Genomic DNA, 56629 nt, shown 5'->3' on the forward strand with positions numbered 1-56629 from the left:
AATAGGCTGTGGAGCAAACTTTCTCCACAGCCTGGAAAAGAGAGCTGATTTCAGCTCTCTTTTTCTTTTTAGTGGGCACTAGATCCTGACATATTTAGTACTGCTACTCCGCCTATGATAAGTATTAATCCGACAGCAGTTTGCCACGTAAAAGCATCTTTCCAAACAAGTATACCAATCAGTGCCGTTAAAGCCGTTCCTACTCCTGACCAAATCGCGTATGCCGTACTAAGTTGTATATGCTGCAATGCTTTAGAAAGGAAGAAAAATGCTGAGGCAAATCCAAGCACTACTCCTATGCTTGGTAACACTTTTGTAAAACCATTTGATACCTTTAGCATAGTTGTCCCAAATACTTCACTTACAATTGCAATCGCTAAAAAGATAAAGGCTTTCATTCGATTCCTCCTAAAAAATCCTTCTTAGCATTCTCACTAAGAAGGATTTTTTTACAATTATTTTGCTGCTGCTGTATTCTCTTTAGCAGAACGTACTTGCTCATCTGCATGATAAGAAGAACGTACAAGCGGACCAGCTTCACAGTGGCTAAACCCTTTGCTAAGTGCAATTTCTTTTAGCTCTGCAAATTCAGCTGGTGTGTAATATTTAATAACTGGTAAATGCTTTTTAGATGGTTGTAAATATTGTCCAAGTGTTAAAATATCCACATTGTTCGCACGTAAGTCGTCCATTGCTTCAATTAAGTCTTCTCTTGTTTCACCTAGTCCCACCATAATGCTAGATTTAGTTGGAATATCAGGTTGCATTTCTTTTGCACGACGTAAAAACTCTAATGAACGGGGATATTTTGCTCTAGCGCGAACTCGGTCAGATAATCGACGTACAGTTTCAATGTTATGGTTTAAAATATCCGGTTTTGCATCCATTAACATTTTTAAGTTTTCTTCTACCCCACCCATATCAGATGGTAACACTTCAATAGACGTGAATGGATTTTTGCGACGAACGGCACGCACTGTTTCAGCAAAAACAGCTGCTCCGCCATCTTTTAAATCATCACGTGCAACCGCTGTTATAACAACGTGTTTTAAGCCCATTTGTACAACAGAATCTGCTACGCGTTCTGGCTCTTGTAAATCAAGCTCTGTTGGTAAGCCTGTTTTAACCGCACAAAAACGACAAGCACGTGTACAAACCGCACCTAAGATCATAAATGTTGCTGTTTTTCTTACAGCCCAACATTCGTGAATATTTGGACATTTTGCCTCTTCACAAACGGTATGAAGCTGCTTAGAACGCATCATTTTCTTTAAGCCTGTATAGTTTTCATTTGTATTTAACTTAATTTTCAACCATTCGGGCTTGCGCTTATATTCTGTTTGTTTTGTCATGTTATCAACTCCGCACAATATGAAATAGTTTACCGTGTTCGCTTCTTTCAATGTAACATATCTATTCTAACGTATGAAAGCGATTTGCTCAAATGAAGATTCCAATAATTTTTACCAATGATTTACTATAATGAAATATCTCGTATATCCCACACTAAAGAGAGTGATGTTGTGAAAGGAGTTCATTTTCATGCTTCGAAAGATTTCCATATTGCTTTCTATTTGTTTTCTTCTTCAGCAAGGGGTTGCCTATAGTGAAGTTGATCAAAAACAAATATACGAAAAGCGCATGACAATATATAAAGAAACAGAAAAAATTTCTCGTATTCCATGGTATTATTTAGCCGCAATTGATCAATATGAACGAAATATACGGAGCGTAAGAAGAGATATTCCGAAAAAACCTAACGCTATCATTTCAATTTACTTCAAACCAGAGGTGTGGTCTGGTCCTGCTAATAGTTCTACTAATGATACTTTCCCCCATACCATTTCCCTGTTTGGAGGAATTGGTTTAGATGGCGATAAAGATGGATTTGCAAATGCAAATAACGACAGGGATCTTTTGCACACAATGGCGACCATTGTAAAGAAACAAGGAACATCAGAAGATCGTATTAAAATTATGCTTTGGGAATATTATAGGCGTGCAAAAACAGTTGAGCTTATTACGGAATATGCTCGCATGTATAAGCACTACGGCCGTATTAACTTAGAAGGGAACGCTTTTCCTCTTCCTGTTCATAGCGATCATAGCTATCGTAGCACCTTTGGAGCTGGACGGAGCTTTGGCGGAAGACGCATTCATGAAGGAACTGATATTTTTGCAAGACATGGCGTACCAGTACGATCTACTTGCTACGGTATTATTGAAACAAAGGGCTGGAACCGCCTTGGCGGCTGGCGCATCGGCATTCGCGATTTATATAACAATTATCATTATTACGCACATTTAGGCGGTTTTTCAAAAGAAATACAACTTGGACAAATTGTCGAACCAGGAAAAGTCCTTGGGTTTGTTGGAAATACAGGCTATGGTCCTCCTGGCACAGCCGGAAAATTCCCACCGCACTTACACTTTGGGATGTATAAAGACAATGGCTATACAGAATGGGCTTTCGATCCGTACATGCATTTAAGTTTGTGGGAGCGGAAAGAACGTGCGAATTTAAAAAATAACCGTAGCTAATTGCTACGGTTATTTTCTTTTAAATCCATAATATCTTTTCAAACATACTCATTCGTTATAGTATATATCCCGTTAATCCTTTGGTTTCTTTGACAAAAATCTCCACACATTTAGCATCAGCTTAAAAAACCAATAAAACACAAAAAAGTTAAAGAAAAACCCTAATGGATTAAAACCAAGTATCCAACTACCAAAATAAGTAAAATTTTCTGCAGGTATACCAAAGTAAAGAAATTCCCCATCACTTGGTCCTGTTGTAGGAATAAAGGCACATATGGTAGCAAAAATCAGACTTATAAAATACAACTTCTTTTTGGTTGAATCCATTTTTCTGTAGCTTAACACATGCCAAGTTATTACAGATACGATTCCTAAAAAGAAAAGTATTTCTACCATTTTACACCCCACACTTATTTTAATATCTTCAACTTTTCAAGTTACCTTCTATTATAAATATGGAATGATATGTAATTTTATTTATCTTCCCATTTTACAAAAATAAGTAGAAGAAAAAAGCGAATGACTTAATCATCCGCTTTCTTTCCTTTACTATCTGGCACAACGACTCCGCCGCTCCCATAATAAGATGGTACCTCTCCTTGTACAATTCGCGTCGCAATTGGAATATTTTGTTTCACTGTAATTTCTTTTGTACGAAATGGAATAATTACCTGCAGCGTAACGTCCACTTCCATAACGACTTCAATCGCTGTATTATTAATACCATGCGGTTTCACATTTTGCTTAATATCCGTACTTACATGACCAATTGTTGTAAAATCAATCGGAATATCTGGCCCTAAATTTCCAAGTAGTGCATTATCCGTTATGCGCCCAAGAGGAACAGACATCGACACTCCACTCTCTTCTGGAAGACCGAGCGCCTTCATATCCCCCTTCTCCACTTGATGCAAATATTTCTCTATGTATGCAGTAGTCGATGTTAAAATCTCATTTACTTGCTTTGTATTTAAATCGATTGTAGATACTTTTCCATTCTTATCATTTTGTACTTTCATTAATGAATCAACATCAAATCCTTCTTTAATTCGATCCTTTACCGCCTTCGTCATCACAACCGTTGCCATTTTATGTGTCTGCATTTCCCCATACTTGATCAACGTTGGTTGAATACTTTTATTCACAATCCAGAATCCTTGTAAAGTTAATAATAAAAAAATGATAAACGAAATAAGTAGTACATGGCGAAAGGGAAGCGGTCCTTTTCGAAACCGCGAAGCTCTTGGACGAAATGTACGCATAAGAAAACCCTCCTTCTTATATCATTTCTATGCAAGAAAGAGGGACGATATATGCTTATATCATTTTTAATAACGCATCTTTTCCAATTGTTCCTGCTGGAATGCCTAAAGCCTCGGCACCAGTCGTTACCGATTCAAGCGGTGCTTCAAGAAGCTGCTCAATCGTTCTCACGCCAACTGCACGACCAGCAATAATTCCTCGGTCCCCTAACTTCTCGTTTAAGAGACCAACATCTAAAGCGCCACACATAATATATCCTTTATCGCTCATAACAGCCAGCAAATTTGTTTTCGGAAGCTTTACGCTAACCGCTATAAACGTATAGTTATCAATGTTAATTGGTTCCACATTCACCATAGTTCACACACTCCTCTCTTTCTTATCTTTATGAAAAGAAAAAAATGAGTGTTACAGGTTAACTAGCCTATAGTTTAATGGAAGATGTATAAGTTATTAACATCTCTGTTAACACATCTCGTAACAGTTCTGGCATATAATATTGTTTTTCAGAAAGTGTGGATAGTTCTGGGTATAAGTACCCGAACGTAAACATATCGATCGTTCCAACAGTATATACGCGATTTAATTCTAAAGATTCCCCATTAATCAGCACATCTTTAAGTAAAATTTTATTTCCAGGAATCGTATCTGGAATAACTTCGATACCATCATAAATCATTTTCCCCATCACTTTCCCACGAAAGCCGAGCCCTTTTACTTCAAGCCCCTCCATATTTGGACGACGTGCTTTTAAAATAACTTCCCGTAATGTTTTGCCTTTTACTTTTAGTGCACATGGATTAATAGGATGTGGACAAATGCGGTGGATATCTCCTCGTGTGACAATTCCTTCTGTTAATCCTTCTAATAATACACCTGCATTCACCATGCCAATCTCAGCATTACACCACTCTTTTAATGCACTGGCAAGCATACTAGAAAATGTTGTTTCCTTGAACCAATCAATCGGTAAAGGTTCCTTTAACTCAATAATCGGTTCTGCCATAATCCGCTTACTTTCTTCCTCTAACACTTCAATCGTAGGTAACGCCTCTCCGGAAACTTTCAGCTCTTTTGTACAAAGCGCTCGCCCGTCTTTTTTCACAACTTGCTTTGTCTCTTTGTCTACTGTTAACTGAACGTGTCCAACGTAGCGCCCCCACTTTTCCCCGCAACAAAGAAGAGTCTCATTTACAAGAACACCATGCTCAAACAAATGATGCGTATGCCCTCCTAAAATAACATCAATATCATAATGCTCTGCCATATACTCATCTGCATTCTTTCCAAGATGAGAAAGAACGACAGTAACATCAGCTTTTTCTTTCACGTCTTCTAGAATTACTTCCAAATGCGTAATTGGATCTTCAATATGCCAACCTAACATTTCATAAAAATCAGGATAAGCTACCGTTAAGCCGATAAAAGCTATCGTAATTCCATCTGCAGTTGTATGCAGCTTGTACGGCTTTGCCCAAGTAGGACGCGTTCCGTCTTTTTCAAATAAATTAGCTAGCAATACTTCAAAATTAGCTTCATCATATAGATGATCTAAATGCTCTTTTGCTAATGTAATGCCTTCATTATTTCCAATCGTTACATAATCATATAACGCTTCGTTTAATAATTTCGTATTCCCCTGTCCATTCGTTGCTTCCGTTATGCGATGAAAACGATCTACATGATCGCCAATATCTAATGTAAAAACAGACTCTCCGGCTTTCTGTCTACGCTTTTTCTCTTCTTGTACAAACCGAGAAATCTGTGGCCAATTTTCAAAATGACTATGTATATCGTTTGTATGATAAAGGTGAATGATTGTTTCTTTATTGATATCCAGAGAAAAAACCTCCTCTCAGTTCCTTACTGCCTTTTACGCTATGCGCGTGCAATAATCCTGTAAATACATTTCGCCTTTTCTTGCTATTTTACATTGTACTCTCATTGAATGAAAAAGCAAAAAGATACCTTTCAATTAGAAAATCTTTACACTAAAATAAAGTGAAACTTCCATCAGTGGGGGTTTTCTTCATCCCCCACTGATGGTCAGCCCTCACGAATCGGGCTTTTACGGGCAGTTGTCCCCCACCTATCTTCCTCGTTTCTCTCTGAATCTTGAGGTGGGGTCTTACTGCCCACGAATAGCAGGATAAATGTACGGAGGTGACTCATTTGTCTAACAAATATAGCTTTCTCTCTCTATGGATTACATTAGCTGGAGTTGTTTTATTTTCACTCAGTTACGCTCTTGCGGCAAATTCAAAATTTTTACCAATCATTTTCTTTTTTACTAGCATCACTTGCATCATCCTCGGCCTCATATTCAGCATGATCGCCATAAACAAAAACGAACCAAGCAAATGGAAGTTTGTAAGTATTTTGGTTCCACTTCTAGCTGTTATCTTCATATTACTTATCCCTGTTCTCATCGGAGCATTTGGCTTTAGGGAACCATAAAAACGCCTTGCTGAGCAGGGCGCTTTCGCATTTCTAATTAACCATTTAAATTCTATATATTCTTCTTGTTCTTTTCGAGCGGATTTATCCCACATTAACACTGTCATCCCTATACTCACTTCCATAATTAAATCTACTATTAATCCACTTGAACACTCCTTATAAAAAATTTTCTGAAAAAACATTGCATTTTTGATACATAATATATATATTGTATATAGAGTATATATACAATATAAAGACTAAGAGGGATTTGCATGCAAATAATCATTTCAAATAGTTCCAAGGAGCCAATTTACGAACAAATTAAAAATCAAATAAAGTCGCTAATTTTAACTGGTGATTTAAAAGAGGGATCGCCACTCCCATCAATGCGCCAGCTCGCAAAGGATTTGCAAATTAGTATTATTACGACAAAGCGCGCGTATAAGGAGCTAGAAAAAGCAGGCTTTATTTATTCAATTGTAGGTAAGGGCTCGTTTGTTGCTGAACAAAATTTAGATATAGTACGTGAGAAAAAATTAAAAGTTATTGAAGAACAGTTATTGTCTGTCATTACTAATAGTAAGGAAATTGGGCTACCGCTAGCGGAACTGCGAGAATTATTAACTATTTTATATGAGGAGTAAAACGTATGGAGAATATAGTAGAGCTACACAATGTTAGTAAAACATTTCAAGGTTTTTCGATAAAGCAATTAAATTTACAAATCAAAAAAGGATTTGTAACAGGATTCATCGGCGCAAATGGTGCCGGTAAATCGACAATTATTAAAATAATGATGAACTTATTAAAGCCAGATGCGGGCGAGGTTAAAATTTTCGGCTTAGACTACGCAACGCACGAAAAAGAAATTAAAGAGCGCATCAGTTTTGTTTTTGATAGTAACGTATTTTATGAAGGCTTAAATCTAAAGGATATTAAGCGTATGATCGCCCCTGCTTATAAAAATTGGGACGAAACGATATTTAAGCGCTATATAGAACAGTTTGAATTGCCAATGAATAAAGCGATTAAAACTTTTTCAAAAGGGATGCAGATGAAGGCTTCATTAGCGCTTGCGCTATCACATCATGCCGAGTTGATTATTATGGATGAGCCAACAGCGGGCTTAGACCCAATATTTAGGCGTGAATTACTCGATTTACTACATGAATTAATGCTTGATGGCAATCGCACAATTTTCTTCTCTACACATATTACGACGGATTTAGATCGCATCGCTGATTTTATTGCTTTTTTAAAAAAGGGAAAATTAATCTTTAATCAATCGATTCATGAAGTAGAAGAAAACTATGCCTTAGTAAAAGGTAGTACGGATTTATTAGACCGCGATACAGAAAAAGCCTTTGTACATGTTCATCGTGCACCGACTGGCTTTGAGGCATTAACGAATAATGTAACTGAAGTTGAACAAATTTTTGGTAATGAAGTTATGATTGAACGTGCCTCATTAGAAGATATCATGTATTACTCGAAAGGAGTAGGGCATCATGCTTAATTTAATCAAGCGCGATTTAATTTTACAGAAGAAACAATTACTCTTTTATTTAGGCTTCATTATCTTTTTTATTGTGATGAACAAGCACCACCCTATTTTTATATTTACGCTTGCAAGTATTTTGATTCCATTTAATACGCATGCCTACGATGCAAAAGCAGAAACAAATATTTTATTAAATTCTTTACCATATACACGTAAGGAAATTGTCGCTTCACGTTATATTGGAGCAATTGTTTACATGTTGCTAGCAATTACTGCAACAAGCGCAATGCTTATCATCTTTCAAAAGTCATTTACTGTAGAGCATATTTTAATGGGCAATGCATTGTTTTTGCTATTTGCAGCCTTTACATTTCCACTATTTTATCAATTTAAACAAGAGCATCTGATTTTGTTTATTATGGCTTCATTTTTAGGATTAACTGCTTTTGGTCCACCTGCTGTACAATTTCTTGCAACAGAGTTTAGTACGGTTACCGATGCAATTTTCAGCTTATCTATCCCTACTTTGTATGCCATAGCTACGATTATTATCATATGTGCTTATATCATTTCATGGAGGGTATCATTAATCATTTATCAACGTAAAGCATTTTAATTCAGAATATTCCTTATTATGATTCATTTTTTAAAAGAGAAAAATCCGGTGAGGTTTCACCGGATTTTCTTATGTGCCAAAGGACATTTCAAAATATCTTTTCCGCTTTACTCATTCCGGTTGTCCTCAAAACATTTTAATTTACGGAACCTTAAAATAGAATATTGACTCTCCAGTTAGGGGAGTATGTATGATACATTTGTAATCCAAAATGTGCACACAAGGATGATGATTATGTTTCGAATCGGAGACTTTTCAAAGCTTAATAAAATTTCTATCAAAACGCTGCGTTATTACGATGAAATTGATCTTTTAAAACCACAAAAAATCGATAATCACACAGGATACCGTTATTATTCAGCTCAGCAAATCCCTAGACTTCATCGCATTTTAGCTTTAAAAGATGTTGGCTTTTCATTACAAGAAATTTCAATTTTATTAGATGATGAAGCCACCAAACACGAAATGTTTCTCAAGAAAACACATGAAATAAAAATAGAAATTCGAAAAAAAGAAGAGCAGCTGTTACGATTGCAGACTGTTTTCACTCGAACACAGGAGGAGAAAAGTATGAATTATCATATTGTAACTAAACAAATTGAACCGATACAAGTAGCCGCAATCAATGAAAAACTAAACTCAGCTTTAAAACAAAGCGAACTATGGGGAGAACTTATTAATCATATTGATAAACATCACGTAAAACGCAATGCTCCTATCGCTATCTATAATACTTCTACGAAAGAAGATACAATTCACTTAAAAGTTTGTATGCCTATTACAAAAAACATACAAGAAACAGAAAATATCAAAATAGAACAATTACCTGTTATAGAGCAGGCAGCTTGCATCATTCATAAAGGTACGAATGACACACTAACCAATGCGTATACTGCTGTCCAACAATGGATTGAGCAAAATCAGTATGAAGTAACTGGCCCCGTTCGAGAAGTTCATATTGAAGGATATCATTCTACTTTGAATCCAGAAGAGCATGTGACTGAGATTCAAATTCCGGTTATGAAGAGGAACACTATCTAAATATTACTTATCGCATCTTGTCGAAAGGCTACTATATTTTACTTTCATATTAAGGGAGTACTCTGTAAAACAGAGTACTCCCTTAATATATTAGCCAACAGAATCTTCCGTTTCAAATGTGCTTATTTTCACGAAACATATCAAATTAAATGCTGATATATCATTTATTAATCCAAGATTACAGCGCTTATTATTTTAGTAAACTATGTTCATACTTGAGCTTTTTCTTTTGCTTTTTCTTTTTTCTTTTTCTCTTCTAGTTCTTCTTGGACTTTTTTTTCTATCAATTCATCAAATAAATCTTTGTAATTTTCTTCATGAATTATTCTACAAAATCCTCCACCAATAATTGTCTTCGCATCTTTTTGCACTATGTGTTTAAATAAGCTTTTTATTAAATTTCTAGCTTCACCGTACTCATCTTCTCCCTCAGGCTCATGAATGATTTGATATATAGTCTGTGTTTTTTTATCATTAGGCACATCACCAATACCAATGGCATTTTCAAAATTAGAGATTGAACAAAATATTCTTACGTTACTATTCCCCTTAAGTTTATATATATTTTCACAATTAGTTTTTTGTGCTTTTAGTGTTGTAGAGGTATATCTTGAATGATTATCTACATCGTGCAAAACATCATAATTTGTATTGAACTGATTTAAAATTTTCATCAAAGTTCCAATTGTCGATTTACCTCTGGCACGAATTATATGTACATTTTCGTTCTCCAATTTAGCAAGATGTTGAAAAGCAATATACTCTGTATCACCTTCAACAATTAATATTTTATCAGCAAAGAAAAATTCATTTACATGGGAATCCACATAGTTAAATATCTTAATATCCTGAATATCATTCTTATCAAATTGTTCACTAATGGATTTATATAGTTGAATCGCTTCTGTTTCGCCAACACGAAAAACTTGAATCGAAGTATGCTTTTCTGATAAATCTATAAGTATAGGAGAATGCGTTGAAATCATGAGGGGCATTTTTGCACCAATTTTATAAAGGGAACGACTAAGTGCTCGAACTGCCTCTGAATGCAAGAAAGCTTCTGGTTCATCAATTAACAATAACTTATCATCATTCTCCCCCATTAATCTATTTTGTATCATATTTTGAATAAGATATATTAAACTCATTCGTTGTAGCCCAGTCCCTTGATTTTCTAAGGGCATTTTAGATTGACTATTGCTGTCAATATGTACATTAGAATTTGTTGACTTTAGAATATCATTTGAAGAAAAACCGTCACTTTCTCCACCTACAACATTTAATGTTAAATGTTCATTTGAAAAAAGGCTTCGTAAATCTCTAGATACATCACCACTTACTTTTTTCAAGAGTCTATCCGTACTTAATTTTAACTTTCTCAAGAACTCAGGATATGACTTTTTTAGTGCTGCATACTCACTTGCTAACTCCACCAAATCTTTTTCTTCCTCAGAGTCATCTTCATAGTTCTCAAGCTTTTGTAAGTCATTTTTTATAATTTCTGAATATATATTTTGAATTAAATCATTAATATCTTCGGGCAACATAGATGGCGTTATGTAAAAAGGCTGATTACTAAGAATTGTTTCTAGTGTACCCTTTAAGCTGTGCTTGCCTTTGATTTCAACATCATTTTCATCATAAAACCTTGGAGCTTTTTCTTTTTCATATTTCTTCACTATTTTGATTTTCTCTTCTCCAGAATCAAACACAGCAATTAATTCAATTGTACTTTTATTTCTAGAGAAACAATCGTTAGGAATTGTTGTAGTTTTAGTCTCTTTCATAAAAAAACGATTGATCGCTTCTAGTACAGTCGACTTACCAGTATTATTCCTACCAGTTAAAATAGCAATTGAATCCTTCGAAAATTCAATGCTAAAAGTATCTTTAAAAACCTTATAATTTGTAACACTAAACATTGTTAATCGCATTTAATAATATTCTCCTCCTTAAATAAACTAAATTAATGTTACCATCCATTCCTCTTTAAATACAAATATTTGGATTAACACCAAAAAATAACATATTAATTATCATTCAAAAATCTAATATACTATTACGATAAAATAAAAATAATGTTGTCTTTCTGTAAAACTTTAAGCTAAATAACTCTAAGGGATACAGTGTTACTGCCCTTTATAAGTATAGTGGTACTTTTATATCATCATTAACCTAATAAATTGTATCATGATTACAACATTAGAAATTGTTCAAATCGAGTCAGATAAATTCCATCTTAAATTGGCCACAAAGGAACAAAAAAGTGACTTGAAATTCTACATGAGAAAACCCCGCCACAATTTTTGATGTGACGGGGTTTTTGAAGTTTTAACCAATAGAACCTTCCATCTCGAATTTGATTAGACGGTTCATTTCAACTGCGTATTCCATTGGAAGTTCGCGAGTGAATGGCTCGATGAAGCCCATTACGATCATTTCTGTCGCTTCTTGCTCAGAAATACCGCGGCTCATTAGGTAGAATAATTGTTCTTCTGATACTTTTGATACTTTCGCTTCGTGCTCAAGTGAAACGTGATCGTTTTTGATCTCGTTGTAAGGAATTGTATCAGATGTAGATTGGTTATCCATAATTAACGTGTCACATTCGATGTTAGAGCGAGAGTTTGTCGCTTTTGGCCCGAAGTGTACAATACCACGGTACGTTACTTTACCACCATGTTTTGCAATCGATTTAGAAACGATTGTTGAAGATGTATTTGGTGCTAAGTGAATCATTTTCGCACCAGCATCTTGGTGTTGGCCTTTACCAGCAATCGCGATAGATAATGTTAAACCACGAGCGCCTTCGCCTTTTAAGATAACTGCTGGGTATTTCATCGTTAATTTAGATCCGATGTTACCGTCAATCCATTCCATCGTTGCGTTTGCTTCACAAACAGCACGTTTTGTAACTAGGTTGTATACGTTGTTCGCCCAGTTTTGGATTGTTGTGTAACGGCAATATGCATCTTTCTTAATAATGATTTCTACTACCGCACTATGCAGTGAGTTTGTTGTGTAAACAGGTGCTGTACAACCTTCTACGTAGTGTACGTGTGCGCCTTCGTCTACGATAATAAGCGTACGCTCGAATTGTCCCATATTTTCAGAGTTAATACGGAAATACGCTTGAAGTGGTGTATCAACTTTTACACCTTTTGGAACGTAGATGAATGATCCACCAGACCAAACTGCAGAGTTTAGTGCTGCAAATTTGTTATCAGTTGGTGGGATTACTTTTCCGAAATGCTCGCGGAAAATATCTTCGTTCTCTTTTAATGCGCTATCTGTATCTTTGAACACGATTCCTAGAGCTTCTAGGTCTTCTTTCATGTTGTGGTATACAACTTCAGATTCGTACTGTGCAGATACACCAGCTAAATATTTTTGCTCAGCTTCTGGAATACCTAATTTATCAAATGTTGCTTTAATTTCATCAGGTACTTCATCCCAAGACTTCTCAGATTTCTCAGATGGTTTTACGTAGTACGTAATTTCATCGAAATCTAAGTCGTTTAAGTCGCCGCCCCATTGTGGCATTGGCATTTCGTAGAACTTATCCAGTGATTTTAAACGGAAGTCTAACATCCACTGTGGTTCTTCTTTCATACGTGAAATCTCTTCAACGATTTCTTTTGTTAAACCGCGTCCAGCACGGAAAATCGAAACGTCTTTGTCCTTGAAACCATATTTATAATCGCCGATATCTGGCAGTTTCTTCGCCATGTTGGTATGTCCCTCCTTAGATAACCTCGTGTTTAGGAACCTGTAACATTACTTATCTTCGTTTAAGCCTTTTTCTAACGCTTTCCAAGCTAATGTTGCACATTTAATACGTGCTGGAAACTTGCACACGCCTTGTAATGCTTCAATATCTCCTAAATCTACGCTGTCATCATACTCTTTTCCTAGCATCATATCAGAGAAAATTTTAGAAAGCTGAAGTGCCTCTTCAATTTTCTTTCCTTTTACTGCTTGCGTCATCATCGAAGCTGAAGACATGGAGATTGAACAACCTTCTCCCTCAAACTTCGCTTCTTGTACAATACCATCTTCAACTTTCATCGTAAGTTGAATGCGATCGCCGCAAGTTGGATTGTTCAAGTTAACGGTAACACTATCTTCTAACACGCCATGGTTACGAGGATTTTTATAATGATCCATAATAACTTGACGATATAACGTATCTAAATTATTAAATGACATTTGTGAAATACTCCTTTGTTTTCGTTAGCGCTTCAACAAATGTATCGATTTCTTCTTTTGTATTATATAAATAGAAGCTTGCACGTGCTGTAGAAGAAGCTTTTAACCACTTCATAAGCGGCTGTGCACAGTGATGTCCTGCGCGAACCGCAATTCCTTCTACATCTAATACTGTCGCCACATCGTGAGGATGCACTTCATCAATATTAAATGTAACAAGACCAGCGCGATGCTTTGGACCATAAATTGTAACGCCATCTACTTCTGATAGTCTTTCTAAAGCGTACTGCGCTAATTCATGCTCATGCTTTTCAATATTATCAAGACCGATTTCTTCTAGGAAATCAATTGCCGCTCCAAGTCCGATCGCATTACCGATAATCGGTGTACCAGCTTCAAACTTCCACGGAAGCTCTTTCCACGTAGAATCTTGCAAGTCTACAAAATCAATCATTTCACCGCCAAACTCAATTGGCTCCATATTGTCTAGCAATTCCTTCTTACCATATAATACGCCGACACCTGTAGGCCCGCACATTTTATGAGCGGATAACGCGTAGAAATCACAATTTAAATCTTGTACATCCACCTTCATATGAGGTGTACTTTGTGCACCGTCTACGACCATGATTGCACCATTTTGATGTGCGATTTCTGCGACTTCTTTTACAGGGTTAATCGTTCCAAGTACGTTAGACACATACATGATAGAAACGATTTTTGTATTCGGTGTAATCGTTTGACGTGCATCTTCAATAGAGATTGTTCCGTCTGGCTGAAGCGGAAGATATTTTAAAGTTGCGCCTGTTTTCTTCGCAACTTGTTGCCACGGAATAATGTTACTATGGTGTTCCATGTAAGAGATGACGATTTCATCGCCTTCTTTTACATTTTCCAGGCCATAGCTCGCTGCTACTGTATTTAATGCAGTTGTTGTTCCGCGCGTGAAAATAATTTCTTCCATTGATTTCGCGTTAATAAATTTGCGAACTTTCTCACGTGCACCTTCATACGCATCGGTAGCTTTCGTACCGAGCGTATGAACACCGCGATGCACGTTAGAATTATATTCTTTATAGTAACGTTCTAACGTTTCAATGACTTGAATTGGTTTTTGAGAAGTTGCTGCACTATCGAAATATACAAGTTGTTTACCGTTCACCTTTTGATCAAGAATTGGAAACTGTTTGCGTATTTCATGAATATCCATTAGCGAACTTTCCTTTCGATTACCTCAACAAGCTGCGCTTTTACTCCTTCAATTGGAAGCTCATTTACAACAGGTGCTAAGAATCCATGGATGACTAAACGTTCTGCTTCTTTCTTCGGAATACCACGGCTCATTAAGTAGTATAGTTGTACTGGATCTACGCGGCCTACAGAAGCTGCGTGACCTGCCATTACATCGTCTTCATCAATTAGAAGAATTGGGTTTGCATCACCGCGTGCTTTTTCATTTAACATAAGAACGCGAGAAGATTGTTGTGCATTTGATTTAGATGCACCATGTTCAATCTTACCAATTCCGTTAAAGATAGATGTTGCATTATCTGTTTGTACACCGTGTTTTAAAATGAATCCTTCAGAGTGTTTACCGAAATGAACAACTTTAGTTGTAAAGTTTTGTGTTTGACTGCCACGACCAATTGTTACTGTTTTTGTATCAGCAAATGATCCGTCGCCCATTAAGTTCGTTACGTTCTCTGAAATTGTATTTCCGTCATTCATAAGGCCTAATGCCCACTCAATACGACCGTCACGTCCTACAACGCCGCGGCGATTTACGTAAGTCGTTACATCTTTTGCTAATAGATCAACTGCACCGAATTTCACTTGTGCACCTTGTTCTACGATTACTTCTGCTACAATATTCGCAATACCTGTAACAGTTTCATTTGCTACGTAGTTTTCTACGTATGTTGCAGAACTATTAGCATCAGCTACGAATAATACATGGTTATATACGTTTGCTTCTTCGCCGTCTACTAAGAATACAGCTTGAAGTGGTGTTTCAAGAACAACGTTTTTTGGAACATATACAAATGCACCGCCGTTGATCAATGCTGCATGAAGTGCTGTTAAGCGATGCTCATCCACCTTCACGCCATCTTTCATTAAGTACTTTTGTACTAAGTCAGCATGCTCAGTTGCAGCTGTTACGATATCTGTGAAAATAACACCTTTTTCTTTTGCTTCATCAGCTAAAGAAACGAATGCAGTTGTACCAGTACGTTGTACCAATACACTGTTATTTTCATCGATTAAATTTTTCACTGCTTCTGGAAGTTCTGCTAAAGAACTTACAGGCTCTTGCTTAGGAGTAGCGCCTTTTCCGATAAAGTCCCATTTATCAATTTTTGTTTTATCAGGCGTTGGCATTGGAAGTTCAGTTGCTTGTGCAAGAGCTTGTAAGCGGAACTCAGTCAACCAAGCAGCTTCGTTTACTTCGCTTGCGCGCTGACGGATTGTTTCTTGATCGAAAGGTAATGTACCGATTGTCATGTTTATGCTCCTCTCTTACGCTTCTTGCTCTGCTGTTTCGTCTTCAATACCTAATTCTTTTTTAATCCAGTCGTAACCTTCAGCTTCTAGACGTTGTGCAAGCTCAGGACCACCAGATTTCACAATGCGACCGTTCATCATAACGTGAACGAAGTCTGGAGTGATGTAGTTTAATAAACGTTGGTAATGCGTAATCATTAGGCAACCAAACTCTTCACCGCGCATTTCGTTAATACCTTTAGATACAACTTTTAATGCATCGATATCAAGACCAGAGTCGATCTCATCTAAGATTGCAATTTTTGGCTCAATCATCATTAATTGAAGAATTTCGTTACGTTTTTTCTCACCGCCAGAGAAACCTTCGTTTAAGTAACGTTGTGCCATTTCTGGATCCATTTCTAGGAATTCCATATTTTTATCTAATTTGCGGATAAATTTCATAAGAGAAATTTCATCGCCTTCTTCACGACGTGCATTAATTGCAGAACGTAAGAAGTCAGCGTTTGTTACTCCGCTAATTTCACTTGGATATTGCATTGCTAGGAATAGACCCGCTTGTGCGCGCTCATCTACTTCCATTTCTAGTACATCTTCACCGTCGATGATGATGCTTCCTTCTGTTACTTCATATTTTGGGTGACCCATAATTGCAGAAGATAAAGTTGATTTACCTGTTCCGTTAGGTCCCATAATTGCGTGGATTTCTCCACCTTTTACTTCAAGGTTTACACCTTTTAAGATTTCTTTACCATCGATTGATACATGTAAGTCTTTAACCGTTAATGTAGAACCAGCCATCTCAATACCTCCATTAATCCTCTATATACATTTTAAAAATTCCTAAAACATTCACATTCTCATTTTATTCTCATTCTAATTTTATATCAAATAAAATGATATCGCAAACGCTGAGAAAATGTAACAATTTTTTCACAAATGTATATAAGTATTTCCCTCACATCCTATTATGATACACCTTTCTTCTTATATATATAAAGGAAAAAGGGCTGGAAATTTCCTAGCCCTTTCATGCCTACTCACTTACCGGAAGTACTGCTCCCTTATACTCTTTATTAATAAAATCTTGAATTTCTTTTGAATGTAACACTTCTACTAATTCCTTAATTTCTTTTTTCTTTTCATCACCTTTACGAACGGCAATAATATTTGCATACGGAGAATCTGATCCTTCAATTGCAATTGCATCTTTTTTCGGATTTAATTTTGCATCAATCGCATAGTTTGAATTAATAAATAATGCATCACCTTCATTATTTTCGTATAACTTTGGCGAAAGCCCTGGCTCAACATCTGTTTTAAACTTCAAGTTTTTTGGGTTCTCCACAATATCTTTGACTGTCGCTTTAACGACATCTACACCATCTTTCAGTTTAATGACGCCACCTTTTTGCAATAATGCAAGCATACGACCGCGTTCCGCCACGTTATTACTCATAATTACTGTTCCGTCATTTGGAAGGTCTTTTAAACTTTTATATTTCTTAGAATAGATTCCCATAGGCTCTAAATGAATTTTTCCTGCATTTACAATTTTATACCCCTTTTCCTCAATCTCCTTGTCTAAATAAGGGATATGTTGAAAATAGTTTGCATCAATTTCTTTATCTGCTAACGCTTTATTTGGTAACACATAGTCTTGGAATGTTTTAATTTCTAATTCTATACCTTTTTTCTCAAGTAACGGTTTTGCCTTCTCTAAAATCTCAGCGTGTGGTACGTTAGAAGCACCGACAACAAGCTTATCTTCACTTTTTCCTCCACAAGCAGCTAAACCAAAAATTGATGTTGTAATAAGTGCTGAAAGTAATAATTTTTTCATGCTGTAAACACCCTTCCCTTTTAATAAATTTACCGTTTGTCAATTCGAGTTGTAACAAAATCACCGATCCATTGAAGCAAGAAGACAACGAGTAATACACAAATTGTTGCAACAATTGTCACATCGTTATTTCCGCGCTGGAATCCTTCTAAATAAGCAAGTGTGCCAAGCCCTCCAGCACCGACAACACCAGCCATTGCTGTATAACCAACAAGAGCGATTGTCGTTACAGTAATACCAGATACCAGTGCTGGTAAGGATTCCGGAATCAATACTTTCCAAATAATCGTGCTCGTTTTTGCCCCCATTGCTTTTGAAGCTTCAATTACCCCTTTATCAATCTCGCGAAGTGCAATTTCAACCATCCTTGCATAAAATGGTGCTGCTCCAATAATTAAAGCTGGTAGTGCTGCGCTTGCCCCAAGAATTGTTCCAAGAAGAATTTTCGTAAATGGAATTAATAAAATAATTAAAATGATAAATGGAATGGAACGAAAGATATTTACAAATGCTCCAATCACTGTGTGAATCGCTTTGTTTTCCCACAAGTTATCTTTAGATGTCATAAAGAGTAATAGTCCTAAAATAAGACCGAATACAAATGTGGCAAGTGCTGCGATTGCCGTCATATATAATGTTTCACCTGTCGCTTCTAGCATTTTACTCCAATCAACGTTTGATAATAATTTATCCATGTGCAATCACCTCCAGCTCTACTTGCTCCTGATTAATTCCTGCTATTGCTTGCTGGATTGCTGCTTCTTCACCATTTAAGTGAACAATTAAATTTCCATAAGACCCATTGTTCGTTTGTGCGATATTCCCTTGAAGTACACTCACTTCAATATCCTCTCGCCTCATTAATCTTTGAAGCACTGGACGCTCTACGGAATCACCAATAAACTGCAAACGAATAACTTTTCCATCTGGATATTTTTCCAATAAACTCTCAATCGCTTCATTTGTATCTTCAGAATCCGTTAACTGTTGTACAAATCGTTTTGTAATCTCCTGCTTTGGATTGCGGAATACATCTAGTACAGGACCACTTTCTACGATTTTCCCTTTTTCCATTACCGCAACGCGATTACAGATTTTTTGAATGACATGCATTTCATGTGTAATCAATACGATTGTTAAATCAAGGCGTTTATTAATATCTAATAGTAAATCTAAAATTTGATCTGTCGTTTCTGGATCCAGTGCCGATGTTGCTTCATCACACAAAAGTACTTTTGGATCATTCGCTAATGCTCTCGCAATCCCAACGCGCTGCTTTTGTCCACCGCTTAACTGTGATGGATATGCATCGCCTCTTCCTTCTAATCCAACAAGGCGGATTAACTCATCCACGCGCTTGCTTCGCTGTACTTTATCAACCCCTGCAATCTCAAGTGGGAAAGCGATATTTTCACGTACAGTTCGTGACCAAAGTAAGTTAAAGTGCTGAAAAATCATTCCGATTTCTTGTCTTGCCTTTCGAAGCTCATTCCCAGTAATTGCTGAAATAACACGATTAGCTATCGTAATCTGTCCGGAAGTTGGTTTCTCTAATTGATTAAACAATCTGATTAAAGAACTTTTACCAGCGCCGCTATATCCGATAACACCAAAGATCTCACCTTTTTCTATTTTTAAATTGGCGTCATCTACAGCAGTCACATCACCGTTTTTTGATTTATATATTTTCTTTACGTTCTCCAATAGGATCATGGTGTTCACCCCTTTTTTGTTTAAAAAGCGTAAGCGGCTTGCTCAGCTCTGCTCCTACAAATTCTTTTTATCTTTTCATGCAGGGCGCAAAAATCTTGCCGCCGGGCTAAATTATTTAACGATTCCTTTTATTATTTGAATGTCCTCCTCATTCAAACAATAAAAAAACCTTTCTGCTTTTTGTATGAGCAGAAAGGTTTATATGCGTATATCAACATTATCCCTTCCTCTCATCTTTCAAAGCAATCGCTTTGCAGGAATTGGCACCATTTCAACATAAATGTTGACGGTTGCCGGGCTTCACAGGGCACAGTCCCTCCACCTCTCTTGATAAGAGAAATCAGATTGAATTTTCGTCTGATTTAAAATCTATGAAATTGTCTATATTTTATGAATTGAATTGTATCAACATACATCCACTATGTCAACAAAAAAATTCTCAAAAAACAAAACTTCAGAATATTAAGCGCCTACTTGCATTGGTTTACATATATGAAATACGGATTCTAATAATAACATCGTACGATACGTTCCATTATATTGAACACGCCCGCTGTGCAATAGTGTTTGCAACCGAATATTTCCAGTAACTAATCGACGTAAATCTTCCTCTCGAAAGCAAACAATTTGCTCTGTTCCCTTCGCACTCTTCAAAAGTTGTATATACTCTCTTGAAATTTGAAGTGAGCAACACTCATCTCCAAAACGAAAATTAATCGTTTTTTCTCCTTGCCGAAGAAGCGGTTCTAGATGATATTGGTTATTGGCATACGTTACAAATGATTGAAGCAACGAATATAATCCCATTCTAGTCACATCCTTCATTTCACTTTCTACTAATACCATTCCATCCTACCAAACAGCAATCCTGTTACTTTCTCTCGACAAATAACGTATCACTTCTATCCCTCGACATATTTCCCAAGAAATATGTCGAGGCGGCAAAAACTTTGCCGCCTACTGTAATTCTGTATATAAATATTCAACCGAATGAAATGCATATATTTTTTTCATAAGTGTTCCCCGCTCAAACACGAGTAAACAAGGGACACTTTCTACCTCATACTCTCGCGCTAAATGCGGCGCATAGTTTAAATCTAGCATGCCTATTTCCAAATCAGATATAGTAGCTTCTACCACTGTTAACATCTTCTTCGCTAACTGGCATGTTCCGCACATCGGTGTATATACATATAACACTGTTTTTTCTTGGTCTGCTATTAGAGCTGTAGCTTCAGCACCTGTCCAGTCAATCACTTCTATCATTCCTTACCGTAAATATTCTGTATAAACGTCAATGTCAGCTCCCCATAATACGTTCGCTAAATGATTAGAAGGAGCAGTTGCCACTTCGCGATACGAACGATCAATGTAAATATGCTCAGCTTGCGGGAATTCTTTCCGAAATTGTTTTCGGAGCTTTTCACCTGCAGCATCAGCATCCACTAGTACATATACTTCTTTATCAAAAAACTGATCAATGAGTTCATCCATTTTCGACAAACCAATTGTACCATTTGTACAAACAATTTCCACTGGTTCGCGAATAATAGATTCAATCTTTCTTCTATCTGATTTTCCTTCGACAATAATGACTTTCTCTACATAGACCATATGTCATCACCCGATCACCATATACTATGAAACAGCCTTACCTTAGTATATAGTATATTCGATATTTTCATGTTGTTTCCTGTTTATTTTTGTGAAGAAATGCGGAAACGGCTCGCTCAGAATGTGAGGGGGATGGAGCTTCTGACGTGGAGGCGGAGCTAGACAAAGAAAAGCGATCCGCTCTTTCGTTCATGTAATACAAAATAAAAAGGACAGCACACAGGCTGTCCTTTTTGTCGACTAGAATTAGTCTTGGTTTGTCATTTCTGCGTATTGTTCTGCAGATAATAACTTTTCAACTTCACTTGCATCAGAAAGTTCAACTTTAACCATCCATGCACCTTCGTACGGAGAATCGTTAACAAGTTCTGGTTGGTCGCTTAAGTCTTCGTTTACTGCTACAACTTTACCGCTTACAGGTGCGTATAATTCAGAAACTGTTTTAACAGATTCTACGCTTCCGAATGGCTCGTCAGCTTCAATTGTTGCACCTACTTCAGGAAGTTCAACGAATACGATATCGCCTAACTCACTTTGTGCGAAATGAGTAATACCGATAACAACTTGGTTGCCTTCAGTTTTTACCCATTCGTGTTCTTCAGAGTAACGTAAATGATTTGGAATGCTCATGACTGTACCTCCAGTGAATGTATTAATTATGTAAAAATACCTTATTGGTACTTTTTCCACACACTTTCAAATTGCTCTTCGTTAAAACCAAGTGTTACATTCGTGCCATCTGTTACGATCGGACGTTTGATTAACATGCCATCAGATGCTAAAAGCTCAAACATTTCGTCTTCACTTGCATCCTTTAACTTATCTTTTAAGCCAAGCTCGCGGTAACGCATTCCACTTGTATTAAAGAATTTTTTTAATGGCAATTCACTTTTTGCATGTAAATTACGTAAATCTTCTTTTGACGGTGGATTTTCAACAATATGAATCATCTCATATGCTACATCGTTTGCCTCAAACCATTTCTTTGCTTTTTGACATGTACCACACTTTGGGTATGAATAAAATGTTACTGTCATAAATTCACCTACTTTTTTACTAACCTTTACCTTTATCATATAGAAAACATTTTATTATTTCAAACGATTCTTCTCCAAACTTTAACTTATTTCGTGACAACTTTCTTTAATCCTGCAAATTTTTCTTATTTTTCCGGTATTTAAGAAGATTTCATATACAAAAAAAATAAATATAAAAATCCGCCTCTTCATTTATTACGTATAATTTAGACCGAACATATATATTAAACAAACGTTTATTTGATTTAATAATGACCTAAACAACCCTTAAAATATGCATTCATTTACATCGAACATACATCTTAAACAAACGTTTATTTAATACAAAAATAAACAATGAGAAGCCTAAACTATAGGCTCCTCACTGTCTACTCAAATAATCCGCAATCGTTTGAAACACGTATACATACATATTATGAATACTTTGCTCTGAAATCGTATCATTGTATAAACCAGTGCCCCAAAACTGCCCTTCACTGCTACCCATATTTACAAAACCTTGTGTATACATCATTTCTTCATCTCTCGGTGTATTATTATAATCTAAATCTTTTTTAGTAAAAATTAAATATGATTTATCCTTTAAACCGATAAAAAACACTGGCTTTTTTAACCCTAAAAATAGATCTGTATATTTTTCTTTTGATGCCTCTTCAAAATGTTCTTTCATAACGAGAAATCCGTCGACTTTATCAGATTTCTCCTTCATTTCATCTAATTTCACCTGTACAAACTTTATATTTCTAAACGTATCCTTTGGTGCCTCGCCGACAACTCCAATTACTAGTGCTCTCCCGCTATACTCTAAAGCAGATGGCACAGCCTTATTCTTTTCACACCCAGCTCCCACGAGGCATAACAATATAAGAAAACAAAAACTTAGTGAACGCTTCATCCCTATCCCTCCATTTTCAAAGTCAAGTGACAAAAATGTAAGGTTAATTCAAGAAAATGTAAGTAAAATCGATAGCCCATTTTGATTTTCTATATTATAATCAATTGGATTTACTTACATTACTAAAACATAGGTGATACTCATGAAAAAATATAAACTTTCATCTTTTCTTCCATTAAGTTATATACTTCTACTCGTACTCGTAAGCCCCCTTTACGATGTACTGAATAAATCTGGCGTTCATGCCGTCGATGTAACGACTATGATTGATGATTGGATTCCATTTGTGAAGGCATTTATTATTCCTTATTTACTTTGGTTTCCATACTTATACGGTGCACTCATTTACTACTGCTTTAAAGATCGCAAACAGTACTATGTAACATTAAGCAGCGTTATCCTCGGAAAACTTGCTTGTTTTTCAATTTATTACTTTTGGCAAACAACGGTCCCTAGACCTACAGTTGTAGGCACAGACGTGTTCTCCGACTTAGTGCGCTATATTTATAGTATTGATCAGCCTGTAAACTGTTTCCCTAGCATCCACGTCCTAACAACATTTGTGATTATGTTAGCGGCTTATAAACGAAGAGAACAGCACAAATTAGAATATTTCATTCTTACTTTCTTTGGAACACTTATTATTTTATCGACACTGTTTACAAAGCAGCACGCTTTCTTAGATGCCGTTTCAGGTATGGCAGTCGCTAGCACACTATACTTCGGCGTACAATTATTACTAGTAAATAAAAAAGAAACTGTTACAATTCCAGTAAGACAAACTTATAAAATGTAACTAAAAAAGCAGACTGTGGCTTCTTCAGTCTGCTTTTATCTATATAAATGAGATTTTGGGTTGTGACTTAAGATTGTGGCACAGTCATATCACCAGAATGAATACGGCCTGCTTTTCGTAATACTATGTAAAGAATATATGAAACAGCTACTGGGATTACGATATAAGTGATAACCATCGCTGGTACGACACCGAATCCTTGGCTGGAAATTAAATTAATTGGTGCAATAAGAGAACTTAATCCAAGACCCGCCATTTCTTTACCTGCTTCTAGTTGGAAGATCAGTGCAGATACGGGACCCACAATGGCGCTGGCAACGACAGTTGGGACGAGAATCATTGGATTTTTAGTAATGTTCGGCAATTGTACTTTCGGAGTACAAAGTGCCTGCGCTAAAATACCACCTAAATTGTTTTCTTTTGCAGAGATAACAGAGAATCCGATAAATTGAGCGACGCATCCTGCAAGTGCCGCACCTCCTGCAACACCATCTAGGCTAAGTGCAATTGCTAAAGCTGCTGATGACGCTGGAGAGATAAGTAATAGTCCCCAAACAACCGCAAGTACGATAGAAGCAATGAATGGACTACCAGCTGAACTATCTTTAATAAATGCGCCAACTGCATTTAAGACAGGACTAATATTTTGAGATAACCAAATACCGACTATACCAGAACCTAATATTGCTGCAAATGGAACGAGCATCATATCTAAAGCAGTTTTTCCGCTTAATCGTTTACCAATATAAACTGCTAAAGTTGCTGTTAATAACGCACCAATCGGTTCACCAGTTTTTATGATTAGACCAGCTTCAGTAATCGAAATGGATCCTGCTCCAATCGCCCCGGCAACCATCGCTGAGAAAATGACAAGTCCGTTTGCTCCAAGCATAAAAGCAATTCCTGCTCCAATTGCTGGTGCCATAAGTGATTTCGCGACAACTCCGATTGTAATTAACATCGGAATATCAACAATTCTTCCTATATTTTCGATAAGTAAACCAATTCCAAGGGATACGAAAATACCTTGTGCAATTCCGGCAGAACCTTTAAAGACACGAGACATTATATATTCCTTCATATGTTTCACCTTCTCCTATTTTAGTAACCGATTGTTTTCATGTAGTCACGTAAAATATCATTCGATTTTGCAAATCGGCTTTCTTCATTTTCTGTTAAGTTTAGTTCTACAACTTCTTTCACACCATCTCTTGTAATAACGCCTGGTACACCTGTACAAATATCATACTCACCATATTCACCATCTAAAATTGCTGAAACAGCTATTACACGATGATCATCATTAAAGATAGAGCGTGCAATATAAGCAAGTGAGTTACCAATACCGTAATAAGTAGTTCCTTTACGTTTATAAATTTCCCAACCAGCTTTTGCGGTTTTTTCTACAATGTCATCTAAAACAATTTCACCGAAACGTTCCTTTTGCTCTTCTAAAATTTGCAAGATTGGTTTCCCGCCGACTGTAACATGAGACCAAGCTACCATTTGTGAATCACCATGCTCACCTAATGAATAACCGTCAACGCTACGAGGATCAACTTCTAGCATTTCAGATAAAATAGTTCTTAATCGAGAAGAATCTAATGATGTTCCAGTACCAATCACGCGATTTCGTGGCAATCCAGATAACTTCCAAACTTGATAAGTAATAATATCAACTGGGTTTGATGCAAGTAAGAAGATGCCATCAAATCCACTTTCCATTACACCTTCTACAACATTTTCCATAATCTTCGCGCTTGCTCCTAAAGTATCCAAACGACTTTGTCCTGGTTTTGGAGCTGGACCTGCTGTAATAATTACAATGTCCATATCTTTACAGTCTTCATAATCGCCTGCATATACTTTTGTTCTTGTATTTGTAAAGTTAATGCAGTGCGATAAATCCATCGCTTCTCCAACTGCACGCTCATGATTTATATCAATTAATGCCAACTCTTCGCAGATACCTTGATTCACAATTGAATACGCACAGCTTGATCCTACTAATCCAGTACCAATAATTGCTATTTTTCTTGTGTTTTTATTCATAAGAATCTCTCCTATGTAATCATGTAATGTTTTATTTGTTCTTTATACTCTTCATTATAGAGATTCTCACCATAGAAACCATGGATACTTCGTGAAATATTGAGCAAAGTTTATGTATATTTTGTGAAACACTCTACTCTGTTTTCGTCATATTTGTTACAACTGGAAAAATATTTCATACATATTTATTGACATATACAAATGCGCAAAAAAGCGAGTGAATCGTCATCCGAGATTCACTCGCTTTTTTATTCATTACTGTGCGCTTAATTGACTTTTCGTTTGCTGAACAACCGATGGATTTGCAGGAGCCGCTGGTTTATAATATCCTTTTTGCAATGCATATTTGTATACATTACGTTGTCTCATTTCATCCTGATTTCGAATGTGGATCAGCGTTTGATGTAACTGTTCATTATTCGACTCTGCTATGTAATTCGCATAGCTAGTCAAACTAGCATTTAATTCCGATAAATAATCGTTAACCATATCTTTTTCATTCATACCCGATACCCTCCTAGCCTAAAAAGGACATTAATTGTTGTTTTGTATTTCTTGCAGCTTGTGCATCTTGTTGTAGCATTTGTTTCAATTGAGGATCTGTACACTGCTGCGCATACTGATCTAGTTTATTCGCAACTGTCGCATGCCCCCCAATAAGATGACGTAAATTTTCAAGCTCAAGCTCAGTTAAGTTTGGCATAATAAAAACCTTCCTTTCTTTGGTCATTCATCATTTAGTATTTATTTGTTTTTGGAATGTATACAGTAAAAATGCTCTCTACATGAAAATGTTGAAATGAAATTTCAGGAGTTCTTTTTTATGTATCTATAATTTTAGCTATGAGTGTTGCAAAAGCATGGTATGATGCGAGTTATTTTATAAGAAGTTTTAAATAATTAAATTATAGTAATAGAAAAAGAAAGCAATCTTTTTTATTACTAACAAAAAGACTGCTTTCTTTTTACAATTAATTAGCTATAATTGATGGTTTGCTCTATAAGAAAACTAACTCAATCATTCTAGTATTAATTAGACATATAACCTACATTTTATATATCCTCATATAACAAAAAAGCTTATCCTTTTTAAGGAATAAGCTTTTTACGATTTATATAAATTTTAAGTAAAATTAAAATTTAAGACCATACCCAAACATCTTCTGTATTTAACTTTTCAATAGAAGCATCAACAGAACTATTTGACCATTCATGTCCTATAAACATCCCCTTCACTCTAACTTGATCTCCTACTTTTACATCCGGAACTTTTGTTGCCTGAAAATAGATTGTTCCTGTATCCACTTCAGAACGCCCAGAGTTTAATGCCTCAGATTTTACTACTACATAATCCTTACCAACTTCAATAATCTCGGCTTCAAATACACTTGTTCCTTCGTCTAATACGCTCTCTACTTTTTTTGTATTTGCTACATCAGTAGTGTATTTAGAAAGTGTAAATTTAGACGTAAAGCTCATTTTCTTTACATATGAAGAATTCACTCCTGCCTGAAATTGAACCGAAATCTCCCCATCTTTTTGTGCTTTAAAGACACGACCATACGGTGAATTAGCATTATATGTACCAATTACTTGATTGTCTGCATCATACACCGTGTAAGAAATAGGAAATCCTGAATTATATACGAATACAGTAAGTTCTTCTCCCTTTTTCAGGTTAAAAGATTCTTTTTGAGAAACTTCATAAGAACTTAATGAATAAGATTTTGTAACATCTTTTACTTCCATATTTAAAGTAGCTGCACTTGCCTTTGTTGCTTCTAATCCTGGTAAGTTCGTTCCAGTAAGTACTACAAATCCTAATGCTCCAGCTAAAATAAGTTTTTTCATTGACTAAATTCCTCCTCTATTCTTTTTACTTTAAAAGGTATTATTTCTAATTTAATACCTGTAATCATTATAGTTACAATAATAATGATTATCAATTAAAAAATGTATGCAATTTTGCATACATACAAATCTTATATAATATCAGTCTTTTTCTTACCCTGTCCTGCACCCATAAGCTACTATATCAACTCAAAAAACCAGCAGTCATGATTTGAAGTGAACCCAAAAAGTTAGACAAATATTCTAAGCAGCTAATAAGGATTGGATTCTGTATTCCACAGGGCTCAATCCTTTTAGTTTTGTCTTAATACGTTTGTGATTGTAATAGTAAATATATTTTTCTAATTCCAAAGTAAAATGTTCCATACTTTCAAACTCTTGTAGATAAAGTAATTCAGATTTTAATAAGCCAAAGAAATTTTCAATGACTGCGTTATCTAAACAGTTTCCTTTACGGGACATACTTTGCGTAATTTGATGTTCTTTAAGTAAGTGCTGGTATTGAGTCATTTGATATTGCCACCCTTGATCCGAATGGAGTATAGGGGAATCACTTTCGTTTAAACGCTCAAACGCTTGATCTAACATCTTTGTAACGAGTGGAAATACAGGTCGTGTTTCTATATTATAAGCAATGATTTCACCATTAAAGAGATCTAAAACTGGAGATAAATAGAGCTTCTTCCCGAATAAATGGAATTCTGTCACATCCGTAACCCATTTCTCATTAGGCTTAGAAGCCTTAAAATCACGCTGAAGAACATTTGGAGAAATTCTTCCAACATTTCCACGATAAGAACGATACTTCTTCATGCGGACAAGACATTTTAAACCTAGCTCAACCATTAATCGACGTACCGTTTTATGATTGATTGAGTAACTTCGATTTTTTAATTCTAACGTGATGCGTCGATACCCATATCTTCCTTTATGTTCATCGAAAATCTGTTTAATGATTTCTTTTACTTCTTTGTATTTGTCAGGGCGAGTAAATTGTTTCACCCAGTAGTAATACGTACTACGCGCAATCTCAGCTATTTTCACTAAGTGACTTACCTTAAAAACATGCCTTAATTCATAAATTACTTGCGCTTTTTGACGTTCTGAGATTTTCTCTCCTCTTGAACTAAGGCGTTCAACTTTTTTAAATATGCATTTTCCATACGTAAACGCTCTATTTCCGCTAATAATGCTTCTTGTGATCCTTCTACTGGCTGTTCTTTCTTTGTTTCTTTTTTCATCGTTGGACGCCCCCGTTTTTTTGAATAAAGGGCGTCAATACCTTGTTTTTCTAGAGTTTTTTTCCACTGTAAAATAGTCGATGGATCCGGAATATTATATATTACAGCTGTTTCTAAAAGAGACGTCCCTGTTTCATTCATAAAGTTAAGTACGTCCATTTTAAATTGTACAGAGTAATTTGTATACCTAGATCTCAAACCTTCTATTCCATATTTTTTATAGAGACCTACCCATTTCATAATAGATTTATGATGCGTACCTATTCGATTGCCTATGGCTCTATAAGATTCTTTCCCTTCAAGATAGTCCTGAATAGCTTCTAATTTAACTTCTAATGAAAACTTTGCCATAAAAAAACTACACCTCCAATTGTTAATTGTGTCTAACAATTGGGGTGCAGTTCAATTATAAGACTGCTGGTTTTTTTAATGATTAAACTGTATAACGCTCATCTTCTAAAATTTTCGCAGCAATTTCACGTTTCTTCGGAATTACGTTAAGCGGCGTATGACGAGTGAATTTGCGAAGCGCTGATAACATCATGCGCAGCATATCACCATTTTCAACTGCAATAATTGTTTCTTTCGCATCTGCTTCGATTTGATTGAACGCTTCTTGGCAGAATACTTCAGTGTATAATACTTTTTGTTTATTCTTTTCAAGACCAGTTGCTTTGATTGCTTTTTCTGTACGAAGAACAGCAGATTCCATTGCATATAAGTTGCTTACGATATCTGCAATGTTAACAAGAACTTCTTGTTCTTTATCTAATGCTTTACCGTATTTTTGAACAGCTAATCCAGCTACCATTAAACCGATTTTCTTCGCGTTATTTACTAAATATTTTTGAAGTGCTAATGACTCATCACCTACTTCTTCTGGCATCATCATCATTAACTCTTCTTGTAATTTTTGTGCTTTTTGCAGAAGTGGTAATTCACCTTTCATCGCTTTACGTAAGAACGTACCCGGGACGATTAAACGGTTAATTTCGTTCGTTCCTTCGAAAATACGGTTAATACGAGAGTCGCGATACATTCTTTCAATCTCATACTCTGCCATAAATCCGTAACCACCATGGATTTGAACACCTTCGTCTACTACGTAGTCTAATACTTCAGAACCAAATACTTTATTTAAAGAGCACTCAATTGCGTATTCAGCGATAGAAGCTGCTACAGCTTTACCATCTTTTACTTCTTCTTCAGTTAATGTGCTCATACGGCTTTCAAATAAACCTACTGTACGATATACAGAACTTTCTGCTGCATATGTTTTCGCTGCCATATTTGCAAGTTTTTCTTGAATTAATGGGAAGCGAGAGATTGGTTGTTTAAACTGTTGACGTTGGTTTGCATATTGCGCTGAAATTTCTACTGCACGTTTCGCAGACCCAACTGTACCAACACCCAATTTATAACGACCGATATTTAAAATGTTGAAAGCAATGACATGTCCTTTACCAATTTCACCAAGTACATTTTCTTTCGGCACTAATGCATCTTCTAAAATTAACGTACGAGTTGAAGAACATTTAATACCCATTTTCTTTTCTTCAGAGCTTGTAGATACGCCTGGATATTCTTTTTCTACGATAAATGCTGAGAAGTGCTCACCATCTACTTTTGCGTATACGATGAATACATCAGCGAACGCTGAGTTTGTAATCCATTGTTTTTCTCCGTTTAACACGTAATGTGTCCCTTCTGCATTTAAGCGTGCTGTTGTTTTCGCGCCTAATGCATCCGATCCAGAACCCGGCTCAGTTAATGCGTATGCAGCTAATTTTTCACCTGTTGCTAGTAGCGGTAAATATTGTTTCTTTTGCTCTTCGTTACCGAATAATACGATTGGTAAAGATCCGATACCAACGTGAGCACCGTGTGTAATTGCAAATCCACCAGCACGAGCGAATTTCTCTGCGATTAACGCTGAGCTTACTTTATCAAGTCCAATTCCGCCGTACTCTTCTGGTACGTCAGCTCCTAATAAACCAAGTTCACCAGCTTCTTTTAATAAGCGAACAGAGCGGTCAAACTCATGTTGCTCTAAATACTCAAGCTCTGGTAGAACTTCATTTATGATAAAGTCCTCTGTCGTTTTCGCTATCATTTTATGCTCATCGCTATAATCTTCCGGTGTAAATACTTGATCAATCGTAATCTCATCAACTAAAAAGCTACCGCCTTTAACTGCATTTCCCACTGTTTTTTCCATGAAAATTTCCTCCTTCATATTTTCATAAGCCGCTTCTCTCATTTCAAGAGAAGCTGGCTCTTCCTTTATTTTTACATCCTTTAATTGCTTCCACTCTTTATTTATCTAGCCCCGATAGCTAGAACGTTCGGTTGTTTCCACTTTTTTATAGTAGCTCAAACACCCCAGCTGCTCCCATTCCGCCGCCGATACACATTGTTACAATGCCGAATTGTTCGTTGCGTCGTTTCATCTCATGAATAAGAGATAATGTTAATTTTGCTCCTGTACAGCCAAGTGGATGTCCAAGTGCGATTGCACCGCCGTTTACATTTACCTTTTCTTCATCTAAGCCAAGCTCACGAATAACTTGGATCGATTGAGATGCGAATGCTTCATTTAACTCAAATAAGCCGATATCAGATAGCTCTAATCCTGCTAATCTTAAAGCTTTTGGAATCGCTGCGATTGGCCCAATCCCCATTACTTCCGGCGGTACACCAGCTACTGCAAATGAACGAAATTTCGCAAGTGGCTTCATGCCATCGCTCACTGCTTTTTCACGATCCATCAGAAGTACGGACGCTGCACCATCACTCATTTGTGAAGAGTTACCAGCAGTTACAGAACCGCGAACGTTAAATGCTGGACGTAATCTTCCTAAGATATCGAGTGTCGTATCTGCTCTTACTCCTTCATCTTGTGAGAAGACGATTGTTTCTTCTTGAATTTTATTATTCGCTGCAACAGTACGTAGCGTTACATCAACAGGTACTGTTTCGTCAGCAAATTTCCCTTCCGCTAATGCCTTTGCTGCACGCTGATGGCTTCTTACCGCAAACGCATCTTGCTCTTCGCGAGAAATTCCATATTTCACAGCAACCTGCTCTGCTGTGTGGCCCATGCCCATATAATATTCTGGAGCCGCTTCTACAAGTCGGCTATTTGGACGAACGACGTGCCCCATCATTGGAACTAAACTCATCGATTCAGCTCCGCCAGATAATACAGCTTCAGAGTGACCAAGCATAATGCGCTCTGCACCGTAAGCGATACTTTGTAAGCCTGAAGAACAGTAACGGTTAATTGTAATAGCTGGAACATCATAAGAAAGTCCTGCTAGTCCGCCGATATTACGCGCCATATTTAAGCCTTGTTCTGCTTCTGGCATCGCACAACCAAAAATTAAATCATCAATTGGTCCTTCATAGTTATTTGCACGCTTTAACGTTTCTTTTACTACTAATGCCCCTAAATCATCAGGACGAACTGTTTTTAATGAACCTCTCTTTGCTTTACCAATTGGCGTTCTTGCTCCCGCAACAATGACAGCTTCTCTCATGAACGATATCTCCCCTCGTTATTAGTTACGTAATGGCTTTCCTTTTACAAGCATGTGCTGCATTCTTGCTTGTGATTTCATCTCACTTACTAAACTGATAAATGCTTCACGTTCCACATCTAATAAATACTGCTCATCAACTTCTGTTCCGTACGGTACTTTTCCGCCGGCAATGACATATGCGAGCTTTTTCGCAATGTGTAAGTCGTATTCGGAAATGTAACCAGATAGATGCATTGCTTCAGCTCCAAGTAAAAGTGTTGCATACCCTGTCTCACCAACAACCGGTACCTTTTTACGAACCGGTGCTTTGTAACCCGCTTCATATAAAGCAAGTGCTTTTTGTTTTGCATCATATAATAAGTGATCACCATTCACACTAATACCATCTTTATCGCCTAAGAAGTTGCGAGAAACAGCCTCTTGTGCTGATGTAGATACTTTTGCCATTGCAACTGATTCGAACACTTTATTTGCAACCTTTTGCAGGTCAAATTCTACACCGTTTGCCATTTTGTTTAAGTGTTTAATGTATAGCTCTTTGTTACCGCCACCGCCAGGGATTAAACCAACACCAACTTCTACTAATCCCATATACGTTTCGCTAGAAGCTTGAATGCTAGCTGCTGGTAAGCAAACTTCTGTACCGCCGCCAAGCGTCATACCATATGGCGCTGCAACGACTGGCTTAGAACTGTACTTAATTTTCATCATTGCATCTTGGAAGTTTTTCACGACCCACTCAATTTCAAAGTAGTTATCATCTTGTGCTTCCATTAAAATCATCGCAAGGTTTGCACCAACGCAGAAGTTCTTCGATTGGTTTCCGATAACAAGTCCTTTATAATTCTTTTCCACTTCGTCAACAGCGTAATTAATCATTTGCGTAATGTCCATACCGATTGCATTGCTCTTTGAATGGAATTCTAAACAAAGGATGCCATCGCCTAAATCGATTAAGCTTGCTCCGCTGTTTTTCTTTAATACACCATTTTTCTCTTTTAATTGTTTAAGCGAAATCGCCTTTTTATTACGTTCGATCAGTTTATATTCACCGTTATCGTAGTAATAGCTTTCGCCATTATCATGTTTATAGAAAGAACCAAAACCTTTCTCTAACATGTCTTTCACCCATACCGGAACAACTTGGCCGTTCTCTTCCATCTTTTGAACGGATTTTTCTACGCCAATTGCATCCCAAATTTCAAACGGCCCTTGCTCCCAGCCAAATCCCCATTTCATCGCTTGGTCAATTGCGACAATATCATCTGCAATTTCTTTATGAAGCTTCGCTGAGTATAAAAGCGTCGGTGTGATAATATTCCATAACAGCTCTCCTGCACGATCCTTCGCGTATACAAGCGCTTTCAATTTGTTCGCTAATCCTTTTTCTTGTTTGCTTAACTCTACAGAAGCAGCTTTTAATTTTTTACGAGCTCCATACTCCATTGTTTCAGGATTTAGCTCTAAAATTTCTTTTCCTTGTTTTAAGAAGAAACCTTGACCAGTTTTACTTCCAAGCCATTTTTTATCGAGCATGTCATGCATGAAAGCTGGTACTTTAAATACATCGCGTTCCTCTTCCTGTACATTTTCATATACATTGTTCGCAACATGAACGAATGTATCTAAACCAACAACATCTAACGTGCGGAACGTTGCACTCTTCGGACGACCAATTAATGGTCCTGTTACAGAATCAACTTCCCCAACGCTATAGCCGCGCTTAATCATTTCTTGCAATGTTACAAGTAAGCCGTACGTACCGATGCGGTTTCCAATAAAGTTTGGTGTATCTTTCGCGATAACAACGCCTTTTCCAAGAACGTCTTCGCCAAATAATTTCATAAAGTTTAACACTTGTGGATCTGTTTCTTTTGTCGGTATAATCTCTAGAAGTTTTAAATAACGTGGTGGGTTAAAAAAGTGCGTTCCTAAGAAGTGTTCTTTGAAGTCATCTGAACGACCTTCTGCCATTTTTTCAACGGAAATACCTGATGTATTTGAGCTCACAATCGAGCCAGGTTTACGAACAGCATCTACTTTTTCAAATAGTTTCTTTTTAATATCTAAGTTTTCAACAACAACCTCAATAATCCAATCTACATCAGCAAGACGCTCAATGTCGTCTTCTAAATTCCCTGCTTCAATCAGCGCTAAGTTATCTTTCACCGTAAGAGGAGCTGGCTTTTGCTTTACTAATTTTTGTAGTGCCCCGTTACTAAAACGATTTCTCACACTTTTATGTTCTAATGTAAGTCCCTTCGCTTCCTCTTCTTTTGTAAGCGCCTGAGGTACAATATCAAGCAGTAATGTTGGTATACCGATATTGGCTAAATGTGCAGCAATCCCTGAGCCCATTACGCCAGAACCGAGAACAGCAGCCTTTTTAATTTGGAACATCCATTTCTCCCCCTATTCTTGAATGAATGCTCATTCAATTTTTCGACATACGTCGCAATCAATGAGTGAGCCTCTACTAATAAATATATGCTACTGTTTAAATTTTCGCAATATATTTATTTATAAAATTTTCTGAAATAAATTATTTTCTTTTGTTTGGGTACTCTATAATTGTGTATTTTCTTGATAAAATACGCTTTTTCCTTTTTAGAATTTGACAAAAATGGAGGAATATATATGGGAAGACTTAAGAAAGACCCTTCAAATGCGGGTATTAGTGCTGCAAGTGTAACAGGAAATGCAGGACCGGTGGATCGCGGAATCGAAAAAGGTCGTCAAGGTAACAACCAACAGTACAAAAAGCACAACATGGGTGAAAAATAACGCTATATTTTTGGGCAGAGAACGTGGCATAATGAGTATTGGGCTGCTTTTCTGCCCAATTTATTTTGTATATACATAATGCGAAACAAAAGAGGGACTACATAATGAAACGAACAATAGTCATGATTGTAATGATTGCCACACTTTTTACAAGTATGATCTTCTTCTCCTATGCACAGCGGCAAAAAGACGTGCGAGATGATCAACCTGCTATTACAGGGAAATACGGCATTACAATTGATGCCGACACTGGCGAAATTCTATATGGAAAACGGGAACAAGAGCGTTCTTACCCAGCTAGTGTAGCAAAAATGATGACCACTCTTCTTTTACTAGAGAATGTGAAAAAAGACGAAGAAATTACAATTACAGAAAATGCGATAAAAACGGAGAGTCAAAGTAAGAAAATTAAACTTCGCGCGGGTGAAAAATTAAAAAGGGATGAAGCATTGAAACTCATGCTCATCATCAGTGCCGATCCAATCTCTGAATCCATTGCAGAGCATATCGCGGGATCAAAAGAAGAATTTGTAAAAATGATGAATGCGAGAGCAAAAGAACTTGGGACAAAACATGCCACTTTTAAAAACGCGAGCGGAGCTGATGCACTCGGCAATAAAGTCTCACCTTATGACATTGCAATCATTACGAAAGAAGCTTTAAAATTCCCAATAGTGCTTGATTATATGAATACAACCCGCACAACATTACATACTTCTGAAAGAACAAAAAAACTCGCAAACTATGGCCGCGAAGAACTTTACGATGATCCATATGCGATTGGTAGTAAAAGTGGTTTATCTGCTTTAGGAAAATATACTGTCGTAACAGTCGATGAGAAAGACGGAAAACGCATTATTAACGTTGTCTTCTATTCTAGTCGCACTCAGTTATACCCGGATACAAAAAAGATGGCACATTACGCATTTAAGCAATTAAAATAACCAAGGAGTATTTAGACTCCTTGGTTATTTTTTGATCATTCCTTTTAAAACGAACGCAACGTTTGCTGGACGTTCTGCTAAGCGGCGCATGAAATAACCATACCAGTCATTTCCATATGGTACATAAACACGCATTTTGTATCCTTCTTTTACAAGCTCAAGTTGACGTTCTGTACGAATACCATATAGCATTTGGAATTCAAATTGATCACGTGAAATATTATGTTCCTCAGCAAGTTTCTTCGTATATTCAATAATTGCTTCATCATGTGAAGCAATTGCAGTATAATTTCCATTTAATAAGTGCATTTTAATAATCTTTTTATAATTGTCATCTACATCTTTCTTGTCTGGGAACGCCACTTCTTCAGGTTCTTTATAAGCCCCTTTTACAAGACGTAAATTCGGACTATATGCATTTAAATCCTCAATGTCTTTTTCTGTACGATATAGGTAAGCTTGAATAACAGTACCGATATTATCGAATTCAGATTTTAATTGCTTAAAGATCTCAATTGTTTTCCCGCAGCGCGTGTAATCTTCCATATCGATGGTAACAAACACACCATTTTCTTTTGCAGCCTCTAAAATGCGGCGCATATTATTCATTACGATGTCATCTGAGATGTCTAATCCCATAGAAGTCATTTTTAAAGAAAGCTGTGAATCAAGTTTTTCGCGTCCAATTGCACGGATTGCTTCAATCGATTGGCTTGCCATTTCATTTGCTTCTGCTTCATTGTCGACGAACTCACCTAAATAATCGATTGTCACACAAAGTCCTTGCTGATTTAATTGTTTAATAGCTGCAGCAGCTAAATCAATTGTCTCCCCTGCGACAAAGCGCCCTGCACCAAAGCGTAAACCGTACTTCTTAGCCAGTTTTGTTAGCGCTTTATTTTTTGACAAGAAAAGAAACGAATTGCGCATTAATTGTTCCATGTAATTCACCCCTATGACTGTACTTTATCTGTTTTTTACCCCTCTTCAAAATTATATCATTGTTTAAAATTATTTGATACAAATAATTATTTAGATAATTTATAAAATACTATAAAAATGTTTAAAAGCCTATAATGTCGCTTTTAAATATTCATAAAAATTTTTCGACATTTAAAAAGAAACTAGAAAAACAAGTGAATAACTAGCCTAAAATAAAAATTCGACAACACTCGTCATACCTCTTACTTCTCCCTATAAATTATACAAAGATATTAATGTGACTGAAGATGAATACAAATATAACATCATGAGTGTACTTAATTCCCTCCTATAAAAATCGAGTGGAAAAGGTGGGAGAAGATTTCTGTTGAAATAAGCATAGAAAGTGTAAAAACATAGGATCCTAGTTTCACTTTAAGGTATTATCCTGTACAGCATATACAATTTTGTCGGGGCGAAAAATAATAATTGGAGTGTGAAAAATGACAAAAAGAATAAATGCGCAACAAGTTCGGATTAAACCTTGGAACGATGCCAATCTTACTTTACTTCGTCTTATGAATACACCTGAGATGTTAGAATACCTAGGAGGTCCCGAAACCGAAGAACAACTCCTCGCTCGTCACGAACGGTACCTTAGGATTAGTAGACTTGGGACCGGACGTATGTTTAGCATCGTCCTACTCCCGCAACTCGAAATTGTTGGTAGCATTGGCTATTGGGACAACTACTGGCAAGAAGAGACCGTGTATGAAATTGGATGGAGTGTCCTACCAGCATTTCAAGGTAGAGGAATCGCAACAAACGCCATTGAACAAGCTATCGCTCATGCTAGACTGGAACAAAAGCACAGATTCATGCATGCCTTTCCTTCCATCCGTAATCCTGCTTCAAACGCTATTTGCCAAAAACTCGATTTCTTATTTATTAGTGAATGTGATTTTGAATATCCGCCAGGGAGTATCATGCAATGCAATGATTGGCGTTTAGAGATAGCTCCGACACCATAAAGCAATTCCTTTATAGATAGTTATTTTGTCGCGATAAAAGAAAATTTACATGTTGTTGGCTAATTTAGTGGAATAGCGATAATCAATTTAAAGCTTGGGGATTATTTTTCCTCAGGCTTTTTTGCTAGAGAATTACAAAATAAAAAAGCATCTAACTTAAGATGCTTTTTTATTTCAAAAGACTACTTTTCTTTTTCCCATGATATTCGAAATTCCCCACCATGTTCTTCCGTTTTAATTTTAACCTTATATGTATCATCTTTAGATACTTTAATATTTTTTTGGTCTTTTCCATTATTAAACTCTAATATTGTATTATCATTTGAATCCACAACATCAGCAGTTATAGTTCCTTGTTTAGTTGTATCATCAAAAGAAAATACCCAATTTTCACCTTTTTTCACTTTCATATCTTGAGTTGCTGAACCAGAGAATTTTTTATATTTACCAGATACACTATCTGAAGAACCATGTACTTTTCCGCCAACAATTGTACCCTCCCTAGTAAAACAACCACTAAGAACTACTAAACATAGAACAAACAAAATTGCATTTTTAATGATTTTCAACATAATTACTCCTTTTATTCACAATAAAATTTTCACCATTAAAGCTTATAAAAATAACTATAATAAAAAATATATCCTAGTGAATATAAATTTTTAATATTATAGTTATAAATTCAAATTATTATTTTAAATCTTCACGTAACTTAATTTCATCTTCATTTATGTAACCAGTAAAAATAACTTCTGATATGTGTTCATGATTGAAAAACATATTATATTCACTTGAAATATTTCCAATAGGATAATAACAAGCTACATAATCCCAAGTTTCCTTAGTTTTTGAATCTTCTTGTTTTCTACCATATATCATCAAAGGTTGTTCCCATGTTTTAAATTTCACAACTGAACCGATGGGAAGTAATGTATCTTTCTCTGTTTTTTCCATTATTAGATATATTTAATAATAACTAAAATATCGGTTACAAATAATAAAAATTTATAAAGAAAAGACTTTTTAATTAAAAAGTCTTTTCTTTAAATATATATGTATTAAAATCTATATTTTTTTACTGTACAAGGAATAGTTACAATGTATAAATCTATAGCATAAATTGTAACTAAAATTCCCTTTCCTTCAGCTTCTAACTTTTTATTTAGTTGAGATAAATGCTCTGAAACTTTTCTTTTCCCCCATCTTCTAGGAAGCCATTGAAAAACCTTAGGAACATTATGTTTCTTGTTATACCACACATTCAATCTCCAAAAAGTGAAAAAAAACGAGACAATAATTATAATACAAAAAATATCAAAATATGAAATTCCTAAAATCATATTATATATTCTACCTTTTCACTAGAAATTTGATGATTTATCTTCTAAAATTTCACTCTTTAACTATTTCAAAAACACTAATACCTTAAAAATAATTACTGTTTTTCTTCACTTTCTTTTTTAAATAACTTTTGAAACTCTAATTCTGTTTCATTAATAAAACCAAGATGTAAAACACTAGAAATATCTTCATGATTCAAAAAGAAATTATACTCCGAAGAAATATTACCATGAGGAAAATAACAACATACATAATCCCATGTTTTTTTTGTTTCAGAATCCATCTGTTTTCTTCCATAAACCATTAATGGATGTTCCCAATCTTTAAACATTACAACAGAACCTATTGGAAGTAATTCTAACTCTAAATTTTGTCCCATCTTATTTTCCCCTTCTTAAAATAGCTTTTTTTATAATAAAATAAGTGATAGAAAATAATAAACAAGTACCAATTATACCAAAAACTGCAACTGAAATGTTACCTGCTAATGTTTCATTCGGATCTAATGCATTAGGTAAAATTGTACCGAAAATTGCAATACAAGCTAATATAATCATAAGATATTTAAAATTTTTCACTTTTTTATTCATACTAATTATCTCCTTTATTCCTTAACATTAACTTCTAAACCAAATCCCCATAAACCTACACCAGGACCAAATGGTAAATGGAATTTGAATCCGCTTTTTCCAGCTTCAAAAGATCCCCCGAGTGTCCCAAGCGACGCTGATCCCCCAATTTGTAATTTTTTATCAATAAATGGAAGAGGGATTTTTATAGCACTCTCATATTTTACTAGAGTAGCTTCAGCCCCTATATGTAAATTTCCATTTTCTACATGAGCACCTAACTCTGCAGTAGCAAGTGCTACTTTAGCTTCAGCTCCTAATCCACTTCCTCCAATATTCTCTCGTTCTATTCCAGCTTGAGCTACTGTAAAACCAACCATAGGTCCATAAGTTTGTTCCCTCTTTTCTCTATCTTTTACATCAAATTGATCATAAGTACGAGAACTTACAAATGGCTCCGCTTCAAGTGTAAGACCTTTAATAAATAAACCACCATCTCCCTTTTCATCTACAAGTGATTTTTCATACTTTTTACCATTGATTACATTACCAATTCCTTTTACAACTACTCCAGCACCTGCTTCAACTGCAGATTTTGTATTCATCAAAAATGAATCATTTTTAGAACTTTCAGGTGAATATTCCAAGTCAGCCTTTTCAAATTTCTCTGCTATACGAATTAATTCATCTTCTATTTGTTTTAAAACATTAAGAAAAGATTCATGTGCTTTATTCATTCTAGGTAAATCATTATAAAAACTTAAACTTGACGCACCAATCCATCTCATTTGAAGATTAAATAATTCCCCTTGAATCTTCAAATGACGATCTGATTCTACATTACTAGCATATTTAAAATTCTTTGCAATTCTTCTCAATTCTTCCGGTTTAACTTGTATATTCCCCATGTATATCCCCCCTAATAAAACATTCAATAAATTTCATAATATAAATATTTAATTCTAATCATTAAAAATCCTACTTTTTCTTACTTTAATTGTTTCTAAAATATAGAAAAGAACCCCTAAACCAAATATCTTTTCAGTATTAGAAATATTGTTACCTAATTTAATAATAGGTGCATTTAATCCAAATCTTTCATTCCATTCCAAAGGCATATATCCTCTTTTACAATTTATTAATATACGATCATCTCTTGTACGAAAAGACGTTTCGAAAAAATCAAATTCCACTTCTACCTCAGAAAGTTTTATCTCTTTTTCATCCATCAAAGAACCACGTACCATTCCAAATCCTTGTATCATATTTTCTTTAAACATACCTACACAATTATAATTTGAATCATAAATAGCCCAATCATAATTTTCAACTTCACTATGAAAATATGCAAGAATTTCTCCATCACTTGCTTCCAATCCAACAACTTGTTTATTTTTTAAAAAAGGTAATGTCGAAGAAATCATCTTTGTTCCTGCTACATATCTCCCATCAGGGGTATATAAACCGAAATGTTTATTACTTTCGGGCAATTCTAATAAAACATAAGTGTCAATATCCCAAAACGTTACATCATTTTTAACCATATTCTCTTTTAATAAATTCCCTTTTCTTAATTGCCAAAATCCAATTCCCAAAACAACAAACGAAACTATAATAATGAAGATTACTTCTCCCCAATTAACATAACCCCAAGTATTATATATACAAAATAATCCAAAAAGAAAAACTCCCGTTCCAATTAAACACTTAAACTTCCCTTTCTTTGTATAATACTCAAATAATTCCACGCAAACACCTCTATCAGTCGGTCTTAATATTTCAATTATTCTTCAAATATATCAAAGATAAACTATATCGCCCAACATTTTTTTAGTATTTATTATGTTTTAAAATATAACATACAATAAGTGGAAGAAGTCTAGATCCATCTACAAGTATTCCTTGTTGTCATGATGTTATTTTTCACAAAATAATGGTAACTAAAATAAAAAAGAAGACTCTTACTGAATTCCTATCAAATCAGTATTTTACACTTGAACCCTGCACTTTGTGTGAGAATTTTTTATAAAATAAAAGACACTCAAAAAAGTGCCTCTTCCACATAAAATATAAAATGCAGACCTACAGCAATCCATCTTTAACAATATTTAGCCTTACCTATAGGTTTATAATTATTTTTTTCTTCTTGTCCCAGAAATTTGGTGTGAATTGTAATTGTAACTTTTCCCCTACAGGTTGTTCAAAGACCATTGAACCTGTTACCTGGCCATTTGGTGCTAATTGCCCAGAATTCAAAGCATTGTTTTGGTTAACTGTTGAAAACATCACGCTTGTGATATTTCCCTTACTATTTTTCATTTGGAAATCAAGTGAACTATACGGAATATCCTCTTTTCCACCGTTATAGATATTTACCGATACAACTATATATTCATGACCTGGTTTCGGTTTTTCAAGTTCCCCACCATTTGATTTTTTTACATCTGTAACAGTAAGCCCATGATCACCAAGTTTAATTGTTTCTCCAACAGAGTATTCTTTTTTCAAATCCTTTTCGGCATTTTGAACCTCTTGTCCATCTGTTGTCACTTCTTCCGCTTTGTATTTCGTTTTCGGATCACCAAAAATAAGCATCATCAACATAAATGTAGTAAAAGTGCCAACTACGACAATTGCGCCCCATCCGACATACTCCCAAATCTTCGACTTCTTTTCAGCATCCACTTTCATTTCTCCCCTTATATATAAATTTAAATAAATAATATCAAACATATAAATTTTACAATGTCATATCATGTCGAAAATAATAAAAAAACCACTCTATGAGCGACTTTTAGTCTTTATGATTACGATGTTCTTCATTTAACTTCTTAATATTAGCTATTAAATGTACCATTTCTTCTTTTGCATCTGGATACGTCTCATTCCAATGCTTTACTAAAGCAGGCATCGTTTTCGCGATATAAGAGTACAATGCCCATTTTTGCACCTGTTCTTTTCTTTCTTCACTGCTTTCCCCTAGCAATAATTCTGTATACTTTTCAAGCAACCCATCAAACTGCTCATTAAACTTGTCACTCATCGTTCTTCCTCCTTCTCTAAATTCCACAATTGATAATAAAAAAGTGTATCATGCATACACCCGTCTTGCCTAATTTATACACATAAAAAAAGCAGCGAAAATCGCTGCTTTTCCCTATAATTTTGATCGAACAGAGTTTAATTTTTTCTCCATTGTGCTTTCTTTATCGCGACGATCATCAATACGAATTGTTGTCGCTACACGCTTTGCACCTTTTGTATATGGTACCTCATGCATTTGTTGAATTACTTCAAGTAATACAGGAAGATCTCCTTCAATTACTGTATTCATCGGTGTTAATTGATACTTCACGCGATCTGCATTTTTCTCTAACACTTTTTGTACTTCTGCTACATATTCACTTACGCTTGGATTACCTGTTCCAACTGGAATAATCGATACATCAACAATTGCCATGATCGTTTCCCTCCTATGTTTGCTTCATTTCTATTGTACAAAACTCTCTCCTACTTTACTAACCATAACTATACTTTTAATTTATTTTTCATAATATGCTTATTCGTAGTAATCCTTCTCCATCTGTTATGCATATATTGATGGTACCCTTTTTTAATCACCTTATCCTTTTGAAAGGAAGTGGACACATGAAAAAGTTGTTTCTTACTTTATTAGCTATTCCGCTTCTATTTGGAACAACAGCGTGCGACATATGGCAGAAGGACCCAAAACCAGTGGAAAAACCTGAACCGAAGCCAGAACCAGCACCTAATCCAACTCCAACGCCTAGTCCAACCCCTCAACCTACCCCAACTCCACCACCTAATCCAACTCCGCCACCTAATCCAACTCCGCCACCTAATCCAACTCCGCCACCTAATCCACCAGCTTCAGTAGATACGGCACAAATCATGCAAAATCTAGTAAATGCAATTAACTCAGTTGGAAGTTCAAATGGCATTACCGTTAGCAGCATTAAACTCTTTACTGAAACAACACAAATCGCAACATACAACGGAATCTTTACTACGAAATTTGGATTGGGTGTTTCCATTTATAAAGCAACTGGTGGTATCGCTGCTGTTGCCATCGCCGGGTCAGGTACATCTAAAGAGCAAATTGACGCCTTTTATTCCACAATAAAGAATGTAATTAAAGCTCTTGATCCAGCTCTAAGTGAGCAAGATTTAAATACCATATTAGAAAAACTCGGTTCGAAAGATTACTTTCAGACAAAGCAATTCTCAACTCGAGCAATTAACGGTACACTAACTGTTACTGAAAACAATGGTACACTCATGTTCAAGGCGATTCATAATTAAACAGACAACAAAGAATAGGGTCCATTCGGATTCTATTCTTTCTTTTTTCCTGGTTAAAAAGTGAAGCACTTGTGTAAATGCACATACTTCTTTATTCTTATGTATAGAATCTAACTCGTTCGGAGGGCATTATGTTACAAAAATTCGGTTTCTCACAATATGAAAGCCAAGCATATGAAGTCGTAGTCTCAAGCGTTGAACCACTAGATGCAACAACGATTGTAAAACATTCGGGTGTTCCAAAAGCAAAAATATATGAGGTATTAGCGCGCCTCATCGATAAAGGAATGGTCATGGATTCCGTCTCAGAAAAGAAAAAGCTATATACCGCCCTGCCACTAGACCTTGCCATCCAAAAATTAACGGCAGAATTTCAATCTAATATTAAAGAACTCCAAACAAATATTTCAAAAAAATCATTCACAGACGATCGGGTTTGGAGTTTAAAAGTGCAATCTTCTATTCAAGTACAAAGTAAACAGTTAGTAGAAGAAGCGAAACAATCTATCCGTATCTCCGCTTGGAACGATACCTTTTTAGAGTATCTTCCCTTACTTGAAACAAAAGCAAAGCAAGGCGTTGATATTGAGGCACTTGTAGTCGGTAATGTAGAAACAAAACTTGCAAATATTCATTTTCTTATCCCAACGGAAGAACCTAACGCATTAGAACGTTACTTACTTCTTATTATTGATGATCGTGAAATTTTATTTGCTGGGGTAGAACAAGAATCTTGGCAGGCAATGAAAACAATGTCACAGCCATTCGTGAAATTCTTTACAGAGTTCTTCTATCACGATGTGGCCCTTGCGAAAATTACACAGAAACATCACGACCTCTTTATGAATGATGAGGAAATACGAAGCATTTTAATGAAATTACGATACTAAAAATAGTAAAGGAAATTCCTTTGCTATTTTTCTTTTGTTTCTTTATTTCAATTAACAACTCAATAATCTTCTCATTTTGCTTAACCTGTTTATCATAATTATGATAGAGGAAGCGAATCCATCGTAGTACAAAAGTAATCAGAAAAACTGGTAACACCATCGCCAAAAAGCCAATCACTGATTCGAAACCCATATGCCATCACTCCCCTCTCTGTACCCTTACATACAAAAATGGTAAATACTTCAATTTATTTCAAACAAAAAAGAACCTATCAAACGATAGATTCCTTCTTTGCCACATGAGTAGACTGCCCTCTCGTAATCGAGAAAATCGCACAAAATAGCGCTAAAATAATAAATCCACCGCCTACCCAAGCATTATATATAACAGATGATTGTTCAATCACAACCCCGCCCACCGTTGAGCCAAGTGCAATTCCTAAATGAAGTGCTGAGTTGTTTAAGCTTTGCTGAATGCCAGCTGATTCTGGTGCAATTTCAATTAAATAATTTTGCTGCGCCGGTGAAATCGCCCAGCTTAACATACTCCAAAGTCCCATCATAATAATAAATAGCGGGAAGGAGAATGTCATCATCGGTAAAATAAAAATCGCACATGCAAAGACGATAATAATAGAGATAATACTTTTCTTCGATCCCCATTTATCAGCAAGCCAACCTCCAAAACCGCCGCCGATTACTGCAGCAATACCGAAAATAAAGTAAAACACGCTAATCCAGTTTGCTTCAACATGCATCACATCTTTTAAAAACGGTGTCAAATATGCATATAGTGTTAAATGTCCTGTTAAGAATAAGAATGATGTTAACTGCGCACTAACGATCTTTTTATCTTTCAAAGTAGCAATTTGTTCTCTTATCGACAATACAGCTACTGGTGGAACCTTTGTTAAGAATAAAGAAATACTAGCAATTGCGATAACCGTTAAGACCGAAATTAAAACAAATGGTGCACGCCATCCGTATGCATTTCCAAGTATAAGACCTAATGGTACACCAAGTACGAGTGACCCACTAATCCCCATAAAAATAATTCCAATTGCACGCGCACGGAAATGCGGCTCTACAACACTAGAAGCCAGTGTCACTGACAATGCAATAATTAAAGACCCACTTGCTGCACAAATGACCCTTGAGAACATGAGCATCCCGTAATTCAAACTAAGTGCTGAAATGATATTACCAATTAAGAAAATAGATAATGCCCCGATATATAATGTCTTACGCTCAATTTTTCCTGTCACCGCCAATAAAATTGGTCCTGAAAGAGCAAACACAACCGAGAATATTGTAATAAGCTGGCCCGCTGCACTAATAGATACACCTAAATCATTCGCGACTAAATCGAGCGTTCCTCCAATAATTAGCTCAACCGTCCCGACTACGAATGCCGCAATCGCTAAAATATATACACGAAAATTCACGTTTTTCCCCACACTTTCTTTCGTTCACTTTTGGTTACTACAATCATAGTAACCAAAATAACATTTGCAATCAAGTGTAAATTCTCCTGCATACGACTAGAAATTTTTTACAAATAAAAAGAGCAGACATATCATATGCCTGCTCTTTGCACTATCCCTATTCTTTAGGACCGCGTTTCTTTTTTCTTATTTAAATACCAGTAAATCGGTAGACCTGTAAATACCATTCCAATCGATAAGAAGCAGCTTATTGGATCATTAATAATCGCACTTCCAATTACGAATAGTGATCCTAAAATCGCCACGATTGGTACAATCGGGAATAGTGGCACACTGTATGCACGTTCTTTCCCTTCATTACGTTTTCGTAAAATGAAGACCCCAATAAATGTCATCACATAGAAAATATAAATAATAAATACAGAAATCTCGGAAAGCTTATTTGGATCACTAATAATCATTAAAATAATCCCTAATATGATTTCAAAAGTAATCGCATTTGCTGGTGTTTTAAACTTTTCATGTGCCTTAGCAATAAACTTAGAAAATGGAAGTTGTCCACGTTCCGCCATTGACATTGGAATACGCGGGAATGTTAAAATCTTTCCGTTTAAGCATCCAAAAATAGAAATAATAATACCGATACTAATGATTTTCCCGCCATGTTCTCCAAGAAGCATACCTGCTGCTGTCGCTGTCGCGTTTTCTCCAAGATCTACAATCTTTGCTGCTGGTAATACTTTCAGCAATGCTAAATTAATTAATACGTAAGCTGCTGTTACAATTAAAATCCCTAATGTCATTGCCTTTGGTAATAACTTTGTTGGATTTTTCATTTCACCGCCGATAGAAGCAAGTAAAATCCAACCATCATAAGCAAATAACGTTGCTAAAATTGCCATCCCAATGCTTTGATTTTCTGATATCGGTACAACTACGTTAAAGATATCACTATTCCCTTTCCAAAAACCTAAAACAACAATTAACACGATCGGAATCATCTTTCCAACTGTTGTAACTGTTTGAACAATACCTCCATACTTCGTTCCAACACTATTGACAATACCAAGGAACACAACTGTTCCAATTGCTATTGGTAAATTCCATACTTTATCTAGATAGAAAAAGTTAATCACTAAAGAACTAAAATACAAACCTAATGTCCCAATAATAGCTGGACCATATACAATTGTTTGCATCCAGCCGGATAAATACCCCCAAAAGCTTCCGTAAATCTCCTCTAAATACGTGTACAATCCACCATTTTTCGGAATTTGTGCTCCAATCTCAGCTACAGTTAAACCACTAGCTAATGTTAACAAGCCACCTATTACCCAAGCAAGAATTGCCATATTAGAACTCCCTGAGTAATCTAATACACTCCCTGGCTTCATAAATACACCAGATCCAATAATAGTTCCTACGACGATTGATAGTGCTACCGTTAAACCAATTTTGTTTTTCTCATCATGATGCATGCCGCATTTCCTCCTTCCAATTCTAGTGTGATGCAAAAATGAAATAAAAAAACACTCCTCCCTAAAAAAGGGACGAGTGTTGTATTCGTGGTTCCACCCTTGTTTCATCAGCAAAGTAACACACTTCACCAATTTCTCAAGTCTAAATAACGGCTTTTGCCGGCAAGCAATTACTAGATATTCGTTCACTGCTGCAGTTCAGAGGTGGTAATCCATTTTTCCGTATTAGGAAGCTCACAGCCAAAGACCTCCTTCTCTGAGAATCGTAAAAAATCGATCATGTCCTCATCATCACTTCTTGATGTCGAATTTTGTAGTTAATGTTCATTATATTGAATGTTCTAAAAAAATCAATATTATTTTTATATAACATACAAAATATTTCTTCTCATATTATAACAGAACCTAATACATTTCTCTAATTTTCGATAAAAAAGGACAGATTTCTTCAAGAGAGAAATCTGTCCTAGAATAAACTCTATATCGTTTCTTTCGGTTGCCCATACGAAAGAAACTTCTATTAACGGTTTTTACACTTTCTATATTTCAATTAGTTACTTGCCTTCTTCATTAAAAATTTATGATCTTTAATTGGAAAATCGACACCTAGCTCATCTAATTGTGCTTTTACTTTGTCCATAATCGCTTCCGCTTTTTTCTTTGTCGCATCATCAAGGTTTGCAAACATTTCTTCTTGTTTTCCTTTTTCAGGAAGTTTCACACCTAATTCTTCCAGTTTCTCTTTTGCTTGTTCATGTGTTAATGTACCAGATTTCTTCTGATCCATAATTGCTTTTACCTTTTCTTTCGCCTCGTCATCAAGGTTCGCTAACATTTCCACACGCTTCCCTTTTTCAGGAAGATTTACACCTAGTTCGGCTAGTTTCTCTTTTGCTTGTTCATGTGTTAATGTACCCGATTTTTCCTGATCCATAATCGCTTTTACCTTTTCTTTCGCCTCGTCATCAAGGTTCGCTAACATTTCCACGCGCTTCCCTTTTTCAGGAAGATTTATACCTAGTTCGGCCAATTTCTCTTTTGCTTGTTCATGTGTTAATGTACCCGATTTTTCCTGATCCATAATCGCTTTTACCTTTTCTTTTGCCCCATCATCAAGGTTTGCTAACATTTCCACGCGCTTCCCTTTTTCAGGAAGATTTACACCTAGTTCAGCTAATTGTTTTTTGGCGTTCTCCATAATCGTTTGTACTTTTTGTTTCGTTGCTTCATCCAATTTTTGATTCTGATTTCCTTTTGTCGTTTGTTCTGTTGCTGATGTAGAATTGGCATCGTTCGTTGCCGCAAAAGCAGGAACACCTACTCCCCCTATGATTCCTAGTGATAAAGCTCCGGCAGCTACTAAATATCCAACTGTTTTTTTCTTCTTCATAAAAAACTTCCTCCTTCATTTTGTATCACATACATTTCGAAAACATGTACACTCTCGTATACAATACATATAGTAAAGTTGGTTTCTTAATTTTCCCTTAACTGTTTCTACAAGACTTGGCGACTGTAAAAAATGATTCTATTGTGGTACCAAAATTCAATACATCAAAAAAGCCACTCCTAAATTAGAGTGGCTTTCTTCTATGCATTTTGTAATTGTCCTTGTTCACGATCCATTACTTTTCTAAGCACAATTGTTTGTAGCATTGTAAATATGTTACCTGTAATCCAGTATAATACAAGTCCTGATGGCGCCGCAAATCCCATAAATAAAATCATTGCTGGCATCATGAACTGTTGCACTTTCAGCATTTGAACTTGCTCTCCTGCCGATGTATTTGACTGCATAACCTTCATTTGAATAAATGTTGTCAGTGCTGCAAGAATCGGTAATATATGATACGGATCTGCATGTCCTAAGTTTACCCATAAAAATGAAGATGTACGAATCTCTTCAGTCCGGCTAATCGCATAATACAATGCTGAAAAAATTGGCATTTGTATTAAAAGTGGCAAGCAACCAGCTAAAGGATTCCACCCACCTGTTTTCATTAGTTCTGACATTTCTTTTTGATATTGTTTTTGTTTTTCAATATCTTTGCTTACATCACCATGTTTTTCTTTCAACTTTTGCATCTCTGGCTGCATTGTTTTCATCTTCATTTGACTACGATATTGCGAAACAGCTAATGGGATCATTGCTGAGCGAACCAAAAGCGTAATAATAATAATCGCAATCCCAAAGCTTCCACCAGGTACATGATGTGAGGCAAATTGAAGCATAAGTGAGATTGGATATACAAAATAGTGATTCCAAATCCCAGTACTATTTGCATCAATCGGTGCCGTATTGCTACACCCAGATAAAACAAAAACAAGTAATAATGATAAACTAACGAGCACAGCTCGGTATGATTTTAACATGTTCATTCCTCCAATGTTTCGTAATTAGTTAGCGAAACATTGGTGTATACGGACCGACCTCGTCACTCTCTCCGCTCGATTCTTGTCTACGAACCGAACGAATCATTCCATATTTATAGAAGATAGAAAAAAGCGGAGTATTTCCTATACGCTCTTCACATGTATCAACTAATGCGAAAGCTTTTTGTCTACCGCTCGATGTTTGCTGGCGTACAAAGCGAGAAACATTAGCGAGAAAAAAGACTTCTAATAAACAAAGCGCTGTCGTTACAACAGATATATAGAGAATTGCATCTTGCAATAAAAATTCCATCGCTTCACATCCTTAATAAGTTCATTTTAGCACATTCCACAAATGTTCTCTATTTTCTTTTATTTTCAAATTAAACCTTTTGCATATTTTATCAGGAAAATATACGAAGACGATTAGTGTATTCGCTTTCTTTAGTATATTCACACACATAACTGAATAGGATTGATTTGTTAGAAATTTATAAAATTTTTGCATTATAATAAAACTATTGCCAGTTTTTGAAAAAAGCATTATTCTCTTCTTGTAATCAAAAATGAATATGGAGATGAAACATACTATGGGTCAATTAGGAGACGCCGATTACGTTCCCGACACCGCCTTTTTATCCTTCCCAGCAGCTAGAACATTTCATTTAGAATTTATAATACAGTTGATTGTTATTTTTGTAGCTTCGATTTTGTATGCTATTTCAATGAATATGTTTTTTATCCCGCATAATATGATTAGCGGTGGTTTCGCTGGTGTAGGGATGATTATCGGTTATTTAATGCACTATAATATCGGTGCACTTATCTTTTTATTAAACATCCCACTACTTGTTCTAAGTCACTTTTACTTAGGAAAGAAGACAACCTTTTTAACAGCTTATTTCGTGGCTGTATCATCACTTGCCATGAACATTATCCCCGTACATCAAGTATCAGATGATATTTTACTTTCTTCTGTATTTGGTGGTGTTATCTGTGGTGCAGCATCAGGAATTATATTCCGATTTGCATCTTCAACTGGTGGATTTGATATTGTTGGATTGATTGTAGCGAAATATAAAGACATTTCGATTGGTGCCATTATTTTTGTCTTCAACTTAGTCTTACTTGTTGTCGCTGGCTTTATTTTCGGATGGGATATTACACTGTACACGTTAATTAGCCGTTTTGTTGTCAGCAAGATAATTGACGCTGTGCATACAAAACATATTAAATTAACGATAATGACAATTACAGAAAAAGGCGAGGAAATTAAAAGCGCACTACTGCATCACGGTATACGTGGTGTGACGATGGTAGACGCTGTCGGCGGCTATACCAACCATAAGAAAAAAATGATTTACACCGTCGTAACTCGTTACGAATTAGGAGAAATAAAGCGTATCATTCGTCATGTAGACAATCATGCGTTTATGAATATTACAGAAACCGTTGAAATCGTTGGACGTTTCAAACGTATATAAGAAAGCGCAAGGAATTATGATTCCTTGCGTTTTTATTTATCCTACTATTCGCGGACAGTAAGACCCCCACCTCAAAATTCAGCAAGAGCATTGTCCAGCTCTAGCGGCTAGAATCTCTGGTCGTTTCGCCCCCTCGGACGAGGCAAAAAGCGCCTCTCTGTCGGGAGCTCCAACGTCCTGCGATTCTGAGCAAGCCGCTTCCGCTTTTCTAAAGAAGTTAGGTGGGGGATCAACTGACCGTAAAAGCCCGATTGGTTCACCTAATACAAATGGAAGGGTTTTAACTGATATAAATTTCTTCTTACACCAGCTAACTTACGATGTGTATGTATTCGTTCCACGCAATAATCTTTGATTGTAATTATGAGCTGCAAGTGCTCCCCAAACCATACAAATAATATGTGTAACAAAAAGCCCAATCCCAAATGTTACAATACCTACAATTAATTCAATAATAATCATAATAATTGCACCAATAATTGTTGAATACAGCATTCCAAAAGAACCAAACAAAAACGTTAATACTAAAGAAACCCCTATACTTTTCGTAGGTGTAACTACAATATGCTGCTTTTGTGTACCCATCTAATCAACCTCCTCTTTATTAACTAAAAATTCAGTCAAATTAATTGTACAATAAAATGGGATATTAATCCATAAAATATAATCCTTCGAATTATTTTACACTTATTACAAAATCAGATAATTCCTATTATTATTCTACTAAATATGTTATAATACAATAAGACTTACAAAAAAGAATGTATAGACTTGGGAGTTTCTCTTACTTTTATAAGCAAAAAGAAACGAGAAGTCGGGTATATCTCAATGCAAGTTTACGTAATAACTAATCATTTTCATATCGTACAAGAAACGGTTTAAAAAGACCGCTCATCTTAGTTATTCTTCTTTAATCTTTTTATAAAAAAGATACGTACAACTAACACTCACTTCTATTATTATACCTACCTTTTTGACTTCCAAATCATCTTATTACATAAGGAGATGAACATATGAATCAAAATATACGCTATATAGTAGCTGTACTGTTTGCTATCATCGGTGGCACGATTTGCTTCTGGACAAACATTCAGCTGGGAGAGCATATCATTTTTAATGGAATCGAATCTGTTGTAAGCGCTTCAATATTAGGTGGATATATTTTCTTCCTCTTTAATCCAGAAGAAAATGCTCAAAAAACAATGCTATTAACAATGATCGGAATCGTTGGTGGATGTATTTCCTACTCAATGACAAACTATACATTACCACTTCAATTAAGCTCAGCTTTCTTCCACGGTCTTTGGACTTGGTTTATCGCATTTTGCTTAGCAGATGTATTTAACCTATTGCAAGATCCTGAAGAAGAGACTAGCCAAGGAGTCGAAAGTAATTCTTAATAGAAAAGAGTTTGGAAGATGAATCTTCCAGACTCTTTTTTCAATATATCGACCATTCGACAAAACTATAGAAAAGAGGATATCTTACTCGGCGTAAGATATCCTCTAGATTGCTAGTTTCTTTTGTAAAAGCTGGAACCATTCTCTCTCTAATTGCAAATAGCCGCCCCCACTCTTTTCAGCGTTCTTTAGCTCACTTTCTGCTTTTTTCATATATGTATGGAAGGATTCCGCATCCTTCTCTAAATATTTTAAGATTGCCTGTGTACGGTAATACCCATGCGGGTCCAATCTTGTTATAGCCTTCGCGTGCTGCTTCATATCTTTTAAAGAAACATCATCCATATCATATAGCACCTTATATAACAAATACCAACTATGAAAACCACCAACAAAATATTTATTTTCTTTTGTAACAGGTATTTGTAAAACCTGTTCTAAGCAAGCGATCCCAGTTTCCATTCCTTCTCTATCACATCGTGAATAAAATGTGAGCATTAGATCACTCAGTATTTCTCTTACCTCTTCATCGCCCTTTATTTTTTCTTCACTTATTTCTACTAACTTTTCGTCCCAATCTTTTGGTTGTTTTAAGCTCAACAACTCACTAGATACTTGAATACTATGTAAATGCTGCTTGGCATTCTCATCACCTTTAATTAAAATTAAAAATTGCTTGCCATCACTAAGCATAATTCCCTTCATTGGAATCGCTGTAGCTAAAAAGATTGCTAAATGTAATACAGAAAAGTATAAAAGAAATTGGTAGTAGCTCACCATGTATATATACCCTGATAACAAGCCGCACACCAAACTCGTTATCGGGCCACCTAACGTCATCCATGCCCATTTCTTTGAAAGATTTGGTGTATGTATAGAAGGCGGTAATAACATAGCTACGCCTCCAAAATACAACCACATTTTATTTTCTCTTATCCGTATTTTTTCCCCTTCCTTTTGAACTGTAATAGGGCCCGCTGTCATAAATTTAAATTTCAAACCGTTTAACAAACCAAAAATAACATGCCCAAGTTCATGGATAGCCAGAACAAGCACTACGATTCCAACAAACGCCCACATTTCCATCATTACCTGTGCTTTCTCTGGCTTGATCCATCCATATACAACTGAACAAACAAAAGCAATAACTATAGAAAAAGCTGGTCTTTTCAAAATGTCCACCATTTTTCTCCCTTCAATAATCCGTAGCGTTAATAAATCATTTTTTTATGCATTTCATACATATATTTTCCGATATGCAAGACCCAAACAAACGAAATTATACCAATCAAGAAGAAATCTGTTTCACTTACAATTGTATAACCAATTGACAAGATCCATGCCCATGCAAGCACAACATTTGTAAACTGATACGCCTTGTAGCCTGCCTCATAGACGATATGTTTTTGCCCTTCATCTGCATTTCTCGCCCACATTTCCATGGATTGTGAATATGTAACTCGCTGCTCTGGGTACAACTCGTTATATCGATTCTTCATAATAAAGCCAATCCATATTACAAGAATCAAACATACAATAGACACGACAAAATTTACAATTTCAAATAAATGAAGCGTTCCTGCTGCAAATGATCGATAATACATAATTGCAGCACAAATGGCCCAAGACCATACAACAACTTCACTTACACGTAAATAAATGAGCATAGCCCCTAGTCTACGCCCCTGTATACTTTCTTCTTCATCACGTAACTTTGTTAATGTCCACATATTTTTTCCAAACCAAACTAGAGCAACTATACAGCACATAAACAGCGCAATTACTTCCGCATAAGAATAATCTCCGTTTGGACTAACGCCAAAATAATGAGCTAATATGTATCCAACGATTAGGCCAATTAACATAGATCCCAATAATTTCATAACAGAAATCATTATATGTTTTACCCTACTCTCCATCTCCTTCTTCCCCCTCAACTAACATAAATATTTCTTCCACTGACACCCCAAAAACACGCGCAATCTTAAGTGACAAAACAATCGACGGCGCATAATCACCGCGCTCAATTAAGCTAATCGTCTGCCTTGACGAATCTATCGCTTTTCCTAAATCTCCTTGTGACATTCGATGCTTTGCCCTGAATTCTCTCACTCGATTTTGAAGCTTCATACCTTACCTCTTTTTCTTTTATTTAAATAAAATTGTAAATAATATCCTCCCGTTTGTCAATTATCATTGTCATTTTGACATTCATATATGTCAAAATCAACTATACATTCATATTCAAAAGTTTTGTATAATATATTTAAAATACATAATATGCGAGGTGAAATATGGAGAAAAAATTGATTTTTTCTTACCTTCTTACTAAACTTTCTGCCGCTTTTGTTCTCTATTTTTCTTTTGCAATACTTTTCTTTATAACAAACAACTTTGATTTATATGAACTCTCCGATGTCACATATAACATCCTATATAACCCTTTTGCTTATGTTCTTTTCTTCTATGCAATCTTGTGTTCACTCATCATCGATAAACTCAGCTCTAAACAAACAAGCATTACAAAAAAAGCATTACTGTATATCATTTGTGGTTATCTATTTTTTCTTCCTGTTCAATTGTTCGGCGGTGAACCATTTATCTTTTTTTTCATTGCAGGGTCAATCGGAGCGATTTGCGCTGTTTTCTTTTACTTCTGCACATATATCGCAAAAAAATCGAAATGGTTTCGATATGCCATCCCTATTATCGTCTCCATTTTATTCATCACAATTTCCTCTATTGATTTTACAAAAAAAGAACAATGGATCGAACATACTACCAAAAATGAATTTGAAGTAACTTTTTCATATTTTAACGGAGAACATAAAATCCCAATCCGCGCCCAAAAAGGAGAGACGATTGAAATTAACGTCCAATTTCTTCCTGTTGAAAACCGTAGCTACGGTCATGGTCTTCACTTTTCTAGTGAGTTTAGCAGAATCGA

At 35.8% G+C, this 56629-nt stretch carries 64 protein-coding genes, 2 pseudogenes, 1 riboswitch and 1 other annotated feature (1 of these 68 cut by a window edge); of the genes and pseudogenes, 14 read left to right on the plus strand and 52 right to left on the minus strand.

Translation table 11 applies throughout. The features are described from left to right. Window positions 1–68: 68 nt before the first annotated feature. Both Y7E_RS0121055 and lipA read right to left on the minus strand, forming a co-directional pair. Complete coding sequence (locus tag Y7E_RS0121055; protein WP_017153227.1) at window positions 69–398, minus strand: DMT family transporter; 330 nt, start codon at window positions 396–398, stop codon at window positions 69–71. Window positions 399–455: 57 nt separating this feature from the next. Then, window positions 456–1352, minus strand: coding sequence for a lipoyl synthase (gene lipA, locus Y7E_RS0121060; protein WP_017153228.1), 897 nt, complete (start codon window positions 1350–1352; stop codon window positions 456–458). Between the two features lie 190 nt (window positions 1353–1542). Here lipA and Y7E_RS0121065 point away from each other — a divergent pair, with 190 nt between their 5' ends. Beyond that, complete coding sequence (locus tag Y7E_RS0121065; RefSeq protein ID WP_017153229.1) at window positions 1543–2541, plus strand: M23 family metallopeptidase; 999 nt, start codon at window positions 1543–1545, stop codon at window positions 2539–2541. A 72-nt stretch (window positions 2542–2613) separates the two neighbouring features. On the opposite strand, the gene Y7E_RS0121070 is transcribed toward Y7E_RS0121065, so the two are convergent. From Y7E_RS0121070 to Y7E_RS33290, 5 genes are all read right to left on the minus strand, one after another. Next, window positions 2614–2937 (minus strand): hypothetical protein, encoded by a 324-nt coding sequence (locus Y7E_RS0121070; protein ID WP_017153230.1) that lies wholly within the window; start codon window positions 2935–2937, stop codon window positions 2614–2616. Between the two features lie 128 nt (window positions 2938–3065). Further along, window positions 3066–3803 carry a sporulation protein YunB gene (yunB, locus tag Y7E_RS0121075; RefSeq protein WP_017153231.1) on the minus strand — a complete coding sequence of 246 codons (738 nt, stop codon included), beginning with the start codon at window positions 3801–3803 and terminating at the stop codon, window positions 3066–3068. A 55-nt stretch (window positions 3804–3858) separates the two neighbouring features. Next, window positions 3859–4161 carry a YunC family protein gene (locus Y7E_RS0121080; RefSeq protein WP_017153232.1) on the minus strand — a complete coding sequence of 101 codons (303 nt, stop codon included), beginning with the start codon at window positions 4159–4161 and terminating at the stop codon, window positions 3859–3861. A 67-nt stretch (window positions 4162–4228) separates the two neighbouring features. Continuing rightward, window positions 4229–5644, minus strand: a complete 1416-nt coding sequence (locus tag Y7E_RS0121085) for a bifunctional metallophosphatase/5'-nucleotidase (protein WP_260632155.1) — start codon at window positions 5642–5644, stop codon at window positions 4229–4231. A 400-nt stretch (window positions 5645–6044) separates the two neighbouring features. Then, entirely contained in the window at window positions 6045–6386 is a 342-nt protein-coding gene (locus Y7E_RS33290) for a hypothetical protein (protein ID WP_017153234.1), read from the minus strand. Between the two features lie 132 nt (window positions 6387–6518). Here Y7E_RS33290 and Y7E_RS0121095 point away from each other — a divergent pair, with 132 nt between their 5' ends. The 4 genes from Y7E_RS0121095 to Y7E_RS0121110 all read left to right on the plus strand — a co-directional run bounded on the left by Y7E_RS0121095 (window position 6519) and on the right by Y7E_RS0121110 (window position 9404). Next, the gene (locus tag Y7E_RS0121095) at window positions 6519–6890 is read left to right on the plus strand and encodes a GntR family transcriptional regulator (protein WP_017153235.1); all 372 of its coding nucleotides are present in this window, start codon (window positions 6519–6521) and stop codon (window positions 6888–6890) included. Window positions 6891–6895: 5 nt separating this feature from the next. Next, on the plus strand, window positions 6896–7762 hold the full coding sequence (locus tag Y7E_RS0121100) for an ABC transporter ATP-binding protein (RefSeq protein ID WP_017153236.1): 867 nt from the start codon (window positions 6896–6898) through the stop codon (window positions 7760–7762). Beyond that, window positions 7755–8363, plus strand: a complete 609-nt coding sequence (locus Y7E_RS0121105; RefSeq protein WP_017153237.1) for an ABC-2 transporter permease — start codon at window positions 7755–7757, stop codon at window positions 8361–8363. The genes Y7E_RS0121100 and Y7E_RS0121105 overlap by 8 nt, the downstream gene beginning before the upstream one ends. A 234-nt stretch (window positions 8364–8597) precedes the next feature. Then, a complete protein-coding gene (locus Y7E_RS0121110; RefSeq protein WP_034278990.1) occupies window positions 8598–9404 on the plus strand; it encodes a MerR family transcriptional regulator in 807 nt (268 codons plus the stop codon). 209 nt (window positions 9405–9613) lie between these two features. Here the strand turns inward: Y7E_RS0121110 and Y7E_RS0121115 are convergent, their stop codons facing one another. The 15 genes from Y7E_RS0121115 to Y7E_RS0121185 form a co-directional block, all read right to left on the minus strand. Continuing rightward, a complete protein-coding gene (locus Y7E_RS0121115; protein ID WP_017153239.1) occupies window positions 9614–11338 on the minus strand; it encodes an ATP-dependent nuclease in 1725 nt (574 codons plus the stop codon). A 397-nt stretch (window positions 11339–11735) separates the two neighbouring features. Further along, window positions 11736–13133, minus strand: a complete 1398-nt coding sequence (sufB, locus tag Y7E_RS0121120; RefSeq protein WP_017153240.1) for a Fe-S cluster assembly protein SufB — start codon at window positions 13131–13133, stop codon at window positions 11736–11738. A 48-nt stretch (window positions 13134–13181) separates the two neighbouring features. Beyond that, entirely contained in the window at window positions 13182–13613 is a 432-nt protein-coding gene (gene sufU, locus Y7E_RS0121125; protein WP_017153241.1) for a Fe-S cluster assembly sulfur transfer protein SufU, read from the minus strand. Continuing rightward, entirely contained in the window at window positions 13603–14823 is a 1221-nt protein-coding gene (gene sufS, locus Y7E_RS0121130) for a cysteine desulfurase SufS (RefSeq protein WP_017153242.1), read from the minus strand. Before sufS ends, sufU begins: the two co-directional genes overlap by 11 nt. Continuing rightward, window positions 14823–16115 carry a Fe-S cluster assembly protein SufD gene (gene sufD, locus Y7E_RS0121135; protein WP_017153243.1) on the minus strand — a complete coding sequence of 431 codons (1293 nt, stop codon included), beginning with the start codon at window positions 16113–16115 and terminating at the stop codon, window positions 14823–14825. Before sufD ends, sufS begins: the two co-directional genes overlap by 1 nt. Window positions 16116–16130: 15 nt before the next feature. Next, on the minus strand, window positions 16131–16916 hold the full coding sequence (sufC, locus tag Y7E_RS0121140) for a Fe-S cluster assembly ATPase SufC (protein ID WP_017153244.1): 786 nt from the start codon (window positions 16914–16916) through the stop codon (window positions 16131–16133). A gap of 235 nt (window positions 16917–17151) precedes the next feature. Then, window positions 17152–17958, minus strand: a complete 807-nt coding sequence (gene metQ / locus Y7E_RS0121145) for a methionine ABC transporter substrate-binding lipoprotein MetQ (RefSeq protein ID WP_017153245.1) — start codon at window positions 17956–17958, stop codon at window positions 17152–17154. Between the two features lie 29 nt (window positions 17959–17987). Next, window positions 17988–18653 carry a methionine ABC transporter permease gene (locus tag Y7E_RS0121150; protein WP_017153246.1) on the minus strand — a complete coding sequence of 222 codons (666 nt, stop codon included), beginning with the start codon at window positions 18651–18653 and terminating at the stop codon, window positions 17988–17990. Continuing rightward, complete coding sequence (locus Y7E_RS0121155) at window positions 18646–19671, minus strand: methionine ABC transporter ATP-binding protein (RefSeq protein ID WP_017153247.1); 1026 nt, start codon at window positions 19669–19671, stop codon at window positions 18646–18648. Before Y7E_RS0121155 ends, Y7E_RS0121150 begins: the two co-directional genes overlap by 8 nt. Window positions 19672–19898: 227 nt before the next feature. Further along, a riboswitch (SAM riboswitch) is annotated at window positions 19899–20008 on the minus strand. 125 nt (window positions 20009–20133) lie between these two features. After that, a complete protein-coding gene (locus Y7E_RS0121160; protein WP_017153248.1) occupies window positions 20134–20478 on the minus strand; it encodes a hypothetical protein in 345 nt (114 codons plus the stop codon). Window positions 20479–20628: 150 nt separating this feature from the next. Continuing rightward, the gene (locus tag Y7E_RS0121165; protein ID WP_077294545.1) at window positions 20629–20937 is read right to left on the minus strand and encodes a thioredoxin family protein; all 309 of its coding nucleotides are present in this window, start codon (window positions 20935–20937) and stop codon (window positions 20629–20631) included. Between the two features lie 3 nt (window positions 20938–20940). Beyond that, window positions 20941–21285 carry a toprim domain-containing protein gene (locus Y7E_RS0121170; protein WP_000263236.1) on the minus strand — a complete coding sequence of 115 codons (345 nt, stop codon included), beginning with the start codon at window positions 21283–21285 and terminating at the stop codon, window positions 20941–20943. A gap of 246 nt (window positions 21286–21531) precedes the next feature. After that, window positions 21532–21915, minus strand: a complete 384-nt coding sequence (gcvH, locus tag Y7E_RS0121175; protein WP_017153249.1) for a glycine cleavage system protein GcvH — start codon at window positions 21913–21915, stop codon at window positions 21532–21534. A gap of 41 nt (window positions 21916–21956) precedes the next feature. Then, complete coding sequence (locus tag Y7E_RS0121180; protein ID WP_026049293.1) at window positions 21957–22322, minus strand: arsenate reductase family protein; 366 nt, start codon at window positions 22320–22322, stop codon at window positions 21957–21959. A gap of 361 nt (window positions 22323–22683) precedes the next feature. Then, window positions 22684–23217 (minus strand): hypothetical protein, encoded by a 534-nt coding sequence (locus Y7E_RS0121185; RefSeq protein WP_017153251.1) that lies wholly within the window; start codon window positions 23215–23217, stop codon window positions 22684–22686. Between the two features lie 142 nt (window positions 23218–23359). Between Y7E_RS0121185 and Y7E_RS0121190 the strand changes: the two genes are divergently transcribed. After that, window positions 23360–24013, plus strand: coding sequence for a phosphatase PAP2 family protein (locus Y7E_RS0121190; RefSeq protein ID WP_017153252.1), 654 nt, complete (start codon window positions 23360–23362; stop codon window positions 24011–24013). A 67-nt stretch (window positions 24014–24080) separates the two neighbouring features. Here Y7E_RS0121190 and Y7E_RS0121195 read toward each other — a convergent pair whose 3' ends face one another. From Y7E_RS0121195 to Y7E_RS0121240, 10 genes and pseudogenes are all read right to left on the minus strand, one after another. Beyond that, window positions 24081–25094 (minus strand): PTS sugar transporter subunit IIC, encoded by a 1014-nt coding sequence (locus Y7E_RS0121195; RefSeq protein ID WP_017153253.1) that lies wholly within the window; start codon window positions 25092–25094, stop codon window positions 24081–24083. Between the two features lie 20 nt (window positions 25095–25114). Continuing rightward, entirely contained in the window at window positions 25115–26065 is a 951-nt protein-coding gene (locus Y7E_RS0121200) for an L-lactate dehydrogenase (RefSeq protein WP_017153254.1), read from the minus strand. 255 nt (window positions 26066–26320) lie between these two features. Next, complete coding sequence (locus Y7E_RS0121205; protein WP_017153255.1) at window positions 26321–26569, minus strand: spore coat protein; 249 nt, start codon at window positions 26567–26569, stop codon at window positions 26321–26323. A 13-nt stretch (window positions 26570–26582) separates the two neighbouring features. Continuing rightward, window positions 26583–26768 (minus strand): hypothetical protein, encoded by a 186-nt coding sequence (locus Y7E_RS0121210; protein ID WP_006096499.1) that lies wholly within the window; start codon window positions 26766–26768, stop codon window positions 26583–26585. Window positions 26769–27511: 743 nt separating this feature from the next. Continuing rightward, a pseudogene (locus tag Y7E_RS35085) lies at window positions 27512–27916 on the minus strand (hypothetical protein); the annotation flags it as partial. 243 nt (window positions 27917–28159) lie between these two features. Further along, window positions 28160–29119, minus strand: a complete 960-nt coding sequence (locus Y7E_RS32035; protein WP_237741413.1) for an IS3 family transposase — start codon at window positions 29117–29119, stop codon at window positions 28160–28162. A 101-nt stretch (window positions 29120–29220) separates the two neighbouring features. Then, window positions 29221–29508 (minus strand): annotated as a pseudogene (locus tag Y7E_RS34545) (helix-turn-helix domain-containing protein); the annotation flags it as partial. 82 nt (window positions 29509–29590) lie between these two features. Continuing rightward, the gene (locus Y7E_RS0121230; RefSeq protein WP_017153258.1) at window positions 29591–31375 is read right to left on the minus strand and encodes an acyl-CoA dehydrogenase family protein; all 1785 of its coding nucleotides are present in this window, start codon (window positions 31373–31375) and stop codon (window positions 29591–29593) included. A 145-nt stretch (window positions 31376–31520) separates the two neighbouring features. Continuing rightward, on the minus strand, window positions 31521–32696 hold the full coding sequence (locus tag Y7E_RS0121235) for an acetyl-CoA C-acetyltransferase (protein ID WP_017153259.1): 1176 nt from the start codon (window positions 32694–32696) through the stop codon (window positions 31521–31523). A gap of 21 nt (window positions 32697–32717) precedes the next feature. Further along, the gene (locus Y7E_RS0121240) at window positions 32718–35099 is read right to left on the minus strand and encodes a 3-hydroxyacyl-CoA dehydrogenase/enoyl-CoA hydratase family protein (RefSeq protein WP_017153260.1); all 2382 of its coding nucleotides are present in this window, start codon (window positions 35097–35099) and stop codon (window positions 32718–32720) included. A 237-nt stretch (window positions 35100–35336) separates the two neighbouring features. Here Y7E_RS0121240 and Y7E_RS32040 point away from each other — a divergent pair, with 237 nt between their 5' ends. Continuing rightward, window positions 35337–35483, plus strand: a complete 147-nt coding sequence (locus Y7E_RS32040) for a YuzL family protein (RefSeq protein WP_017153261.1) — start codon at window positions 35337–35339, stop codon at window positions 35481–35483. A 104-nt stretch (window positions 35484–35587) separates the two neighbouring features. Then, window positions 35588–36427, plus strand: a complete 840-nt coding sequence (locus Y7E_RS0121250) for a D-alanyl-D-alanine carboxypeptidase family protein (RefSeq protein WP_017153262.1) — start codon at window positions 35588–35590, stop codon at window positions 36425–36427. A gap of 24 nt (window positions 36428–36451) precedes the next feature. On the opposite strand, the gene Y7E_RS0121255 is transcribed toward Y7E_RS0121250, so the two are convergent. Beyond that, window positions 36452–37369 carry a proline dehydrogenase family protein gene (locus Y7E_RS0121255; RefSeq protein WP_017153263.1) on the minus strand — a complete coding sequence of 306 codons (918 nt, stop codon included), beginning with the start codon at window positions 37367–37369 and terminating at the stop codon, window positions 36452–36454. A gap of 482 nt (window positions 37370–37851) precedes the next feature. Between Y7E_RS0121255 and Y7E_RS0121260 the strand changes: the two genes are divergently transcribed. Next, complete coding sequence (locus Y7E_RS0121260; protein WP_017153264.1) at window positions 37852–38379, plus strand: GNAT family N-acetyltransferase; 528 nt, start codon at window positions 37852–37854, stop codon at window positions 38377–38379. Between the two features lie 182 nt (window positions 38380–38561). Here the strand turns inward: Y7E_RS0121260 and Y7E_RS0121265 are convergent, their stop codons facing one another. The 10 genes from Y7E_RS0121265 to Y7E_RS0121310 form a co-directional block, all read right to left on the minus strand. Beyond that, window positions 38562–38951: a hypothetical protein gene (locus Y7E_RS0121265; protein WP_026049295.1), complete on the minus strand. Its 390-nt coding sequence runs from the start codon at window positions 38949–38951 to the stop codon at window positions 38562–38564. Between the two features lie 118 nt (window positions 38952–39069). Continuing rightward, on the minus strand, window positions 39070–39333 hold the full coding sequence (locus Y7E_RS0121270; RefSeq protein WP_017153266.1) for a DUF4176 domain-containing protein: 264 nt from the start codon (window positions 39331–39333) through the stop codon (window positions 39070–39072). Window positions 39334–39437: 104 nt separating this feature from the next. After that, window positions 39438–39719, minus strand: a complete 282-nt coding sequence (locus tag Y7E_RS0121275) for a hypothetical protein (RefSeq protein WP_026049296.1) — start codon at window positions 39717–39719, stop codon at window positions 39438–39440. Window positions 39720–39814: 95 nt separating this feature from the next. Next, a complete protein-coding gene (locus Y7E_RS0121280) occupies window positions 39815–40099 on the minus strand; it encodes a DUF4176 domain-containing protein (protein WP_017153268.1) in 285 nt (94 codons plus the stop codon). A gap of 1 nt (window position 40100) precedes the next feature. Next, a complete protein-coding gene (locus Y7E_RS0121285) occupies window positions 40101–40310 on the minus strand; it encodes a hypothetical protein (protein WP_017153269.1) in 210 nt (69 codons plus the stop codon). Between the two features lie 14 nt (window positions 40311–40324). Continuing rightward, on the minus strand, window positions 40325–41197 hold the full coding sequence (locus Y7E_RS0121290) for a WXG100 family type VII secretion target (RefSeq protein WP_017153270.1): 873 nt from the start codon (window positions 41195–41197) through the stop codon (window positions 40325–40327). A 54-nt stretch (window positions 41198–41251) separates the two neighbouring features. Then, window positions 41252–42037, minus strand: a complete 786-nt coding sequence (locus Y7E_RS0121295) for a hypothetical protein (protein ID WP_017153271.1) — start codon at window positions 42035–42037, stop codon at window positions 41252–41254. 370 nt (window positions 42038–42407) lie between these two features. Beyond that, the gene (locus Y7E_RS0121300) at window positions 42408–42974 is read right to left on the minus strand and encodes a DUF4352 domain-containing protein (RefSeq protein WP_017153272.1); all 567 of its coding nucleotides are present in this window, start codon (window positions 42972–42974) and stop codon (window positions 42408–42410) included. Window positions 42975–43083: 109 nt separating this feature from the next. After that, the gene (locus Y7E_RS0121305) at window positions 43084–43332 is read right to left on the minus strand and encodes a YusU family protein (RefSeq protein ID WP_017153273.1); all 249 of its coding nucleotides are present in this window, start codon (window positions 43330–43332) and stop codon (window positions 43084–43086) included. A 114-nt stretch (window positions 43333–43446) separates the two neighbouring features. Then, entirely contained in the window at window positions 43447–43749 is a 303-nt protein-coding gene (locus Y7E_RS0121310) for an MTH1187 family thiamine-binding protein (RefSeq protein ID WP_001018864.1), read from the minus strand. Between the two features lie 188 nt (window positions 43750–43937). Between Y7E_RS0121310 and Y7E_RS0121315 the strand changes: the two genes are divergently transcribed. After that, window positions 43938–44612, plus strand: coding sequence for a hypothetical protein (locus Y7E_RS0121315; RefSeq protein ID WP_017153274.1), 675 nt, complete (start codon window positions 43938–43940; stop codon window positions 44610–44612). A gap of 131 nt (window positions 44613–44743) precedes the next feature. Then, complete coding sequence (locus Y7E_RS0121320) at window positions 44744–45502, plus strand: TrmB family transcriptional regulator (RefSeq protein WP_017153275.1); 759 nt, start codon at window positions 44744–44746, stop codon at window positions 45500–45502. A gap of 272 nt (window positions 45503–45774) precedes the next feature. Here Y7E_RS0121320 and Y7E_RS0121325 read toward each other — a convergent pair whose 3' ends face one another. The 5 genes from Y7E_RS0121325 to Y7E_RS0121345 form a co-directional block, all read right to left on the minus strand. Further along, on the minus strand, window positions 45775–46947 hold the full coding sequence (locus tag Y7E_RS0121325) for an MFS transporter (protein ID WP_017153276.1): 1173 nt from the start codon (window positions 46945–46947) through the stop codon (window positions 45775–45777). A 164-nt stretch (window positions 46948–47111) separates the two neighbouring features. After that, the gene (locus Y7E_RS0121330) at window positions 47112–48425 is read right to left on the minus strand and encodes an APC family permease (RefSeq protein WP_017153277.1); all 1314 of its coding nucleotides are present in this window, start codon (window positions 48423–48425) and stop codon (window positions 47112–47114) included. A 65-nt stretch (window positions 48426–48490) separates the two neighbouring features. Continuing rightward, window positions 48491–48726: a binding site (T-box leader), on the minus strand. A gap of 249 nt (window positions 48727–48975) precedes the next feature. After that, complete coding sequence (locus tag Y7E_RS0121335; RefSeq protein ID WP_017153278.1) at window positions 48976–49815, minus strand: hypothetical protein; 840 nt, start codon at window positions 49813–49815, stop codon at window positions 48976–48978. 200 nt (window positions 49816–50015) lie between these two features. After that, a complete protein-coding gene (locus Y7E_RS0121340; protein WP_017153279.1) occupies window positions 50016–50798 on the minus strand; it encodes a membrane protein insertase YidC in 783 nt (260 codons plus the stop codon). A 28-nt stretch (window positions 50799–50826) separates the two neighbouring features. After that, a complete protein-coding gene (locus tag Y7E_RS0121345; protein WP_017153280.1) occupies window positions 50827–51111 on the minus strand; it encodes a hypothetical protein in 285 nt (94 codons plus the stop codon). Window positions 51112–51388: 277 nt separating this feature from the next. Between Y7E_RS0121345 and Y7E_RS0121355 the strand changes: the two genes are divergently transcribed. Continuing rightward, complete coding sequence (locus tag Y7E_RS0121355) at window positions 51389–52282, plus strand: YitT family protein (protein WP_017153282.1); 894 nt, start codon at window positions 51389–51391, stop codon at window positions 52280–52282. Window positions 52283–52597: 315 nt separating this feature from the next. On the opposite strand, the gene Y7E_RS0121360 is transcribed toward Y7E_RS0121355, so the two are convergent. Then, window positions 52598–52867 (minus strand): hypothetical protein, encoded by a 270-nt coding sequence (locus Y7E_RS0121360; RefSeq protein ID WP_017153283.1) that lies wholly within the window; start codon window positions 52865–52867, stop codon window positions 52598–52600. 428 nt (window positions 52868–53295) lie between these two features. On the opposite strand from Y7E_RS0121360, the gene Y7E_RS0121365 reads away from it, so the two are divergent. Continuing rightward, entirely contained in the window at window positions 53296–53682 is a 387-nt protein-coding gene (locus Y7E_RS0121365; protein WP_017153284.1) for a DUF3938 domain-containing protein, read from the plus strand. A gap of 105 nt (window positions 53683–53787) precedes the next feature. Here the strand turns inward: Y7E_RS0121365 and Y7E_RS0121370 are convergent, their stop codons facing one another. Genes Y7E_RS0121370 through Y7E_RS0121380 form a run of 3 tightly spaced genes read right to left on the minus strand, consistent with a single transcriptional unit; the run spans window position 53788 to window position 55812 of the window. Next, complete coding sequence (locus Y7E_RS0121370; protein WP_026049297.1) at window positions 53788–54864, minus strand: M50 family metallopeptidase; 1077 nt, start codon at window positions 54862–54864, stop codon at window positions 53788–53790. Window positions 54865–54893: 29 nt separating this feature from the next. Continuing rightward, a complete protein-coding gene (locus Y7E_RS0121375; RefSeq protein WP_017153286.1) occupies window positions 54894–55601 on the minus strand; it encodes a DUF3169 family protein in 708 nt (235 codons plus the stop codon). Beyond that, window positions 55591–55812 carry a helix-turn-helix transcriptional regulator gene (locus tag Y7E_RS0121380; RefSeq protein ID WP_017153287.1) on the minus strand — a complete coding sequence of 74 codons (222 nt, stop codon included), beginning with the start codon at window positions 55810–55812 and terminating at the stop codon, window positions 55591–55593. Before Y7E_RS0121380 ends, Y7E_RS0121375 begins: the two co-directional genes overlap by 11 nt. A 164-nt stretch (window positions 55813–55976) precedes the next feature. On the opposite strand from Y7E_RS0121380, the gene Y7E_RS0121385 reads away from it, so the two are divergent. Then, window positions 55977–56629: the 5' portion of a hypothetical protein gene (locus Y7E_RS0121385; protein ID WP_017153288.1), read on the plus strand. 124 nt of this gene lie beyond the right edge of the window; 653 of the gene's 777 nt are visible here — the first part of the coding sequence; it begins with the start codon at window positions 55977–55979; its stop codon lies off the right edge, out of view.

Origin of the sequence: Bacillus bingmayongensis (genome assembly GCF_000299035.1) — a bacterium.
GTDB classification, from domain to species: Bacteria; Bacillota; Bacilli; order Bacillales; family Bacillaceae_G; genus Bacillus_A; species Bacillus_A bingmayongensis.

Bases quoted from the DNA above. Each gene is read 5' to 3' on its own strand.
- Y7E_RS0121345 (WP_017153280.1), bottom strand. From the start codon at position 51,111: ATGGAATTTTTATTGCAAGATGCAATTCTCTATATATCTGTTGTAACG.
- Y7E_RS0121110 (WP_034278990.1), top strand. From the start codon at position 8,598: ATGTTTCGAATCGGAGACTTTTCAAAGCTTAATAAAATTTCTATCAAA.
- Y7E_RS0121275 (WP_026049296.1), bottom strand. From the start codon at position 39,719: ATGATTTTAGGAATTTCATATTTTGATATTTTTTGTATTATAATTATT.
- Y7E_RS0121080 (WP_017153232.1), bottom strand. From the start codon at position 4,161: ATGGTGAATGTGGAACCAATTAACATTGATAACTATACGTTTATAGCG.
- Y7E_RS0121305 (WP_017153273.1), bottom strand. From the start codon at position 43,332: ATGAGTGACAAGTTTAATGAGCAGTTTGATGGGTTGCTTGAAAAGTAT.
- Y7E_RS0121330 (WP_017153277.1), bottom strand. From the start codon at position 48,425: ATGCATCATGATGAGAAAAACAAAATTGGTTTAACGGTAGCACTATCA.
- Y7E_RS0121100 (WP_017153236.1), top strand. From the start codon at position 6,896: ATGGAGAATATAGTAGAGCTACACAATGTTAGTAAAACATTTCAAGGT.
- Y7E_RS0121180 (WP_026049293.1), bottom strand. From the start codon at position 22,322: ATGACAGTAACATTTTATTCATACCCAAAGTGTGGTACATGTCAAAAA.
- Y7E_RS33290 (WP_017153234.1), bottom strand. From the start codon at position 6,386: ATGGAAGTGAGTATAGGGATGACAGTGTTAATGTGGGATAAATCCGCT.
- Y7E_RS0121205 (WP_017153255.1), bottom strand. From the start codon at position 26,569: ATGAATGAAAAAGATATGGTTAACGATTATTTATCGGAATTAAATGCT.
- Y7E_RS0121055 (WP_017153227.1), bottom strand. From the start codon at position 398: ATGAAAGCCTTTATCTTTTTAGCGATTGCAATTGTAAGTGAAGTATTT.
- Y7E_RS0121280 (WP_017153268.1), bottom strand. From the start codon at position 40,099: ATGGGACAAAATTTAGAGTTAGAATTACTTCCAATAGGTTCTGTTGTA.
- sufB (WP_017153240.1), bottom strand. From the start codon at position 13,133: ATGGCGAAGAAACTGCCAGATATCGGCGATTATAAATATGGTTTCAAG.
- gcvH (WP_017153249.1), bottom strand. From the start codon at position 21,915: ATGAGCATTCCAAATCATTTACGTTACTCTGAAGAACACGAATGGGTA.
- Y7E_RS0121195 (WP_017153253.1), bottom strand. From the start codon at position 25,094: ATGAAGGAATATATAATGTCTCGTGTCTTTAAAGGTTCTGCCGGAATT.
- Y7E_RS0121315 (WP_017153274.1), top strand. From the start codon at position 43,938: ATGAAAAAGTTGTTTCTTACTTTATTAGCTATTCCGCTTCTATTTGGA.
- Y7E_RS0121065 (WP_017153229.1), top strand. From the start codon at position 1,543: ATGCTTCGAAAGATTTCCATATTGCTTTCTATTTGTTTTCTTCTTCAG.
- lipA (WP_017153228.1), bottom strand. From the start codon at position 1,352: ATGACAAAACAAACAGAATATAAGCGCAAGCCCGAATGGTTGAAAATT.
- Y7E_RS0121250 (WP_017153262.1), top strand. From the start codon at position 35,588: ATGAAACGAACAATAGTCATGATTGTAATGATTGCCACACTTTTTACA.
- Y7E_RS0121240 (WP_017153260.1), bottom strand. From the start codon at position 35,099: ATGTTCCAAATTAAAAAGGCTGCTGTTCTCGGTTCTGGCGTAATGGGC.
- Y7E_RS0121230 (WP_017153258.1), bottom strand. From the start codon at position 31,375: ATGGAAAAAACAGTGGGAAATGCAGTTAAAGGCGGTAGCTTTTTAGTT.
- Y7E_RS0121340 (WP_017153279.1), bottom strand. From the start codon at position 50,798: ATGTTAAAATCATACCGAGCTGTGCTCGTTAGTTTATCATTATTACTT.
- Y7E_RS0121335 (WP_017153278.1), bottom strand. From the start codon at position 49,815: ATGAAGAAGAAAAAAACAGTTGGATATTTAGTAGCTGCCGGAGCTTTA.
- Y7E_RS0121185 (WP_017153251.1), bottom strand. From the start codon at position 23,217: ATGAAGCGTTCACTAAGTTTTTGTTTTCTTATATTGTTATGCCTCGTG.
- sufC (WP_017153244.1), bottom strand. From the start codon at position 16,916: ATGGCTGGTTCTACATTAACGGTTAAAGACTTACATGTATCAATCGAT.
- Y7E_RS0121285 (WP_017153269.1), bottom strand. From the start codon at position 40,310: ATGAATAAAAAAGTGAAAAATTTTAAATATCTTATGATTATATTAGCT.
- Y7E_RS0121115 (WP_017153239.1), bottom strand. From the start codon at position 11,338: ATGCGATTAACAATGTTTAGTGTTACAAATTATAAGGTTTTTAAAGAT.
- Y7E_RS0121380 (WP_017153287.1), bottom strand. From the start codon at position 55,812: ATGAAGCTTCAAAATCGAGTGAGAGAATTCAGGGCAAAGCATCGAATG.
- Y7E_RS0121160 (WP_017153248.1), bottom strand. From the start codon at position 20,478: ATGGGATTATATTCGTTGCTTCAATCATTTGTAACGTATGCCAATAAC.
- Y7E_RS0121190 (WP_017153252.1), top strand. From the start codon at position 23,360: ATGAAAAAATATAAACTTTCATCTTTTCTTCCATTAAGTTATATACTT.
- Y7E_RS0121360 (WP_017153283.1), bottom strand. From the start codon at position 52,867: ATGGGTACACAAAAGCAGCATATTGTAGTTACACCTACGAAAAGTATA.
- Y7E_RS0121310 (WP_001018864.1), bottom strand. From the start codon at position 43,749: ATGGCAATTGTTGATGTATCGATTATTCCAGTTGGAACAGGTAATCCA.
- Y7E_RS0121105 (WP_017153237.1), top strand. From the start codon at position 7,755: ATGCTTAATTTAATCAAGCGCGATTTAATTTTACAGAAGAAACAATTA.
- Y7E_RS0121290 (WP_017153270.1), bottom strand. From the start codon at position 41,197: ATGGGGAATATACAAGTTAAACCGGAAGAATTGAGAAGAATTGCAAAG.
- Y7E_RS0121200 (WP_017153254.1), bottom strand. From the start codon at position 26,065: ATGAATAAAAACACAAGAAAAATAGCAATTATTGGTACTGGATTAGTA.
- Y7E_RS0121165 (WP_077294545.1), bottom strand. From the start codon at position 20,937: ATGATAGAAGTGATTGACTGGACAGGTGCTGAAGCTACAGCTCTAATA.
- Y7E_RS0121235 (WP_017153259.1), bottom strand. From the start codon at position 32,696: ATGAGAGAAGCTGTCATTGTTGCGGGAGCAAGAACGCCAATTGGTAAA.
- yunB (WP_017153231.1), bottom strand. From the start codon at position 3,803: ATGCGTACATTTCGTCCAAGAGCTTCGCGGTTTCGAAAAGGACCGCTT.
- Y7E_RS0121355 (WP_017153282.1), top strand. From the start codon at position 51,389: ATGGGTCAATTAGGAGACGCCGATTACGTTCCCGACACCGCCTTTTTA.
- Y7E_RS0121255 (WP_017153263.1), bottom strand. From the start codon at position 37,369: ATGGAACAATTAATGCGCAATTCGTTTCTTTTCTTGTCAAAAAATAAA.
- sufD (WP_017153243.1), bottom strand. From the start codon at position 16,115: ATGACAATCGGTACATTACCTTTCGATCAAGAAACAATCCGTCAGCGC.
- Y7E_RS0121260 (WP_017153264.1), top strand. From the start codon at position 37,852: ATGACAAAAAGAATAAATGCGCAACAAGTTCGGATTAAACCTTGGAAC.
- Y7E_RS0121095 (WP_017153235.1), top strand. From the start codon at position 6,519: ATGCAAATAATCATTTCAAATAGTTCCAAGGAGCCAATTTACGAACAA.
- sufS (WP_017153242.1), bottom strand. From the start codon at position 14,823: ATGGATATTCATGAAATACGCAAACAGTTTCCAATTCTTGATCAAAAG.
- Y7E_RS0121265 (WP_026049295.1), bottom strand. From the start codon at position 38,951: ATGTTGAAAATCATTAAAAATGCAATTTTGTTTGTTCTATGTTTAGTA.
- Y7E_RS0121155 (WP_017153247.1), bottom strand. From the start codon at position 19,671: ATGATCCTATTGGAGAACGTAAAGAAAATATATAAATCAAAAAACGGT.
- Y7E_RS0121210 (WP_006096499.1), bottom strand. From the start codon at position 26,768: ATGCCAAACTTAACTGAGCTTGAGCTTGAAAATTTACGTCATCTTATT.
- Y7E_RS0121150 (WP_017153246.1), bottom strand. From the start codon at position 18,653: ATGGATAAATTATTATCAAACGTTGATTGGAGTAAAATGCTAGAAGCG.
- Y7E_RS0121070 (WP_017153230.1), bottom strand. From the start codon at position 2,937: ATGGTAGAAATACTTTTCTTTTTAGGAATCGTATCTGTAATAACTTGG.
- metQ (WP_017153245.1), bottom strand. From the start codon at position 17,958: ATGAAAAAATTATTACTTTCAGCACTTATTACAACATCAATTTTTGGT.
- Y7E_RS0121170 (WP_000263236.1), bottom strand. From the start codon at position 21,285: ATGGTCTATGTAGAGAAAGTCATTATTGTCGAAGGAAAATCAGATAGA.
- Y7E_RS32040 (WP_017153261.1), top strand. From the start codon at position 35,337: ATGGGAAGACTTAAGAAAGACCCTTCAAATGCGGGTATTAGTGCTGCA.
- sufU (WP_017153241.1), bottom strand. From the start codon at position 13,613: ATGTCATTTAATAATTTAGATACGTTATATCGTCAAGTTATTATGGAT.
- Y7E_RS0121375 (WP_017153286.1), bottom strand. From the start codon at position 55,601: ATGGAGAGTAGGGTAAAACATATAATGATTTCTGTTATGAAATTATTG.
- Y7E_RS0121270 (WP_017153266.1), bottom strand. From the start codon at position 39,333: ATGGAAAAAACAGAGAAAGATACATTACTTCCCATCGGTTCAGTTGTG.
- Y7E_RS0121365 (WP_017153284.1), top strand. From the start codon at position 53,296: ATGAATCAAAATATACGCTATATAGTAGCTGTACTGTTTGCTATCATC.
- Y7E_RS0121320 (WP_017153275.1), top strand. From the start codon at position 44,744: ATGTTACAAAAATTCGGTTTCTCACAATATGAAAGCCAAGCATATGAA.